Genomic DNA, 54,645 nt, shown 5'->3' on the forward strand with positions numbered 1-54,645 from the left:
TGTTAAATAACTCTTTTCTGCCTAACAAAATAACCACAGCTAGAAAAAGATCTCTAGCTATGGTTTTGTTTAAAATAAGGTCGCTTCTTGATTCACCTGATCCAATAACTGTGTCACGGTCACTCCCAACAGCCTAACACCAGATGAAGAGCCCTCTAAGGCGTCATAAAGAGCATGCACTTCTTGCTCAATACGCTCAAAGGATTGACTCGCCATCTCCAAGGTATGACGTTTGGTGATGGTCGTGAAATCAGAGTAACGAACCTTGATCACCACAACCTTTCCTAGTTTGCCGTGTTCACACAGCGTTTGAGCCACACGATAAGCATTTTTCGACAGTTCTGCCTTGATATCAGCCTCATGATAGAGGAGTTTGCCATAGGTTCGCTCACTCCCGATAGACTGACGGATCCGATTGGCTCTAACAGGCGAATCCGAAATCCCACGGGCTTTGCGATACAAGTCATAACCAAAACGTCCAAAATGATCGATTAAGGTCATCTCAGATAACCCCAGCAAATCCTTCCCCGTCTCGACACCCAGCTTATGCAACTTTTCAACCGTTTTTTGACCGACACCGTGAAATTTTGCGATGGGCAATCCTTCTAAGAAAGTTTGGGCATCCTTTGGTAAAATCACCGTTAAGCCAGCTGGCTTCTGAAAATCAGAGGCTAATTTTGCTAAAAACTTATTGTAAGACACGCCTGCTGAACAGGTTAGCTGTAATTCCTCCCAAATATCATGTTGAATCAACTTGGCAATCTTGACAGCAGAGGTTAGGGCTAGTTTATTGGTCGTCACATCAAGATAGGCTTCATCGATAGACATAGGCTCAACCAAATCGGTATAACGCTTAAAAATAGCTCGAATACTAAGTCCAACCTCTCGGTATTTCTCATAATGACCCGCAATAAAAATCGCTTGGGGACAACGTTCATAGGCTTCCTTAGAGCTCATAGCCGAGCGAATTCCAAATTGCCTCGCTTCGTAAGAGCAGGTGGATACCACTCCTCGTCCGCCAGTTTCCCTAGGATCCTTGGCAATCACCACGGGTTTGCCTTTTAAATCAGGGTTATCACGAACTTCTACGGCTGCAAAAAAAGCATCCATATCAATATGGATAATTTTACGGCTGGTGTCATTGATGAGTGGAAAAATCAGCATCTGCAATCCTTTCTAAAACGATATCATGAGACAAGCCGTAGGCAGTCAGAGCATTTAGCACTTGCTGAAGCTAGCCAGTCTTTGCTTGATGAGAGACATCAGTTTCCCACGATTGGCAATCCATTCAATACGCTGATCTTTTTCGTAAGTACGATTGGTTAAAAAGATAACCGCTTGCTGTTGCTGACGATTGGCCATGATAAAAGGACCTGTATAGCCCGTATGGTCAATCCAGTCTCCATCTAAGTGCCATCCTAAAGCACGCGTCTGATGACCAGGTGGGCTAAGATTTTCCCATAAACTTGCGGCAAACTCATCTTGCAAATAATGCTCTAAAAACGTTTTTAAGTCCTTGACTGTCGAAAAAAGACCAGCCGACCCAGCATGTTCCCCAAGAAGGCTAGCCTTGGGATCATGAACCCGTCCTCCTCTAATGCCCTTGATGGTCGGAACGGCTTGTTTTCTCGGTCCAAAACTGGTCTCGTGCATTTGCCAAGGCCTAAAAATACACTCCTTAAAAAGCTGGCTCAAGGATTTCTCTGCCATCTCCTCCAGCATAAATCCTAATAACAAAAAGTTAATATCCGTGTAACGAAAGGTTTTATCCGACGTTACACTAATATGATTGATCGCCACTTTCAGTTCTTTGGCGCTCAAACGATGGCGATTAGGAATAAAGGGATCAATCCCAGAATAATGTGTTAAAAGCTCACGAATACTCACCTGTTTCTCATGAAACCTCGGGTAGTGAGCCTGTAAGGAATCACCAAGCCCTAGCTTGCCCTCTGCAATCCAAAAGGCAAGGATGGTCGATACCCCCACAACTTTAGACACGCTGGCCAAATCATACACCAAACCTGGTGAGACAGGGCTTATACCATCAATCGTCCCCAGATAAAAGGTTTCCCACTGCCCGCCATGATAAATCGCTAGACTAGCACCGTGGTAATGCTTTTGGGCGATTTGTTGCGCTATTTTGTTCAGAATTTTTTCCATAGGCACTTACTTTGTAAACCAAATATCAATCTTACTCGGATCTGAAATGACCAGAACACGTGCCTTTTTATCCATATAAGGCAGCACATCCTTAGCTACTAAGGCATCGTATAAGGTCACCAAGTCATAGGTAGCTGGCACTTGAAATTCCAGAAATTCAAGATCCCATGTCAGCTGTGGTTCAATCGTCAGATCAGGTCCTGTTGCTGGCTCAAAACTCATTTGAAGAGGTAGTTGTCCATCAAAGATCTCCTCATAAAAAGCCTGATTAAGACTTGGATTTGGAACATTTAAAACCACTTCTTCTACATGAAAATCAGATAGGCCTTTAAAGTCCTGATCTATCGTCAGATCAACAGCATTTACTTCCTCCAAGTCTTCAATGGATTGCTCCGCATGAAGTAAAAAAGCATCTCCCTGTGGTGATATCGCTTCAAAGGCGTAGCCTTCTTTTCCCTTAAAGAGATAAGACGTCTCAACTCCCCTAGCCAAAAGCTGCCCGATCTCAAAAGCATCAGCCTTAATCACCAAGCAATTGAGTTTTTTACTGCCTTTAACAGCTCTTGTGCGATAGGCTGGTGATTCCTCTATCACTAGACGACTCTGTTTAGCATGATGTCCTGCTAAAAAAGCCAGAGCATTTTCTTCACTGATCACTTTCATGCCAAGATGTTTTTGTAAGAATGCCAAGTTTAAGTCTTTGTCTTCAACTCTTATCACAGGCGATTTGAAGGTCATATCTGAAAATAATGACATAGTGTCCTCCTCATTCTTATTTATTGTATGCGAAAATCATTTTTTTGACAAGAAATTATCGGTTTGTAGACTCCTAATACGCCACAAAAACGTCTCAAGGTGTGACAAGGACACATTGTTGTGAGATTGAAAGGTAGACCTAAAATTGAGACTAGGAAAAATCCTAGCCTCAATCTGATTAGTATGACAAATAAAGTACTGAGGAACACTCTCAGATACAAGCAACAAACCCCTTGGGTAAGTGGTTTGTTATCCCTTAATCAAGTTACTTGATTAAGGATGATGGGGATAGTTTTGCTTATAGTTAGAGATCTCGGTTGGACTTCCCCAAACGTAGTGACCTGGTGACATTTCAACCATGCTTGGTTTTTCTGTACGATAGTCATGCTGATCTGGGTCGTAAATCACCAATTCTTTTTGGCGTTCCAAGATAGGATCTGGGATAGGAACTGCTGATAATAATGATTTGGTATAAGGATGGATAGGATTGCGGAACAACTCTTCTGTCTCAGCCACCTCTACAATAACTCCCTTATAGATAACAGCAATACGATCTGAAATAAATCTAACAACTGATAAATCATGGGCAATAAAGAGATAGGTTAAACCAAATTCTTTTTGCAATTCTTTCAACAAGTTGAGAACCTGAGCACGTACTGAAACGTCCAAGGCAGAGATAGGCTCATCAGCAATAACAAAATCAGGACGCATCACCAAGGCTCTAGCAATACCAATACGCTGCCTTTGACCACCCGAAAACTCATGAGGATAGCGTGTCAAATGCTCGGGTAACAAGCCAACGTCACTAATCATTTTTCTGACTTTTTCCTTACGGTCTTCGTCATTTTCATAAAGGTTAAAGTTATAAAGCCCTTCTGAAATAATGTAGTCAACCGTTGCACGCTCATTAAGACTAGCAGCTGGATCTTGGAAAATCATCTGAATCTTACGAATAAGCTCTTTCTCTTTTTCACGCGATTTTTTCCCATTGATCTTTTCACCTTCAAATAAAATATCACCCGAACTGGTATCGTTTAAGCCAATAATGGCACGACCAATCGTCGTTTTACCTGAACCAGATTCACCAACTAGAGAAAAGGTTTCCCCCTTGTTAATGAAAAAGTTAGCATTTTTGACCGCGACAAATTTCTTTTTTCCTTCTCCGAAGGAGATTTCTAAATCTTTAATTTCAACTATTTTTTCAGACATTGTCTCCTCCAGTGTTAACGAAATTTTTCTGATATTTTTTCATGAAGATCCTGAATAGCTTCTGGTTTCTCAACTTTTGGAGCATCTGGATGGAGTAACCATGTTTTAGCCCAGTGTGTCTCTGTTAGTGAGAATTTTGGCGCATCTTCTTCAAAATCAATTTGCATAGCATAGCGTGATCTTGGTGCAAAAGCATCACCTTTGATAGGCTTGTACAAGGACGGTGGCGCTCCTGGAATGGAAAAGAGAACACCAGTATCATCAGCTAACTGCGGCAAACTTGACAGCAAGCTCCAGGTATAAGGGTGCTGAGGATTGTAAAAAATATCCTCAACAGTCCCATACTCCACAATATCACCTGCATACATCACGGCTACCTTGTCAGCAATACTAGCAACAACACCTAAGTCATGAGTGATGAAGATTGTTGTAAAGCCATATTCAGCCTGCAAGTCTTTTAGCAATTTGATGATTTGCGCTTGGATGGTCACATCCAAAGCCGTTGTCGGCTCATCACAAATCAAAATATCTGGTCGACAAGCCAAAGCAATGGCTATAACGATACGCTGACGCATTCCCCCAGAGTACTGAAATGGAAATTCTTTGAAGCGTTTTTCTGCCTCTGGAATACCAACACTCTCCATGTAGCCAATGGCTAATTCCTTAGCCTCTGCCTTGGATTTTTTCTGGTGCTTAATGATAACTTCTGTAATTTGACTACCGATCGATTTGATAGGGTCAAGAGAAGTCATCGGGTCTTGGAAAATAGTTGCAATCTTAGCTCCACGAATATCTGCCCAATCCTTATGGTCTTTTAAGCTAGACAGCTCCTTACCTCTATAAGAGATCGAACCATTAGCAATACGACCGTTACTCTCAAGCATCCCTGTAAAAGTCTTTGTTAGAACCGATTTCCCTGAGCCAGACTCACCAACCACAGCCAAAACTTCACCTTCAATCAAATCAAGTGAAACTCCTCGGATAGCTGTTAGCACGCTATCGCGCACATCAAATTCAACAACAACATCTTTTGCACTTAAAATAATATTATCTGTTTTTTTCATCTTATCCCCTATCTATGAGAACGCGGATCGCTGGCATCTGCAAGGTTTTGCCCTACGATATAAAGCGGTAAAGATACCATGATTAAGGTTGTTAATGGAATCCAGAAAAGATAAGCATTATCTGTTAAGTATGTCGAGTAGTTAGCAATCAATCGACCAAGACTAGGCTCTGAAATAGGCAAGCCCAAACCAAAGAAAGATAGGAATGCTTCAAATGAGATATACATCGGCAGCATTTGACTAACCAAGGTCATGATCACTGATACCAACTGGGGCAAGAGGTTTTTTAAGACTACCTTGGTCATCGGTGTCCCCAGTGTGCGACTCGCCAAGTTGTACTCTAAATCACGATAGCGTAACACCTGCACACGAATGCTATAAGCAATCCCTAGCCATCCTGTCACACAGAAGGCAAAAATAAGGTTCCAAAATCCTGCACCAATCGAGTAAGACAAGACAATCACAATCAATAAGAAGGGGATATTAGAAATAACGTTATACACTTCTAACATAATACGGTCAAAACTCTTTGACACCCCCCAAATACCACCAACCAAAACACCAATGACAGTGTTAATCAAGGTTGCAATGACAGAGATTAAGATGGAGTTTCTAGCACCATACCAGACACCATCAAATAAAGATTGTCCATTTTTATCTGTCCCAAACCAATACTCACCATTTGGCCAGATAAAACGTTTTGAGAAGTCATTGATGTTACTAACATCCTTAAAGTCATAGTTGGCAAAGATTGGATAAATAAAGCTCATCAAGATGATAGCAATCAAAATCACAAGCATTACCAGTGTGGATTTATTAGCTAAAAATTGACGAAAAACCGATTTCCAATACGAATAAGCCGGTGAATCAATCGCTTCAGCAGCTGAGGCATCTAATTCTACAAATGTAAATTTATTTTTATCGATTTGAGCCATTATTTACCTCCTTTTGAAGTCAAACGAATACGTGGGTCAAAAATCGTCATCAAGAGATCACCCAATAGTAGAGAAAAGACTGATACTACCGTGAAAATAAACACCAAACCAACAACCATTGAATTATTGGCAGCGCGTACAGAGTCAATCAGCATCTTACCCATACCTGGGAAGGCGAAGATGGTTTCTGTCAAGGTCGCACCAACGATTGTCATAGCGATAGAAGTTGGAATCCCATTTGAGATCGGCACCATCGCATTTTTAAACAAGTGTTTTTGTGAAATCTCTGCTTCTGAAAGACCTTTCGCACGAGCAAAGCGAACATAGTCACTAGCCTGTTGGTCAACCATATAACGACGGAACCATACCACAATACCAGGCACACTTAGAACCCCTAAAACCATTGATGGTAGGACATAAGACAGCGGACTAGATGCCCCCAAAATTGGGAAACTATCTGGTAAACCAATCATACTACCAAAAAAGCGAATGATATAAATGGTCGCCACACTCGGTAGGGCTAGCATGAAGGTCATTGTCCCTGTGGAAAGACGGTCAAACCAACTATCTTTATAACGAGACATTAGCATTCCTATCGGCAAGCCCACTAGATAAGCGATGATCACACCAATCACTCCAATGATAAAAGAGTTTTTCAACATTGATGGCTCACTATAATGGTTTTGAGTGGCTGTGTAAGCATCGTCTTTCCCAAACTGACGCTTGGTCTTTGTGTCTGCCTTAGATGGTGACAAGTAGGTTCTTGAGTAAATGTTTATCGCTGAACGACGTGTCTGACCATTTGGGAAAGCAACCTCATTTTGCAAGGTTTTCCCTTGTCCCTGGGTAATGATACGTGCCACAGGCTGATTCGCATAAGTCGGGTAAGAAGTCCCTAAATTCAACTTGACAATGTTTTGATGCACAAAAGGAAAACTGCCATTAAAATAGAGTAAATATTTATGACGCGTTCCAGACCCCACCAACGCTGGCCCAACAGATGGATCATTCTCAAAGCGCACATAACGCTCTAAGTTAGGATTTGAGGCATCCTTGACTTTCCAAGGATGATCAACATCAATCAATTTAGAGTAGAAATGCCAAACACGCTCAAAGATGGAAATGTCTCGTGTCGCGTAGAATTCCTGACTGTCTTTAAATTGCTGTAACTGCCAGTTGCCTTTTTTAGCCTCTAAAAAGGATTGATAAACCTTTTTATTAGCATCCGTCGGCTCTGTTGTGACCGTTTGATCCACTTTGGAAGCTTCGACTTGAAGCTCCTTAGTCGTCATGTAGTCAATGTAACCCATTCGTTCAAAAATCGTATTTTCATAATCTGATTTTTTGTCTGGAGTTGTAATCATTTTATTATAGTTGGGATCATTTTTAAAAATTAAACTCTTTGGTACCAAGGTGTAAACAATCGTATAAACCAAGGTTGTTACCAAAAAAATAGAAACTAATGATCGCAAAATACGCATTAAAATATATTTTTTCATTGTTTTCTCCAAAACTTGAAAGAACTTTCTCTTGTCTATAGAGAAAGCCCTTTTCTTGTTTACTAAGCTTTATTTTGCCACATGATCAGCTAATTCTTTAGTAGCTTTTTCATTTGATTTTTTGCTTTCAGATTTCCAGTTTTCCAAAGCTTTTTCGTACTCACTTGTTGTAAATGGCTTATCTTGAACTTTTTGGTGTTTATAAACGTAAGTTCCACCTTTGTTACCTACCCATGAGAACGGTGCTGTAAATGGCTGGATACGAGTAATTCCTGGAACACCACCTTGTGAGACTGTTGGGATCATAAGAGCACTGTCACTCAACAAAGCTTGTGCCTTAGCATACTCTGTATAGCGAGCATTGACATCGTCAGTAATCTCAGCTGCTTTATCAAGCTGTGCTTGATAGTCGTTCAATCCAACTTTATTGATTAAGTCTGTGTTTTTACTATCAATCCCTAGACGCATTGTTGATGCGGCACTTTCTGATGTAGAGAAGATGTCTAGGTATGATGATGGGTCTAGGTAGTCAGGAGACCAACCTGAGATAGCGATGTCATAGTCCATTTGGTCTGCTGACTCAGCTTTATAAGTAGCTGCTAGGTACTCTTCTTCAGATTTTTCATGGATATTGATCTGAACGTTTTCTTTACCAAGGTTAGACTCAATAGATTGTTTCAATGATTTAGCACGTTGTACCGCTAACTCATCTGTTTGAGCAACGACTGTGTCGATTTGGATAGGGTAAGAAACGTTTGAACCTAGAGCTGATTTTGCTTTTTCAAATTCAGCTTTGGCTTTTTCTGGGTTGTAAAGACCATTTTGAGCGTCTTTGAGGCTAACGTCTTTCCACTCATCACCAAGAGCGTCTAGGTCTGCTTTAACAACATCTCCGAAGTCTTTACCATCGATTTGAACAAATGCTGGTGGTACAAGCGTGTTACGCAAGGCTTTATCTTTAGCCTCTTCACCAGCTACTTGTGAATTCCACGACGCACGGTCAAAGGCAAAGGTTACAGCTTGACGGAAATCTTTGTTTTGAAGGGCTTCTTTAGTGTCTTCGAGTTGCTCAGCTGACTTCTCTGTTACCTTGCTAGCTGTACGGTTAACGTTGAAGAAGTACATGTAAGTTGAGGCATTTTGTTGACTGTAGTAGATGTTGTCACCAAACTCTTTAGAAGCTTTCTTGAAGCTTGGTTGGTTAGGGTAAAGACGAGCATAGCTATAAGAACCGTCTTTAAAGTTGTTAAAGAGTGAGTCAGGGTCTGATCCATCATAGTAAGTCAACTTAATGTCTGTGATGTGAACGTTGTCAGCATCCCAGTAGTTATCATTCTTAGTCATTTCAACGGATGACTTAGAAGTGATGGCACTCAACGTATAAGCTCCGTTATATAAAAGACTTGATGGATCTGTTGGTGAACCAAAGTCATCACCTTTTGAAGCTAAGAACTCTGCATTGACAGGGAAGAGAATGCTATAAGTTGTCTTAGAGTTCCAGAAACTTTCTGGTTTATTAAGGGTATATTCGACTGTTTTCTCATCAACAGCTTTGATACCGACATTGTTGAAGTCTGTTTCTTTGCCATCAACGTAGTCTTTCAAGCCTTTGATTGAGTCTTGAACAACATAGAGAGCATCTGATTTTTTATCAGCAGCATGCTTAAGACCTGTGATAAAGTCTTGTGCTGTTACTTTAGCATACTCTTCGCCATCGGCAGTATACCAAGCAGCATCGTCACGAAGTTTGTAGGTATACGTCAAACCATCTGCCGATACTGTCCAATCTTTAGCAAGAGATGGTACAAGATTACCGTATTGGTCGTTCTCTAAAAGACCATCTACAAAGTTGGTTGTTAAATCGCTGGTCTCCGCACGGTTTGCCAAGATATAGTCCAACGTTTCTGGATCACTAGCATAGATATAGTTATATGACATACTGTCAGCGTTTTTTGAAGCTGATTGGCTGCCACAAGCTGCTAAAACAGCTGTCGATACAAGTGCTACACCGGCTAAAGCCAATAATTTTGTTTTACTTGTCATAAAGTGTCTCCTCTATTGTGTTATTCTTTTTTCACAATCAATATCCCAAAATAATGATTTAAGGTATTATATCATAAATATTTCTTAAAAAAAAGAGTTTTTTGTCAGAAAATTCCACATATTACCACTTTTTTTGTTAAATGGCTAAAAATGACTGATTTTAAAAGGTTCTTTGATGAACTGGAGTAATCAGTTGTCTTGAGATTGCTCTCTGATATTTATAGTCAAATCATCTGCATCAACAGTGACGTGAGCGCCAATAGTAACGGTAAACAAGGGCTGAGTGTGCGCGAAATCAGTGTCATAAAGAACTGGGATTTCTTGCAAAACAGGGTGTTTATCAAGAATATACTGCAACAAGTCAGGAGTCATCTGACATTCCTTAGGAAAGCGCCCCAAGACAAGGGCCTGTGGGCTTGGATAAACCTGAAGAATGGCAGCTAGATGACGGTCAAAGTCAAGGTAGTCATCCTCTTCGGCCTCCTCTAGGAAAAGAACGTACTGTTCAGGCTGAGGAGCATAAGGCGTCCCTCTCAAGAGACTAAAAGTCGATAAATTGCCACCGATTAAAGTCCCGCTAGCTTTTCCTGCGTTGTAACATTTCCACTCTGTGGGCATAAAATGGCGGGGCTGGGTAGGATCGTACCAAGGATCGCTAGACCACTCAGGACTAGGCTCTAAGTCATAGCTTGTCTGCCCTAGAGCCTTTAGCCAAGCCCTTGACTGATACTCTTGTCCTTCTTTCATTTTAATGCTTGGTCTTAAAACAGGGTTAAAAGTTGAAAAAAATATCTATACCTTCTTTGGTCGCCTCAACCCTTGATATTACAAGCTCTACAGCCTGTTTTTGTGTGTCGTAGTCAGCGGTCAGTATGTCTGGGAATGCTAGAAATGTATCTATTTTTTTGCGTAATTCATCTTCTCTTGTTGTAGCTGACAAGAGTTTTATTTGTTCTTCCATAAACTCATTTTCGTTTAGTAGTGATTTTGATTGCTGTTTTAGATCATCAAGAGTGATAAGGTCATTCAAATATAGGTCGTTCAATTTGGATAGTTTTGAGGAGTTTTGCTTTATCTTTTTTTCATAGGTTGCTATTTTGTTATGCAGCTCATTGTCCTCAGCTGGTTTGATGTCTTTTAACTTTTCAGGATTTTGTTGTAACTTCGCCACCTCATTCAAGATGTACCCCTCCAGAACAGATTGTTTGAAACGTGGGTTTGTACACTCTCCTGTACCCCTAGACCGTGTGTTAGGGCAAAAGAACGAGATAGAACGTATGCCTGTAAGTTTGTTCTTCTTATCTTTCTCCGACTTTAGGTGTGCTCCACATAGACCACAGTAACAAATTTTAGAGCCGATATATTTTCTTTGAAATGGGGGAACCCATTCAGCGTTATGATATTTTGCCAGTCTCTTTTTTCGTTCAAGCTGAGCAAGTTCAAAAGTTTTTTTATCTATGATGGGTGTGTGTTTAGCTTGGTAAGTTTGCCCCATATATTTCATCATTCCACAATATACAGGGTTGTCAATGATGACTGTGACAGCGTGATGTTTCCATTCATGATTTTTGCCATGATAACTCATTGAGTTCAGTTTTTGCACAATTTTATTAACAGAGGCCCCTTTTAGAAACTCACTATATATCATTTCAACTATCGGAGCTTTAACCTCATCTAGCTCTAGGTCACCTGTTTCTTTGTTGTAATCGTAAGCAAAGGGAGGCATTCCCCAAGACATAGCTTTCCCAGCTTTCGCTCTACCGATTTTCCCCATCATCATTCTTTCTGCAATATTTGCCCTATCTAGTTCAGCGTATGCTGATAGCATACCAAAAACCATTTTTCCAACTGGGGTAGAGGCGTCAAAGTTCTCAGTAAAGCTGACCAACCTAATTCCATTTGGATTGAAAACATCTTCTACAAGCACAATATTCTCTTTTTGAGAGCGTCCAAGCCGTTTCAAGTCGTATATGAGTACAATGTCGAATAATTTTCGTTTAGCGTCTCTAGTGAGTCGTTCTATCTCTGGCCTGTGCATATTTTTTCCAGAAATCCCTGGATCAACGTACACATCATAAAGAGTCCATTCTTTCAATTTGCAGTAGTTTGTCAATAAGTCAACTTGTTCATCAAGTGAATAGCCATCATCTACCTGTCCTTGTGTGCTGACACGGACATAGATAGCTACTTTATTCCTATCCATCATAATAGTACCTCTTTCAAAATTTCCTAAAAAATGATAAAATGGGTACAAGAAAAGAGTTCAAAAGACACTATCTTTTGAAAATCTTTCTTGTAGCTAGCCTCACGCTCTGAGTCGCCAAACTTTGAGAGCGTGGGGCTTTTTTTATTTACTCAAAATCATACTCAAGCACGTTAGTCATGTGTGATTGAGCTACTTTATTTCCTGCCTGATCGTATGCAGTGATGAAATATGATTTGTCTTCTTCTGTTTCTAAGAACACAACCATATTGACAGCTCTGCTGACACTATTCAAGACCTCAGTTTTCTCTGTGTCCGATAGTGTTGAAAAATTATCATTCACAGTAGCGTTAATAGCTCCATTGTCTTTGAGTTTGATTTCATAGATGTAAGATGTCCACTCATATCCATCATGACCGTCCTGATTGAATTGTACTGACTCATTGAAAGAGTCGGTAATCTTGACATTCATTTCAGCTACATCATAGGCAACTTTTTCAGAGCTTTGTTCAGTTGTCTTAGTAGATGAGCTTTCAGATGTTGAACTCTGCTCAGTAGTGGTAGTCTGAGTAGTCACTTGAGGTGTTTCTGTCTTAGGTGCAAGACCTAGAGCTTGCAAAATAAACCCAAGAGCAGCAAGGGCTAAAAAGCCCACTCCAAACAATTTCAATTTTTTCATGATATTCTCCTTTTTGATTATGGTTTATAGATGTCTACGACTTCTCCAATAGTTCTGATGTCATCATCTTCTGTCAGATAGATTTCCTCATAGCTATTGTTTAGACTTTGTAGGTACCAAGCCCCACTATAGTCACGCTTTAACTTTTTGACAAAGTTTTTGCCGTTTACCTGGAAGATACCAATATCATTGATGTCCACCTGGCTTGTAACTTTGATAAAGAGTAGATCATTATCCTCTATCAATGGTTCCATGGAGTCGCCGGCCACTTTTGCGATCGTGTCATACTTTTCAGGAACGTCATTGGCACGCAGTCTGACCTCCATGTGCAGATTATCCTCTTGGAATGTACCACGGCCAGCAGCAACCAGCCCCTCAACGTAATCAGTGACATAGTCCTCGTTATCTTCTGATTGGAACTTATCAAAGATAGATGTTACTTTAGGGCTCTGTTGTTCTTCTAGTTGTCCTTTTGCAAAATCAAGAACTATACCTTGCCTATCATGCTCAAGTTTTTTATATATAGACAAGATTTCCAGATTGTCGTTTGTAGTATTAAGTTTTCCTTGTTGTGTAATTGCTAGACCCAGAAGATAATCAGATGTCACATTGAAAATCTCTGCTAATTTTTTTAGATCTTTTCCTTTTGGAAAATTTTCATTTTTTTCCCACTTTGAGACGGTGGTGTAGGTTTTCATTCCAAGTATTTCTGAAAGTTCAGTTTGGGTCATATTGCGGCCCTCTCTCAACTTTCTAACTCGGTCTCCTAGTTGTTCCATAGGATAACTCCTTTTTTACGATTTGATAAGTAAATTATATCAAAACCATGATTATAAATCAACTATATAAGAAAAAAGTTTTAATTAAAGTATGAAATACACAAATATTTCAAAAAAATAGAAAATAAATCATAAAAAATACTTGACATAAGATTTTTAATCATATAAAATGTAATCATCATCAAGAAAGGAGCTGCTCAAGATGGTTACGATTGCAGAATTAAGAGCTAAACATAACAAAATGTCACAGCGTGAGCTAGCAAAAGAAATCGGTGTTACTCAAACATCAATCAGTAACTGGGAAAAAGACCAGACAAAGATTGCAGGAGAGCACCTTATCAGCTTAGCCCTGTTTTTCAACATTTCTACTGATGACATTCTTGGTATTAAAAAGAAAGCTACCTAAAAATTTTAAGCTATATATGATTTATAATCATATCAAGAAAGGAGTCTTTATGAACGAACTCATCAACGTAACGCTAAATGACAAACATGAGCCTATTGTGTCAGGTCGGCAGTTGCACAAAGCACTTGGAGTAAATTCAAACTACACAACTTGGTTTGATCGTATGACAGACTATGGCTTTGTAGAAAATCAGGATTTTGTTTTGCTTTCCAATTTTGGAAACCAAACAGGACGGGGTGGACATAATAAAGTTGACCACATCATCAAGCTAGATATGGCCAAAGAAATTGCAATGATCCAGCGTACTGATAAGGGCAAACAGGTCAGAGCTTACTTTATCCAGATTGAGAAAGACTACAACAGCCCTGAGAAAATCATGGCAAGAGCCTTACTCATGGCAGATAAGAAAGTCCATCAGCTAGAGGCACAGATTGAGGCAGATCGTCCTAAAGTACTGTTTGCTGACGCTGTGAGCGCTAGTAAGTCATCTTGTCTGATTGGTGAACTGGCTAAAATTCTGAAACAGAATGGGATTGATATTGGTCAAAACAAACTCTTTCAGTGGTTACGAGATAACGGCTATTTAATCAGTCGTAGAGGTGACTCTTGGAATCAGCCTACACAGAAGAGTATGCAACTTGCTTTGTTTGAAATGAAAAAGACAGTTATCAATCATTCTGATGGTCACACGTCAACAAATACAACAACTAAGGTCACTGGCAAGGGTCAACAATATTTCATCAACAAATTTCTCAATCAGGAATACTTGCCAAGCTAGAAAGGAAAGACTATGAAAGAAGAAATTATCAACCTACAAAAAGAAACAGTTTCGTTTGCGCTGGAAACAATGAAATCCACAGACAAAAAAGACCCTGCGTCTGTTGCAGCAGTCGCAGAGCTTTTGAAAGTGGCACATTCTCTAATTTTCAGTCTTTAGAGCATTAAGAATGTGTTGAAACTGTTCGCCCACATACTCACCAAATTCTTGTTGATAAGTGTGGTCGTGATTACATTTTTGAGCATAGCTTTTATACAGTTCCTCATGAAGAGAAATGGTAATATCGACAGCTAGCTCGCCACGAGTTTTACTCATCAGCTTATCCTCCTTTCGTTGGGATAAGTCAATTATATCAAAAAAGCCCCTCTGGAACGGCAATTCCATTGAGGGACTAGCAAAATACTTTACGAGGTAATTATATCATGTCAAGAAAAAAAGAACAATGGACACCCAAGGTTACTAGCTTTCGCAAGGTAATTGTTGACGGTGAGGAGCAATGGGTAGAGTTTGATCCAGCAACTTATGTCATTCCAGCAGGTCATCCATATTATGACATCATTGTAGGAATGCGAAAGCATGAGCTACGGAAAGGAGCTTAGTTTATGAGATATGCAGTATATTATCAGGAACACTCACGAAAATTATACCTCTATCAATAATGCTTTTACACAAGACAAGCTACTTGAACCTGCCACAATCGGAATTTTGACAGTAATACTAACCAATAAGCCTGATTGGGTCGTATATCCTGAGGAGATTGCTAAAAGGCTTGGTGTTAGTAGAAGAACGATAAATAGGCACTTTCAAAAATTGGAAGAGGCTGGATACATGAGGACAGTAAAGTATAGTTTTGGTGGAAATAAAGGAGCAAGGACATTTAGATTTTTCTCTGATGTGCCCATAACTGACAGCTATTTTGATTATCTAAAGGACAATCTTGAGAAAGAGTTATCCACAAGCGAAGAATAACACCCATCTTTGCACAAGGCAAAAATTGCCCTGAACAAAATTGCCCTGAACAAAATTGCCCTGAACAAAATTGCCCTGAACAAAATTGCCCTCTAATAAATACTAACTATACAACAAGTACTAACTTACAACAATCTAAGCCTTACGGCACTAACTTAGTAATAAATACTAATTTACAAAAAACTAGTAGTAATAATAAATAAAGAAAGGGATAACTAAAGTTATCCACAGGTAAAAATCATGATTGACAAAGACAGAATTATCCGAGACCAACAGAAAAAGATTGAGCGTATTGAAAAACTCCAAAAAGAGCTACACGCTATCTCATTATTTGGACTGGTTACGCTAAAGGTTGTGGGTATCACAGATGAGAACGGTACGCTTGAGGTGGCAATGGACGCCATGCATAAACTTTCTCATGTTATCGAAGATGTGTTAGAGGGTATGGAGCCTAAGAAAGCTATCAAGGAGACAATGACATCATTTGAGAAAGATGACGAGGAGGAAGACTAATGCTAGAGAAATTGAAACGATATTTTGGACTAGATGAACTGTCAAAGGCTGAGCCAACTCAAACTGATAGTACTCTGATTGAGCTAAAAGCCCTCAAAGCTGAGAACCGCAGGCTTAAAGGACTCATTGACTCAAAAAATGCCATACTACAAGAGCTGTCTCAGGAAAATATGGCTATTGGCCGTGACCGTCAACAAATGGCTGACATCATTGCAAGGCAACAGCGACTGATTGACGCTTATGCAACTCTATCATCTTGAGGAGGTAGGGCATGGACGGTACTTACCCATGGTTTGATTATGACCGTGACTATCTACAACCTGAGGAACCAAGACAGGTACATGATCCTGATGAATGGGTATTCAGAGGCGGTCAATGGATTTATGTAGGAGATAACTAGCCTATTGAAAGAGAACGCTATGAAGACAATGCTTACTGGCGGAAACGTTACCTAGAGCTTTGTTACGAGCTAGGAGAGATTATCAATGAGCAACATGACAAGATAATCTCAATTACCAACGAAAACAGACGCTTAAAGCGTGAAAATTTTAACTTGAGAAAGACGAAGAGGAGAAAATCTTGAAGAAACGATTACATTTAAAAAAGTTTAAACAGCGTCTACAAGATGACATGATTGCTAATGTCTGGGATGGTAGTCATCAAGATAAAAGACGAATCATGAAGATGAACCATCTTCAAATGATTAAAGAATTACATGAAGAATGGCGAAACCAAACAGGTTATTAAGAAAAAACAAGGAGAAGAAAATGACTAACAATCAATTATCAACCCAACAAGCAAAGCGTGACATTGCTATTGATACTAGTGTTTGGACACCACAGGACATCAAAAGATTTTTTGACCCACAAAATTTACTATCTGAAAAACAAGTAGGACAAGCCTTGTCTCTCATCAAAGGACGAAATCTGAACCCTTTGGCTAATGAGGTCTATATTGTAGCTTACAAAAACAATAAGACAGGCGGTGTTGAGTTCAGTCTGATTGTCTCTAAAGAGGCATTCCTCAAGCGTGCTGCACAAAGCCCAAACTATGAGGGTTTTGAGGCTGGTGTTGTTGTTATAGATGAAAATGGTATCCAAACTGAACGGAAAGGCTCACTAATCTTACCAACAGATAAACTTGTTGGCGGTTGGGCTAGAGTGTATCGTAAAAATTTCAAGGTACCAGTTGAAATCTATCTATCACTTGCTGAGTATAACAAGGGGAAAAGCACCTGGAACTCAATGCCAGCAACAATGATCAGGAAGACAGCCTTAGTAAATGCTCTGCGTGAGGCATTCCCTGAGGATTTGGGAAATATGTACACGGAAGATGATGGCGGTGAAACTTTTGACCGTATCAAACAGGCGGAACCTGTTGAAAGCCGTGAGGATGTTATGGCACGCAAAATGGCACAGATTGAGCAATATAAGCAAGAACAGGCTCAAAAACAAACTGAAAAAGTGGACACAAGTTATCCAACTGATGATGTGATTGATCCTGATGATGAACCAGTACAAGGTGAGCTACTGGAAGATTTGGAGTATTAGGAGGGCAACATGCAAGAATTACAAGCAAAAGTAACACAGGCACAGGTTGAAATCATTGACCGTGAAAAGTTTGAGCAAGGTATAGCTGATGTAGTGGCTAAGTATGAAAATTACACGGTCACGGCTGCAACCATTAAGGATGACAAGCAAGTTTTAGCTGATCTACGCAAACTCAAAAAACAAATCTCTGATGAGCGTATCAAGATTAAGCGTGAGCTATCACAGTCAGCTGATGAGTTTGACAAGTATATCAAGGACACCAGCGAACCAATGGACAAAGTTATTAATAAGATTGCTGCTGATGTCAAGGCTTTTGAAGAACATCAAAAAGCTGTCCGTCTCGATACTGTCAAGAGCTACCTAGCTAACAAAGCGGCTGAATATATGCTGGACCCTAGACTCTTTGATGAAAAATCCTTGGAATACATTAAGGCCTCAGACTTTATGGCTGATGGCGTGACCCTGAAAAAAGTCACAATGAAATCTCTTGAAGATATGGTCACCTTTGAATACCAAAAACAACAAGAGCACGAAAAAGAAAAAGCTGCCATCTCTGGACAATGTGCTGAGTACGGCATGACTGATCAGCCGTACATCCGTATGTTGCAGTCAATGTCTTTGGCTGATGTAATGCAACAAATCATGTCAGACTATCTCTTTGAGCAAGAAAAGCAAAAAATGCGACAAGCTGAGGCTGAAAGAGAACAACTTTTGGCAGAGCAACAAGCCAAACAACAGGCACAGGCTCAGAAATCAACAGAGACCCCAAAAGTTGACCCAGAAACAGGCGAGATTTTGGACGGTGGGCAATTATCCCAAAATGAGCCTGACACATACAATATCAAGATGGGACTTACTGTATTCTTTAAGACAGTTGAAGAAAAAGATCGTTTCAAAGAAACTCTAGTAGCTGCTGGTTTTGAATATCAAAAAAATTATTGGGTTCCTGAGTTCGGTTGGATTGAGCCTCTCAAGCAGGAAGAGCTCAAAGATAATCTCAAAGTTAGGGTGGTGAAACGGCGTGGAAATTAGACATGTATCAGATAGCGTGGCTATCTATTCGGACGGCAAGAGGCTACAAGTTATTCATGACTTAGGTGATGAGTTCGTCCTTGATTTTGGGTATCAAACTGAGAATGTAGTCAATATTGACGAACTTAGTCCAGGTATTATTGGTAGAATTGTGCCAGTTTTCAAAGTCAGCGGTTTTTGCTCTAGGGACGGAGGGGGTATGCACAGCTTACGCTGGGCTATCCTCCAATTCCAAATATTTGAAAACTACATCAAGGACAATCAGGCTGATTTGCTTGAGTGGTATAAAAATCCAGGAGGGGAAGATGTTCAAAGTTAAGGTTAGATTTAATGATGGCTCATCACTTGACTACACCAGCAAAGACGAGGCAGAAGAAAACAAAATCAAGTACAGTTTGGATAACGATGTGCCGTTGGCAATCGTAGAAAGTAATAGAACAATAATGATTGTTCCTCAAAATATTATTTTTGTAGATGTAACCAAAGTATAAAAACAGCAAGAAACTGATACAAAAGGGATGGGTTTTCTAATCAAGTGTGCAAATTGTGGTGAGCTATCAACAATAAAGACAAAAGACGCTAACCAAAGTGTCTGTTACAAATGCAAAGGAGAATAATAGTGATTGAATTAGTAATATTAGCAGGTTGGACTTTCCTATGGTTATGCCTAGGGTTCCTACTGGGTGAACGCAATGCAGGAAAGGACAAGTCAGATGATTAACAATGTTGTACTGGTTGGAAGAATGACCAAGGACGCTGAACTTAGATACACGCCATCTAATGTAGCGGTAGCAACGTTCACTCTTGCTGTCAATCGCAACCGAAAAAATGAAAATGGTGAGCGTGAGGCTGATTTTATTAACTGTGTCATTTGGAGACAGGCAGCCGAAAACTTAGCAAACTGGGCTAAAAAAGGTGCTCTGATTGGGATTGTAGGTAGTATCCAAACTAGAAACTACGAAAATCAACAGGGTCAGCGTGTCTATGTGACTGAGGTTATTGCTAATCAGTTTCACATGCTAGAGAGCCGTGGTCAACAGAACCAGAGTGGTTCTTTCCAAAATGGAAATAACCCACAGGGTGGCACTTTCTATCCAGGAGGCTCTCCACAGTCTGAGTTTGCAGGAGGGTCATCAGGAGGTTATCAGTCTCCATTTGGCAACTCAAACCCCATGGACATCTCTGATGATGACCTGCCTTTCTAAACGATAATTTATAAAGGAGACAGACAAATGGCAACATCACAAACTTACTTTTATGTTTTTAGTCAAAATAATTCTGGTGGGTACTTTGTAACGGACGAAAATGTAGCGTCTGAGATCATCATTGAGGCTACAGAGGAAGTACTGGCTATGGCACGATTGGATGAAATCCTAAGCCAAAAACCAGAATATACAAACTTTTGCCCTTGTTGTGGCATGCGTTGGTATCCAGAATATAGCGACGTGTATCTCCGTTATTGGGTGAGTGATGAACAGTATGAAAAGTTTGAAGCAGAAAGAGACGGACATGAGGCTATGTTTTATCCTTTAGAGGGAGAGCATAGACTTATACCGTGGTTGAGGTATGGTATGTATAACTATCTGCCTAGTCCAAACTTTGAATGAGTATGAGGATAATATGGAGTGGGTAGACTGGGTAATGTATCAGCCTCAAACCAAAAGCGATATTATCACCAAGATTGAAAATGACGGATACACCTACCCTCGTTATGACAAGTCAAAAAATGGTGTGAAATTTGTAATGTGCCTGGAGTCAATCAAAAATGACTGTCAGGCAGTAGGGATCAGACTAAGTGAGGTTTATCCTCTACAAACAAAACTATTTTAACAGGAGAAACAGAATGACAGATAAAATCAATGCAAGTGATAGCTTTGAATTGGAGTTCTCACTCAAAGATAGGACAATCACAGTCCTTGGAAGTGGCAGGAGTAATTGGGATGTTAGTGTAGAGTATCAAAAAGACGATTTTGAGCCTACACTTGACCAAGATGGAGGCATGTTTGAGCCTAAGTACAGGTTAGTTATGATTGCCAAACCTAAAAAGGAAATTTTGCTAGACACACCATCAAAAGCAAGCTCACTGTCTAAAGACGCTGCTGAAATCAAGAAATTGTTTGACTTTATCAAGCTGAACAAAGAGAATTTCTTTGAAAAATTAGGTCTTAAAGGAGTCCTTGAGGAATGAAATTAGTCTTGAATATTGAACCTAAGCCACAATCACGGCCAAGGTTTGCTAGGCGTGGGAGTTTTACCACAACCTATGAAGACAAGGGCATGAAATCATGGAGAGAGCGTTGTAGGTTACTTATTGCCAATCTCTACATGGGGCAGCCTATTCTTGAGGGAGCACTGAGGGCAAAGGTAAGGTTTTTCATCAAGCCCCCTCAGTATATCTCCAAGGTCAAAAAGAACCAGCAAGCCCTTATAGATGAGACTATCCCAGTAGGTAAAAAGCCTGATGTGGACAACTACGAAAAGGCTCTGTATGACAGTATGTCTGGCATAGTCTTTAAGGATGACGGTCAGATTGCTTTGCATGATGTCGGTAAATTTTACAGCCTCAAGCCACGAATTGAGGTAGAAGTGGAGGTCATGGAATGAAAGACTATCAACCATTACTATTTTTTGGAACTTTATGGCTCATCATATTACTTGCGGCTATGTTGAAAATTAGAGAGCTAAGTCATGAAGTGGCTGAATTAAAAGCTAAAGAACCCATCATCATCTACACCGTCGATAATGCAGGCGGTGTGATGGTTGGGCAAATCACAGACAAGGAAATCATAGAGGGACGCTACACGGTAACTGCTCATGCCTACGGTAAGTTTCTAGTTACAAAGGAACAGTACGAGGCTATCAAAGTTGGTGACCCGATACCTGATTATTTGAAGAAGAGAGGAAGTTGAGATGAGAAATCTTTGGGAAGAAACTATAGAAGTTCTAAAAAAACACGGCAAAACTTTTGATGGCGTGAGGTTTATTCAAAGCAATGATTTCAAGATAACAAAAGAAAACTTTGAAAAGGTGGCTAAAAAAACTAACTATGATAGTGGATATGGCTCTGCCAACGTAGCAACTGACTTAGTTGTAGTTGGCAAAAATTGGTGGTTGGAACGTGGAGAATATGATGGGGCTGAATGGTGGAACTACAAAGAAAGCCCTAAACAAGTCAATGAAGTTAGAGAAATCTCTCAACTTTCAGGAAGACTTTGGCCGACATTAGAAGAATTGAATAGTTTAAAAAATCCAATGCAAGAAAGGTTGGAAGAACTGAGAAAAGGAGCACTGAAATGAAACCTAGAAAATATCCGTACTCAGGAAGGCTGAGACTAACCAGGAAAGAAATGCCACGGTTTGTAAAACTTGGCTCGATTGCGTTATGTAAAAAAATGATAGATAGTATTGAGGGCATTCGTAGCGAGAACAGCTATGTTACTGTATTAATTCTCAAAATACCCAAACCATTTTTATCCTATGAGGAAAAAACAATTAAGGTACGTTTGCCGTTCGATGAAGTCGTAAGCATTTTGAATCAATACTAAACAAAAAAGTCAAAGCACTCTCTGCCCTGACTGTGGTAAATAACTCACATACATTATACCACAAAAAGGAGACATAGAGTGAACAAGGCTAAAGAGTTACTTGATGAACTACAAAATTTGGATGAAGAGATACAGAATCGAATTGATGAGCTTGCTAATCTTGAAGCTAGTTTGCTTTCTAGTCCTAAAATGAACGTGAATAAGGTTCAAGGTGGTCAGAAGATTCAATTAGATGAACGTTACATTGATATTTTTAGCATGCAAGATTCCTTAAAAGAGTATATGAAGGATGCTACTGAAGAAGCTATCAGACGCAGGATTGAATTGAGTAGGCTGATTGATAAAATGCCTAAACCTGCAAGTCGAACAATTCTAAGGATGGTGTATGTTCAGAAAGCAAGCGTATATGATATGATTGAGTTTTTACAATGCAGCAAGACTACTTTCTACAAAAAGAAGAAAGATGCAATCCGTGAACTAGGTGCTGTAATTGACAAAAGTGAACTAAAGTGAACTAGTCTGTAGCGCACTGGTCAAACAATCGTGCTATTATAGTATCATCAAGAAATAAGGGTAAGGCACCTATGAAGTGTCTGCCCTTTTCTTTTTTCAAAACAAATAAAAGCAGGAGGTTTAGGCTTGGGTAGAGCAAGAGACCCCAACCGAGACAAAGCATTTGAAATCTATTCAGAGAACAATGGAAACATTGAACTGGTTGAGATTGCTGAGCGTTTGGGTGTTTCAGCTGGCACTGTCCGAGGTTGGAAAAGTAAAGACAAATGGGAACCTAAAATAAAAGGAACGTTCCAAAAGAAAAATACGGAACGCTCCAAAAATCCAAGGGGTGCTCCAAAGGGTAGCAAGAACGCTCTAGGACACGGAGCCCCTAAGGGAAACACTAACGCCCTCAAACATGGTCTGTTTGCTAAGTATCTGCCACAGGAGGTGTATGAGATAGCACAGGAGCTATCAGACAAACAGCCAATAGACATACTCTGGGAAAACATTACGCTGACCTATGCTAATCTACTGCATGCTCAGCGTATTTTATTTGTCCAAGATGTGGAGGATAGCGATACCTTTGTTACTAGCACAGGCAAAGCTGGTACAGGCTATGAACATCATACGGCATGGGATAAGCAAGGGAAAGCCCTAGCTGCAATAGCAAGAGCCCAGTCAGAGCTTAAAAGCATGATTAAGACCTATGATGAGTTGACACGCTCATCACTTGTCACAGAGGAGCAACGCCTGAGAATTGACAACCTCAAGGCACAGCTTGGCTCAGATGATGAAGATGATACGGTCATTACTGGATTTACATTTGATAGGAGTGAGTACAATGGCGATACTGAACCTAGCAAAGTTGATTAACCCAGTATTTGATGAGGTGCTCTTTACACCCAAGAGCCATATTGTGTTAAAAGGGGGGCGAGCCTCTACTAAGTCATCTGTTGTCTCTATTGATCTAGTAAATGACTTTATTAGTGACCCTTTGGGTAATGTGGTAGTCCTACGGAAAGTGGGAAAGTACCTGAGAATGTCTGTCTATGAACAGATAAGATGGGCCATTTATGAGATGGGGCTAGCCAATCAGTTTAAGTTTGGTAAGTCACCGCTACAGATTACCCACAAGAAAACAGGTACAGCTTTTTACTTTTACGGTGTAGATGACCCAATGAAACTCAAATCACAGAAGATAGCCAAAGGCTATGTCATGTCTGTATGGTTTGAGGAATTGGCAGAATTTGCAGGGCGTGAGGACATTGATATAGTTGAGGATACCTTTATCCGTCAAGAGTTGCCTGATGGTAAACAGGTCAAGGTCTATTTCACATACAACCCACCACGCAACCCTTATGACTGGATAAATGAATGGGTAGCTGAGAAAGCAAGTGACCCAACTTACCTGATACATCACAGCACCTATCTTGATGATAGGCTAGGCTTTTTGTCTAGGCAGATGAAAGAGAAGATAGAAAGGTACAAGGAAACAGACCCTGACTATTACCGCTGGATGTACTTAGGAGAAGTTGTAGGACTTGGTAATCATGTTTATAACATGAACTACTTTAAGCCACTACACAGCCTGCCTGATGATGACAAGCTGATAGGTATATCATTTGCCCTAGATACAGGACACCAGCAATCAGCTACGGCCTGTGGGGCTTATGGATTGACTGCCAAAGGTAATGTTATCTTGCTTGATACGTTCTACTATTCACCAGCTGGCAAGACAATCAAGAAAGCACCTAGTGAGCTAACTGTGATGATCCATGACTTTATAGACAAGGTCATGAAACAGTACAGAGTGCCTAAGCTCAAGATGACTATTGATAGTGCGGAGGGAGCTTTGAGAAATCAATACTTTAAGGACTATGGCGAACGCTGGCACCCAGTGGCCAAGAAGAAAAATCAGACCATGATTGACATGGTTATCAGCTTACTAGCTGAGGGACGCTTTTACTACCTTGACATCCCTGCTAACAGGGTATTCGTCGAGGAGCATAAGATGTACCGCTATGACGACAAGACTATCAACTCTGATGACCCTAAAGTTATCAAGGAAGAAGACCATACGGTAGATGAGTTTAAGTATTTTGTCCTAGACAACGCTAGGGAGCTAGATTTGAAAGCCTAAAGGAGCTAACAATGGGAATAGTACAAACTATCAAGAATTTCTTTACAAGGAGTAAGTATGTGATGACCACACAAAACTTAACTAATATCACAGACCACCCTAAAATAGCGGTGTCTAGTGCAGAGTATGACCGTATCAGGGAAAATCTCAAGTATTTTGCAGGGCGTTATCCACAGATTGAGTATAAAGATAGCAACGGCACAAAGCAAAAGCGAGATTTTAACCATTTACCAATAGGCAGGACAGCCTCTAAGAAGATTGCAAGCCTAGTCTTTAATGAACAGGCTGAAATCAAGGTAGATGATGAGAAAGCTAATGAATTTATTCAGGACCAGCTACAGAATGACCGCTTTATCAAGAACTTTGAACGTTACCTAGAGAGCTGTTTAGCTCTTGGTGGACTTGCTATGAGGCCCTATGTAGATAAGGACAAGGTAAGGGTAGCATTTATTCAAGCCCCTGTATTTCTGCCTCTCCAGTCAAACACTCAAGATGTTTCTAGTGCTGCTATCATCACTAAGACAATCAAATCAGAGGGAAACAAGCAGAAGTATTACACACTGATTGAGTTGCATGAATGGAGCAAAGATGACAAGTACACGGTAACCAATGAGCTCTACAAGTCTGATAATCAGAATATTGTGGGAGCTAGGGTACCACTGGCTGAACTCTATGAAGATTTGGAAGAAGTCGCTGACTTGAACGGTCTGAGCCGTCCATTGTTTACCTATCTCAAGACACCTGGAATGAACAACAAAGATATTAACAGTCCACTTGGGCTATCTATCTTTGATAATGCCAAGACTACGATTGATTTTCTTAACACTACCTATGATGAGTTCATGTGGGAAGTTAAAATGGGTCAGCGTAGGGTGGCGGTTCCTACTCAGATGATTAAAACTGAGTACAACACAGATGGTGAGAAAGTCACAGTCAAGCGTGAGTTTGAAACAGGTCAGAATGTCTATGAACAGTTTGACTCTGGAGACATGGACAAGGGTATAGGTATCACAGACCTTACAACCCCTATCCGCTCTGATGACTATATCAAGGCAATCAATGAGGGTCTGTCCCTCTTTGAAATGCAGATAGGCGTATCAGCTGGCATGTTTACCTTTGATGGTAAGAGCATGAAGACAGCTACTGAGATTGTCTCAGAAAACTCTGACACTTACCAAATGCGTAACAGTATTGTCAGTCTAGTTGAGCAATCCCTAAAAGAGCTGATTATCTCCATGTTAGAGCTTGGGAAAGCCTATCAACTCTATAAGGGCAATATCCCAGACATGGACGCTATCAGCATTAACCTTGATGATGGTGTCTTTACTGACCGAAATGCTGAGCTTGACTACTGGATTAAGGTAGTTAACGCTGGCTTTGGTACTGATGTCATGGCTATTGAGAAAGTGCTCAACGTGACCCCTGAGAGAGCTAAGGAAATCAAGGCTGAAATCAGTGGCAATGCTATCAGCGAGGCTAACGACGGCAGGAGTGATGAAGATGTTGAAATTTATGGTAATTGATAGGCTGAGGCGTTTATTTGGAATAAAAAGCCCAAGCTGGCTAATAACTAAAGGACTTGCAAGAGCTTATGAAAGAGAAGAAACCAATCAAGCTCAATGATGAGCAGCTAATGCTTGACGCTAGTCAGGTTGCAGACATCTATCATCAGCTTACTCTGGATCTATTTGACCAAGTTATAGACCGTATCAAAGAGCGTGGTTCTGCCAGTCTTGATGACAATCCCTATATCTGGCAATTAGAGAAGATGAATGAGATGGGGCTGCTAAATGAGGACAACCTCAAGCTCATTTCAGACCGCTCAGGAATTGCTGAGGAACAGCTAAGGTATGTCATCCAAAATGAGGGCTATCAAATCTACAAGAACACCAAACAACAGCTTTTAGAGGCTACTGGTGGTGGTGATTTTGTGACTAACAGCCTCATACAGACTAATCTTGCAGCTTATGTCAATCAGACCATGGGAGATATTAACAACCTTATCAATACCACGCTACCAAAGAGCGTGAGAGAGGTTTACCAGTCTATCATTGAGGAGGCCACAGCAAAAGTTGTCACAGGTTTAGCAACATCAGACAAGGCTATTTCTGATACAGTCATGAAATGGGCCCAAAAGGGCTTTTATGGCTTTACCGATAGTCAAGGGAAACATTGGAAAGCTGATACCTATGCTAGACAGGTTATCAAGTCAACAGCTTGGCGTGTCTATCGTGAGGTCAGAATGGCTCCAGCTGAGGAATTAGGGATAGATACCTACTACTATTCCAAGAAAGCCACAGCAAGGGAAATGTGTGCCCCTCTACAACATCAGATAGTCACTACTGGAGTTGCTAGAACTGAAAAGGGTGAGCGTATCCTAGCATTATCAGATTATGGATACGGATCAGCTGGAGGATGTCTTGGTATCAACTGTTACCATGAAATCACACCTTTTGTGGTCGGTGCTAACTACAAACCTGATTTACCAGACAATCTCAAAGACTTAACGCCTGAACAGGCTATCGAAAACGCCAACGTACAAGCCAAACAGAGAGCCCTAGAGCGGTCTATCAGACAATCCAAGGAATTTCTGCATGTTGCAGAGAAACTTGGAGACCAAGAACTGATAGACAAGTATAAGAACAAGGTCAGGGTGCAGCAGGGAGCTATGAGAGACTATCTCAGACAGCACCCATTCCTAAACCGTGATTATTCTAGGGAGAAATACTACTACAATGATGATACGGTTAAAAAATTGTATAAATCTATTGACAAACGTTCTAAAAAGGAGTATTCTGAAATACTACAAAATTTGGGAAATAAAGCACCCAAGTCTTATAGTGATTTCAAGTCATTAAGTGGCTCTGAGAAAGAGTCCTTGAGATACGACAATAGGATTGTCAATTATTTCAAGGGAGATATTCAAGAGAAACTGTCTGAGAAACAGAAACAGCAGGCAGTAGAGGCATACTTTAATTTCAAAAATGACGGTATAGTGTTTGGAGACCATGCGATAGCACGCTACATAGAGCGTATGAGACGCAATGATGGTACATTTACCTATAACTATGAAACGGTTAAAACAGCCTTTTCTCTACCTCCTAACTATGTATCAGAACAGAATGGTAGACTTGCTAGATACTATAACGGCATTCTTTACATTACTGAACCTGATACAGATATTGTAGTGACTATGATGAAACGTAAAAAACTGAAAGGATTTAAGCCATTATGAAATACAGTCAGCAAGTATTAGACATGCTCAATCAAGCAGTCAGTGGTCAGATTGATAATTTTTGGGATTTTTCCTTTAAGTTTAACGCTCTTTTTGGAGAAGATGAGGAGTTTGCAGAGGCTTGGGACAATGAAAATCCTGAAATGTTTGACGTTCTAAACGACTTTGAGCTAATGATGTTTTTAGAGGAACATGATCCAAGCGATAAGCAAGGTTTTATCAACTTTCTAACGCCTTACTACGAAAAGGCAAAGCAATTAGTAAAACTCAGTGCTTAGTTCAATCTAGGCACTTTTCTTGTACCCAAAAACAGGAGGAAACCATGAATAAACGCATTAAGAAAAAGAAAGCATTTGAGATTAAAGTAGCAGCACTTACCGCTCACGCTGTTATTCTTGAGGAGTCTATCAAATCTCTAAAACGTGAAAATGATAACTTACGAGATATTGTTGAGTTAAACGCACAAGCCACCAACAACCGTTTTGATACAGTCGAGGCGGACATTAAAGCTCTCAAAAAGACGCAGAAAAGGTCTTGGTTTAGTCGCAAGTAAGGAGGTGATCACTCATCTTGACTGGTAGGAAAGACTACTTGAAACTACTCAAAAATACTTAAACCGTCTGGATTTCCAAACGGTTTTTATTTTGCCCTGGATATGGCGTAAAAGTGTCTGTATCTCAGTCCCTCGTGACGTAAAACAAAGGAGTTAAGACATGAGTCTTAAACGTGAGATGTTGGTTGACGCAGGTATCACAGATAACAGCGTGCTAGATAATATCATGCAAGCGTACGGTGCAGGTATTGAAAATGCGAAAGCACAGGCTAAGTCTGAGGTACAGGCAGAAAACGACAGCTTAAAACAACAGCTTGAGCAACAGAACCAAGCTATCAAGGACTTGCAGGCTAAAGAGGGAGCTAGTAAGGAAAGCAAGCAGCAGCTGGCAGACTTACAGGCTCAATTTGACCAGTACAAGACTGATAGTGAGACTAAACTTGCTCAGGTCACAAAAACAAACGCTGTAGCCCTTGCTTTGAAAGATGTGGGAGCTTACAACTCAGAGGACTTGATGAAGTTCATTGACCTAGACAAGATTGAGCTAGGGGAAGATGGAAAGCCTATCTTAGAGGACACAATCAACAACCTCAAAGAGTCAAGCCCTTATCTATTCCAGAGTGGAGATCCACAGCCTAACCCTAAGATTTCTGTTGGAGGCAATCCAGCCGCTGGTAGTGGTGATGATGGTCTTTCAGCAGAAGATAAAGCACTGTTTGCAGGCTTTGATAGCGTGTAAACCCAAAAAAGAAAAGAGGTAATTTTACATGGTAATAAACTATGCAGCTAAATTTGATAACAAAGTTGATGAACGCTTTACTAAAGAGGCCCTCTCAACTGGCATTATCAACCAAGATTTTGATTTCACAGGCGTTGACACAGTCAAGGTCTACTCAGTTCCAACATCAGGAATGAACGATTACAAGACTACAGGACAGAACCGCTACGGTACAGCTGAGGAACTTGGTAACACCGTTCAAACTATGGTACTCAAGAAAGACCGTTCTTTCACTTTCACCATTGACAAAAAATCTGAACAAGACACTAATGGTGTCATGGAGGCAGGTAAAGCTCTTGCACGCCAGCTCTCAGAAGTTGTTATCCCAGAAGTTGATACCTACCGCTTTGCAACTATCGTAGCTGGTGCAGCCCCTGAACACATCAAGACAGCAGCAATCACCAAAGATGACGCTTATGAGGCAGTCCTAGATGGTCAGGTAGCTCTTACAGACGCACTCATCCCAACAGCAGGCCGTGTCTTGCATGTATCTCCTAAGTTCTACAAACTTATCAAACTTGACCCAACCTTTGTGAAAAACTCTGACCTTGGGCAAGAAATCACAATCAAAGGTCAAGTAGGTATGATTGACGGCTTGCCAGTTGTCCTTACACCTACATCACGCTTGCCACAAAATGTAGAGTTCATCATTGCTCATCCTGTGGCAACTACATCTCCTGTTAAGTTGGAAGACTACAAGATCCACGACAACCCACCAGGAATTAACGGTAAACTCGTTGAGGGTCGTATCCGTTATGACGCTTTTGTCCTTGACAACAAGAAAAAAGCTATCTACGTTCACAAATCAGCGTAAGGAGGTAAGTAATGGCTAGAAAGAAAGCTGAGGAAACCACAGAGGAAGTGGTGGAAACACAAGAAGTAGCTGAGGAAACAACAGAGGAAGTGGTGGAAACACAAGAAGTAGCTGAGGAAACCACAGAGGAAGTGGTGGAAACAGTTTCTATCAAAAAGTCAGTCACTTTAACTAAAGATGGGGTATCATTTACCCTGTCTGACCCTATCATGATTTCAGCCTTTGAGAACCAAGGCTATGAAGTGGAGGAATAACGAAAAATGGCAAAATTCAAAGCAACATCAAACGTGGTTTTTGTTATTGATGGCAAAGAAAAGCATTTTGATGAAAATGGTGTATATGACATGGAAGTAAAGACAGCTGAGGAGCTAAATGCTAAAGGGAAACTTACTCACCCCAAACTCAGTCCATTCTTTGAACGTGTCGAAGAAGAAAAAGCAGCAAAGGCGGAGAAATAACACCGCCTTTTTTAATTGGAGGTGGTTACTATCGCTTATTTAACTGAAAAAGAATTTGAGGACTTTGGTTTTGATGAAGTTGAGGACTTTGACAAATTACTAAAGAGAGCTGAGGTGTCTGTCAACCTCTTTCTTAATGGTTTCTATGACTTTGTGGACTTTGAGAAAGAAATTGAGCACAGAAAGCAGGCTGTCAAAATGGCAACAGCTTTCCAAGTGGCTTATCTGGACGCCAGCGGTATCATGACTGCTGATGACAAGCAATCAGTAGCCAGCGTGTCGCTTGGTCGTACCTCTGTCAGCTACAGAGACACTTCTCAGACATCTTTGGAAAGTGCTAGGTATAATTTATCACTTGACGCTCTGAACGCTCTGAAAGGAGCAGGATTTGGCTACAGGGGGGTAGGTTATGACAGACATTGACAAGCGTTTGTTAGTTGATACTGTGACAATCCAAAAAACCACAGAGGAATTAGATGGCTGGGGTAAGGCTGTATTAGCTGATCCAGTCACTCTGAGTCATGTTAGGTTTGATAGACAGTATCAAGTCCAAGGGACGCAAAACAACCGCAAAGAGTCCAAACCTAGCCTTTTGTTTGTGTATCCTAAATATTGCCCAGTAGTCCTAGACAAAACCTTTGAAAATGCCATAGTCAAAGACGGAGAGACAGAGTACAGGGTTACTACTGTAGTTCCTGTCAGCTATCCTCATAATAAGAAAATCTTTTGTTATGAGCTGGAGTGTATCTGATGGGGACTAGCGTTTCTGTCAAAATTGACCTAAAAGGCATTGAGAAAAAGGTATCATCATCAGCCTTGGCCAAAGGTAAGCTAGCTATTGCTAATCAGATGATGATTGACATGCAACCATTTATCCCACGAAAAAGTGGAGAATTAAGTGGTAGCGGTCAAGCTACACGAGATGGGGTAAGATACCCTGGACCTTATGCAAGAGCCCAATTTTACGGATCTAGCTACAACAAGCGTAGGAGCTTTACTTTTAGCCGTTACACCACTCCTGGAACAGGTAAGCGTTGGGATTTGAAAGCCACAGCATTACACGTTAAGGATTGGGGTAAGACTGGTCTTAGAGCAATGGGAGTTAAAGCATGAACAACAACGATTTTTCAGAAGTCCTTAGAGATTTCATCAACACACTAAACCTACCTCTGACTTGTAGACTTGATTACTTGTCAGAGAAAGAGGGCTTAGTCCTCTATCCTTTACCTGGTGGCAAGGTTGAAAAAGAGTACATGAACGGTAAGCAAGATATTAGTCTTGTATTTGAAGTGGCAATCAAAACCACTGATCACCAAAAGACAAGCTCTATCCTGTGGGCTATCAACTATGCTCTTGCTGATTTCAACCTAGAGCTACCTAGTCAAAATAATTCATATCAATTCAGAGGCCTTGAAGTATCACAGCCATTCCTTAATGACCGTGATGACCAAGGCTTTTATGTTTACATGCTGGATATTACAGCACGTTTAGAAACAAATGGAGGAAATTAAATGCCAAAAATGAAAAATGCCAAGCGTAAACACTATGTAGCGCCTTGGTTATCAACAGCACCAGCAACCGAGCCAGCCGCTGACGCTTGGAAATGGCTTGCTGACGGTGTCACTACCGCTGAGGTTGAAAGTGACGAAGAAACAGATGATGTAGCATACTACAACGGTGACGGTACGCCAGAAACTACCGTGGTATCTGTCAAATATGGTTATACCTTTGAGGGTGACTATATCAAAGAAGACGCAGCACAGAAAATCATTGCTGATATGCGGTTTGCTACTGGTGAACAACGTAAAGTATGGTTTAAGGTAGTTGACGCTGACGGTAAAACTCAATACGTAGCACCTGCCACGGTCTCTGAAATCAAAATCGGAGGCGGAGAGGCTGCTGAGTATGAGGCTTTTGAGTGCACTATCAGCTGGAACTCAGTACCTAAACAATCTGCTGTAGTCGGTGGATAAAGTAGCTTAGGGGAGTGATTGTGCTCCCCTTTTTATTTTTGATTAGTAGGAGAAAAACAAAATGGTAGTAATTAAAAAGCGTAACAATGCAATCCCTGTAGATTTTGGTGAGTTCACCCTTGAATTTGTAGCCAATGATAAGAATATCCACAAGATGGAAGCTATCGGCAAGAAACTCAAAAAAGAGGGCGAAGAATTAGCCAAAACAGAAGACAGCAAAGCCTTTGAAGTGCTACAAGGCATGGTACAAGAGTCATGGACTGAGCTTTTTGACAAAGAGGCTTATGACAAGGTTTATAACTTCTCTGACGGCTCTACGGTCGATACTATGGCTTACTTGCTTGAGGCTATCAATGGTGTCATCAATGAATGGGAACAACGTAACAACGGGGACGCTCTCAAAAAGTATTTAGGTGACTGATATGCTGGACTTATCAAGGAAATTGACAGATGAGTTAGTCCTTGGTGATGATGTGTATCCAATGAACATAGCTTTTAACAAGGTTTTGAAAGTTATGGAGCTGATCAATGATGATGAGTTTGATGACATCTACAAGCCTTATCTAGCTATTCAGATGTTTACTGGTGTTGATTTTACGGAGGCTTTAGCCCCTGAACAAGCAACGGCTATCTTTAAGCTAATTTTTGAGGAACACATCAGAATTATTTCAGCTAAAGAAACCGCCCCAGTGCTTGACCTAGCAGGCAATCCAATCAAGAGTAAGATACGCTCTAAAAGTCAATCAGAAGACGGTGAGCGACTCTTTAGCTTGAAGTATGACGCTGAGTATATTTACTCATCATTCATGCAGGCATACGGAATTGATTTGATTGACGCTCAGAACAGCCTACACTGGAAAAAGTTCAACGCTCTACTAAATGGGCTCCCCAGTGATACTAAGTTTGCTGAGGTGCTCAAAATACGCTCTTATAAGCCACAAAAAGGCGATAGTAAGAAGTATAAAGAGAGTATGAAACGGCTCAAGAAAGAGTATGCACTGCCAAAAGATTTTGACTACTGATCAGGAAAGGAGAGAAAACTATGGCAGATGGTTCAGTTACTATCAAGGTTGACCTAGACGGTTCTAGTGCCCAGTCAGGAGTCAGCAAATTAAAAACCTTGTTAGGTGGACTAGAAAGCACAGGCTCAAAAGTTGGGTCTGTTTTTAAGTCGGTTTTAGGAGCTAACCTGATTAGTTCTGCTCTCACTACTGGTATAGGTGTCGTTACTGGTGGTATCCGCGACATGGCTGGTGAGTTAACTAGCTCACAAAAATCATGGAAGACTTTTGAGGGAAACCTACAAGCATTTGGTCGCTCTCCTGAGGTCATCAAAGCAGCTAAGACTGAAATGCAAGACTTTGCCACCAAGACCATTTACTCAGCCTCTGACATGGCTAGCACTTACTCTCAATTAGACGCAGTAGGGACTAAGAATGTTGGTAGCTTGGTTAAGGCTTTTGGTGGTCTTGCAGCCTCAGCAGAGAACCCAGCCCAAGCAATGAAGTCATTATCAACCCAAGCAACACAGATGGCAAGTAAGCCTAAAGTTGCTTGGATGGACTTTAAGATTATGATGGAACAAGCTCCCGCTGGTATGGCGGCAGTTGCCAAAGAGATGGGCATGTCTACCGCTGAACTGGTTGCAGCCGTTCAAGATGGTAAGGTCAATACAGAGGAGTTCTTTGACGCTATGAACCGTGCAGGGAACTCTGACGCTTTCCAAAAGATGGCTACGGAGTTCAAAACAGTTGACCAGGCTATAGACGGGGCAAAAGAAAGCCTGTCTAATAAGCTCATGCCAGCCTTTGAGAAACTCAATCAGTTTGGTATCAAGGCGGTCAATGCTCTATCTGACGCTCTTGAAAAAATCAACTTTGACAAGCTAGCTGATGGTTTAGGTAAGTTCCTAGACGGTATTAACGTTGAGGGCATTATCACCAAAGTCAGCGACTTTATTTCAGAGCTGGTGGCTAAGGTTCAAACGTTTTGGAGTGCCTTTGCTAACACTGGGGCAGTAACGGCTTTTGTCGGTGCTATTCAGAGTATCGCAGGGGCTATAGGTCACGTTTGGGAGAGCTTGACAGCTACAGAAGTGCTGACCACTTTGGGAACAGTGCTAGGGAACGTGGTTAAGTGGCTATCTCAGGCTGCAACCGCAGTAGCTGACTTTATTTCAGGCTTAGACCCTGGAACTATTCAGAATGTAGCTACAGCCATTGTGGGAATTGGTACAGCTCTACTAGGTATCAAGGCAGGGGTTAAGATTGCCAAGACCCTTAAATCTGCCTTTGACTTTGGTAAGACCCTAGTATCATTGGTTAGCAATATCCTAGGTCTTACTGCTGCTCAAGCGGCTAATGCTGGTGCAAGTGCTGCAATGAGTGCAGGTAATACCGCAGTCGGAACAACAGCGTCCGCTAGTGCTGGTTCTGTCATGAGATTGGGTGCCGCAGTCCTTATGATTGGGGCAGGGGTCTTGATGGCAGCCGCTGGGGTTTATGTTTTGGTTCAGGCTGCTATGCAACTTGCCTCAGCTGGAACTGGTGCACAAATTGCAATGGTTGCTATTATAGCAGGTATAGCTCTGTTAGCAGCGGGAGCAGCTGCACTAGGTCCAGCGTTGACAGCAGGAGCCGTAGGTATTCTTGCCTTTGGTGCAGCCGTTGCTCTTATCGGTGCTGGTATTGCAGTTGCAGCGCTTGGTATTTCAGTCCTAGTCACGGCTATTGCTGATGGCTTGACTAAAATCATAAACGCTGTATCTGCTAACGCTCCACAGATTGTAATGATTATCCAGGCTATGGCTAATGCAATCAGTACAGCAATGAATGGCATAGCTGGAATTATCACAGCCATTGGTGGAGTCATTGCAACAGCTTTACAGGGCATTGCTAGTATCATCATCTCAGTTGGTGTGTCTATCAGTGTTGCTGCTCAGGGTATCGGTCAAGGTATCGCAACAGCCCTCAGTGGAGTTGCAGGGGTTATTAGTGCTGTAGGCTCTGCTATCAGTGCAGCTCTGCAAGGTATCGCTAACATCTTTACCTCAGTTGGGCAAGCAGTCTCAACAGCAGCACAAGGCATAGGCAAAGGCGTTGAGAGTGCTTTTAATGGCTTAGCTAATGTCATCAACTCAGTAGGAAATGCTATAAAGGGCGTCCTAGACGGTCTTGCCAATGTGTTTAACTCTATTGGTAACGCTGCTCAAAAGGCAGGGAACGGGTTCAAGCAGTTAGCGCAAGGTGTGGTAATGATTACCAATACAAACCTTGGAGACATGGCAGCCTCTCTAGCAGCGGTTGCTATTGGAGTTGGTAAGATTTCAGGAGCAAGTGCTGGCATGGCTAGCGCTGGTGCAGGTATGAGGTCTCTTGGACAAGGGCTAAGCATGATACAGTCCAGCGGTACTAGTGCAGTATCAGTCTTGACATCAATGGCTAGCTCTATTCCTAGCATTTCATCATCAATCACAGGGCTTGCCCCAGCTATGACTACAGCAAGTGTAGCTATGAGTGCCTTTGCTACATCAGTCATGGCCTCTTTTGCAGGCTTGGCAGGGTCAACTGCTAGTATTTCTGCTTTGCAAGGTCGATTAACGGCATTGTCAGCCTCAATGATGATGGCACAAGCTGGATCTGCTACAATGTCAGCAGGTTTTTCAGCGGTCTCTGCTGTTATTGGTGCCCTTGGTGGCATACTTGGAACAGTACCAGCTAGATTTACAGCTATTACCACATCAGCAATGATGGCACGGACATCAATCATGCAACTAGCTACATCAGCTCCTATGGTTGCCTCAGGTTTTGCCAGCATTTCAAGTGCTGCAACATCAGCAATGACTCAGCTAAATTCTGCTGTACGCTCTGCTATGACACAGGCAGTATCTACCATGCGTTCAAGTATGCAACAGATGGTATCTGTTGTAAGGCAGTCAGCTGGTCAAATGACGCAAGCAGGACAGCAGGCAGGGCGTGGCGTTTCAAATGGTGTGACAAATGGTATCCGTTCTGGCATTGGATCAGCTACGGCTGCAATGTCTGCCATGGTAAACGCAATCCGCTCAACAGCAATGGCTGGAGCTGGAGCTATGCGTGGAGTTGGTGCTATGATTGGGCAAGGTTTGGCTCAAGGTATGTATTCAGCTTTGGGAGCTGTGACAGCCGCAGCTAATGCCTTAGTAGCACAAGCCGAGAGAGCAGCACAGGCTAAAGCTAAAATCCATTCACCATCACGCCTGTTTAGGGATAATGTGGGTCGATACATTGCCCAAGGTATCGCTGTAGGTATTGAAAAAAATACCTCTGATGTGACTGACAGCCTAGCCTATGTCCAAAAAGAGATGTCAGCCTTTAAGTTTGGTGCTGAGGAGTTGCTTGGCTTAGGCAATAGTTCTCTGTCTAGTCAATTCAAGCTCAAATCCATCACAGAGCGTGCAGAAATGAGCCAAATTGAGATTATCAGAGACCAAGCAGACCAAGCACTCACCAGAGCTCTTGAAGTTGCTGAGCAAGCCGTCAAGCGTCCTGTTAACATGGTTCTTGATGATGGTACTCTTGTTGCCAAGATTGGACAACCAATGACGAACTACCAAAATGACAAAATTAAGATTGATAACATGATGAGGGGGATTGTCTGATGAATAATGACACTATCACTATTAACGGATTTGACCTCTCTGAGGTTATCCGAATTATTGAAATTATCCGCCCTGTTGGCAATGAGCGTAGCATTGAAACCAATGACGCTCCACTCTTGGGAGTGAATTTGCAGGAAGTAAGAACAGGGGCTAAGTTTATCAAGGTCAAGTTTGCCATGCAAGAAAGAGATGGCATGACACTTGAACAAGCTAAACACACTTTGGCAGGGGTATTCAATACCTCTGAGGCTGTCAGGATTGTTATCTCTGATGAGCCTGATAAGTATTATATGGGACTTGTTACAGGCTCTGTGGACATGGACAATGTGACAAGATGGTTCCAAAAGGGAGAATTTGAGCTACTAATACCTGACGGAGTAGCCCATAGCACCACTTACCGTGTTTTCGATAATGGCACAGTATCATCTGACAAGATTGTTTTCAATCTGATCAATGATGGCAACGTGCCAGCTTTCCCTGTGGTTACAGTCAAGAATAATGCCGAAAATGGCTACATTGGTTTAGTCAATACCAGCGGTGCTCTTGAGGTTGGTGACCGTGAGGAGGCTGATACTGTACAAGCTAAACAGTCTGAGCTACTCTTTGACTACCGTGACAGTAAAATCACCAATGGTCTTAGTGCAGCCGCAAAGAACGTGGCTATTTTGAATGACACATCACAGAGTTTGAGAGGTACCGTGGCAAGTGTGGACTGGTCAGGACGCAAGCATTTGTTTTTACAAAATGCAGGAGGCACGACTGGAAATAATGCAGGTAGTTTGACATGGAATATCCCAGCAGATAGCTCAGGAGCTACAGGCTCTTTGAATGATTACATCTGGTGGCGTCAAGTTTTTTGGCTTGGTGCCGCTAACCAATACGGCTTTATCAAGCTGACCGTCTCTGATGAACAGGGGCGGTTTTTGTATGGAGTGGAAACCTTTAAGCGTTACAACGGTCTAGGTTGTGAGTATAACTTTATGGCTACTGACGGTAAAGGTGGGTTCAACATGATTAAACAGTGGACTTTCACAGGGACTCACTTAGATAGCCAAAATCCATTCAATGAGCCTAGAGGTTGGTCAGACCTCAAGCGAAATGATGACAAGGTAACCGTCTTTTGGTGGGGTTCTTACAATACTTTTGTTATTCCTGAAATCAAGGGTAGAAAGTCAGCTAAAGTCCATGTAGCCTTTGGGGCCTTAGGTAATAAACCATTGGTAGCTAGGATGTACTTGGACAGTATTTTTTACCGAAAAGACTTTGTTTCTGTGACAAAGGATATTCCTAACCGTTATCCGATTGGCTCAAACATTATTCTTAATAGCGAGAATGACACAGTTACTGTGGACGGATTGGAGCGTATTGTGGACATTGTCCACGGCTCCACGTTTCTTACTATTCCACCTGGCAGGTCTACTCTTGAGGTCTATTCCTCAAGCTGGGTCAGGACAAAGCCCACAGTCAAGATAGAATTTGAAGAAAGGTACTTATAGCTTATGTTATTGACAATCCATGACGCAAGTTTGAGAAAAGTTGCTTTTATTGATAATGATAAACAGGCTACGCTGAATTATTTCAACGATACATGGACTAGGTACCTTGAAACAGGTTCTAGTACATTTGATTTCACAGTATTCAAAAAAGCCATCATTTCAGATGTGGGGCGTAAACGTGCCTACAACTATCTGAATGAGAAAGCCTTTGTTTCATTCCAGTACAAAGGCAAGACTTATCTACACACGATCCGCAAAATTGAGGAAAATGAGCAAGTTATCAAGTGTTATGGTATCAATCTGAACCTTGAGCTTATCAATGAGTATGCAAATCCATATAAAGCACCTAAGGCTATGACTTTCAAAGAATACTGTGACGCTATGGACTTGCTAAACTTTACATTCTTGAAAATTGGGGTAAATGAGATTTCTACTCAGAAAATCTCTGCTGAGTGGGAGGGGACAGACACCAAACTCAACCGTCTACTCAGTCTAGCTAAGAAATTTGGTGCAGAAATTGAATTTGACACTCACCTTAACGCTGATAGCTCCATAAAGTCTTTTGTTGTCAATGTCTATCATGAGAATGATGACGATCATCAAGGAGTAGGGCGTGTCAGCCCTACTATTTTGAAGTATGGCAAAAACCTCAAGGCACTTACTAGGACGGTTGATAAAACTAATGTCTACAACATGATTAGACCAACTGGTAAAGATGACCAAGGTAACACGGTCACTATCTCAGGTCTTGGTGCATGGTCTGTCAATAACTCTAAAGGGGAACGTGAATTTTATCAGGCAGGAGAGGGGTTATATGCTCCTCTTTCTATGCAGATGTATCCAGCAGCCTTTACAAGTGGCACAATGGGTGACCAGTGGATAAGAAAGGATATGACTGTAGAGAGTTCAAATCCTGAGGTTATCCGCTCAACAGCGTACCGAGAGCTTAAAAAGAACTGTTATCCAGCTGTTACTTACGAGGCGGAGGGATTTGCTGACCTTGAAATAGGGGACACTGTCCAAGTTTATGATGACGGCTTTAGTCCTGTTCTATTGCTTGAAATGAGGGTGTCTGAGCAAACCATTAGCTTTACCAATCCTAAGAACAACAAGACAACCTTTTCAAATGCTAAGGCACTTGAAAATCTCTTATCTCAGGGTATTCAGGAGCGTCTAGATCGTATGATTGAAGACGCTAAGCCTTATACCGTAAAGGTCTCCACCAATAACGGCACAGCCTTTAAGAATGGGCAAGGACAATCAGTTGTGACACCTACTCTGATGAAAGGCAACAAGGTCATCAATAGTGGCTGGCGTTGGGTTGTCAACGGTGAGATTAAAGCAACTAGCCCTACATATATTGTCAAAGCTGCTGACATCAATCAGACTATGGTGCTGACTATCGCTGCATGGATTGATAATCAAGAAGTAGCCTCTGAACAAATCACATTCCTAAACGCCTCTGACGGTCTAAAAGGTGATAAAGGAGACCCTGGACCACAAGGCTCTCAAGGTGAGCGTGGTTTGCAAGGCTTACAGGGTATTCAAGGTCCCAAAGGTGACCAAGGTATCCCTGGAGCTAAGGGAGCAGATGGACGAACTCAGTACACCCACATTGCCTATGCTGACACTGACTCTGGTAGTGGTTTTAGCCAGACTGACCAATCCAAAGCATATATAGGTATGTATCAAGATTTTATTGCTACCGATAGTACCAATCCAGCAAGTTACCGCTGGTCACGTTGGAGAGGTGCAGATGGACAAAACGGTAGAGATGGCGCTCAAGGAATACCAGGTAAACCAGGTGCTGATGGAAGAACGCCATATTTTCACCGTGCATGGTCTAACTCTGCTGATGGCCGTGATGGCTTTAGTACATCAGATAGTACTAACAAACGTTATCTAGGAACTTTGACTGACTTTACTGAGGCAGATAGCCAAGATCATACTAAGTACAAGTGGACGGCACTATTTGATAACACACAGCTTGGTAGCCGTAATTTTGCATTATTGACGGCAACTCAGACAAACGGAAATCAAGGGCGAATTTACACATTATCAGGAGAGGCTCTCAAGTGGCTAACCACTCAGCAGCTTTTTCTTACGTTTGATTATGTTGCCTCAACTGATGTCAAAGGGTTTAGGCTTAATCGTGTTATCAAATACAACAATGGTACTGGTGACCAGTGGGATTTCACCACTAATGACAAGGTTCTAGGTAAGCAATACATAGACACTAGTTCAGTTAAAAGTGGTACATATTCCCAACCGTGGCAATGGAAATCCTACACGAACTCCAGAACTAGTGACCTCATTAAGGAAATTTTCTTAAATCTCAATTTTGAGAGTGGTTCAAGTGGTACAGTAATCATCTCAAATCTTAGGGTCAACACGGGGACAGTATCAATGGACTGGATACCAGCGGTTGAAGATGTCAGTAATGATATTGACAGCAAAGCTGACCAAGTCCTAACCCAAGAGCAACTTAACGCACTAAATGAGAAAGCAGGTATTATCCAAGCTGAATTAGAGGCTAAGGCTAGTGCTGATACACTGGACAACTGGATTAAAGCCTATCAAGACTTTGTCAAAGCTAATGACACGGCTAGGGCACAGGCAGAAAAGGATTTGATTTCAGCTAGCCAACGTGTTTCCACGATTGCTAAAAACCTTGGAGAACTTTCTGACCGCTGGAATTTCATTGATACCTACATGAGTTCATCAAATGAGGGACTGGTGATTGGTAAAAATGACGGTAGTTCAAGTATGATGTTCAATCCAAATGGCCGTATTTCCATGTACTCGGCAGGGGTGGAGGTCATGTATATTTCTCAAGGGGTTATCCATATTGAAAATGGTATTTTCTCCAAAACTATTCAGATTGGACGGTTCAGAGAGGAGCAGTACCATCTCAACGCTGACATGAATGTAATTAGATATGTTGGATAAGGAGGTAAACAATGGCTGAATTTTGGTCAAATAATGATAGAGGTTATCGGATTAGATTGTGGATTGACCAAACCTCACAAAATATCGCAGGGAATAGTAGTCAGGTTAGAGTTAGACTTGCTCTTTTGAATACTACTACAACTTTTGCTCAGTATAATTGCTCAGCATATGTTGACTTAAATGGTCAGAGATTGAATTGGTCAGGTGCTCCAAGCATGACAGGGTATAATTCAACAATCATGCTGATTGACCAAACTATTACGGTTGGGCATAATGCTGATGGTACAAAAACATTTGGTTTGATGGCGAGTTTCTCAGGTAGTGGTGGTTGGTCACCGGGCACTCTTACCATTGGAGGTAATGCGTTTACTCTTACTACAATCCCTCGCTCAAGTTCGGTAAGTGTCAGCTCTGGTGTTATTGGTAGTGCAGTTACTATCAATATCAATCGTCAAAGCTCTAGTTTTAAGCACACAGTACGCTATGTTTGGGGAAATAAACAGGGGACAATAGCAAGTAATGTAGATACATCTACTACTTGGACTATCCCTCTTGATTTTGCCAACGATATTCCAAACTCAACAAGTGGGACTGGCACAATCTACGTCGATACTTACTCTGGTTCAACCAAAACAGGGACGCAGTCAACGATACTCACAGCTAGTGTGCCAGCTAGTATAAAACCAACTTTTACAGGGGTTACTTTAGCTGACCATAACACAGCGGCCCAATCCTTGATACCAGGTAATACTTTTATTCAGGTCATTTCTAATATCAAGGTCACTTTTGATGGTGGTGCAGGCTCCTACGGATCAACTATCACAGGCTATAAAGCTGAGATAGTCGGAAAGAACCAAACAACCAACGTGAACGGAGGCACATTGGGTATCATGAACTACAACGGAACCATCACAGTCAGAGCAAGTGTCTCTGATAGTCGTGGTCGTTGGTCAGATACTAAAGATGTATCTGTGACTGTGCTTGAGTATTTTGCTCCTGCCCTTAGCTTTAGCATTGCAAGGACAGGCTCAACATCAAGTACATTGACTGTCACACGAAATGCAAAAGTAGCTCCATTGTCAGTAGGTGGCGTACAAAAAAATACCATGACACTCTCTTTCAAAGTTGCTAGGTTAGGAACAACTACCTACACGGCAGATACAGGCCCAGCAGCTGGTTCATGGACGAGTTTAGCAAGTCTTACCAACTCACAGGCTAACCTATCAGGGAGCTATGTAGCTAATCAGTCTTGGGTTGTCATTGGCACTCTTGCTGATAGATTTACTCAGACTGAGTTTGCTGTAAATGTGGCTACAGAAAGTGTGGTCTTTTCTTATGACCGCTCAGGGGTTGGTGTCAACAAAATTAGGGAGCGTGGAGCACTTGATGTCAACGGAGACATCTATGCTAATAACAATCCAATTCAGCAACACCGTATGACTCAGAATGACGGTCGAGCATTTTCAGACCCTAGTGGGACTTGGGAAACAACTGTTACAGGATTTACCATAAAAAACACAAGTGGTCCTAATCCAGCTGGCGATTGGGGCTTATTACAAAATATATGGTCAGATACCAAAAAGACATTTCAGTTATTTTTTGGGTTTAATGGTCGTATTTTCACAAGGCAGTCCTACGACGCTAATAGCTGGAAGTGGCGTGATTGGAGGGAGTTTGCTTTCACTGATCACCCACTATTACAAGAGAAACCTCTCAGGACTGTTACACAAGGTATGCCGTATGGTCTAAATGCCACAATAACAAGGAAAGACAACCTAGTGACAATTACACTTAACAGACGAATTACAAATATTGATGTATTTGAATATCGTGAGATGTTAGAAACTATCCCAAGTGGATATAGACCAACCGTAGAAGTTCACATGGTTATTGTGCCAAATTCAGGCTCAGTTACAAAATCACCATCTGTATTGCATTTTTCATCTGATGGAAAAATTAGATTTACAAATGGAACTAGCGGACAACATGTGTACACTGGCACTCTAACCTATGTCACTAATGACCCTTATCCATAAAAGAAAGGAAATACCATGAAATTTGAATATGGTTCAAAATCACAAGAATATGACGCTAGTGGTACAGCGTCCGCCACCAAGGTCATGCTAGTTAATTCAGATGGTGCTAGCGTGCCTATTTTTTTACCTCCTGACAAGATTGACTTATCTAATACTGAGCTACTTGAGTTAGCTCTGGAAGTCATCTATCAGGAAAACTTTCCTATGCGTGCTGAAAATGAGAAGTTCAATGAGATTGGCGAAAAAATCGCTAAGTATGATGAGCTGATTGAGAAGTCTCAAAAGGCAATCAAAGACCTTGAACAAGCCACAGAGGAGGCAAAGTTAGGGACTGTTAAGAATGAGCAGGCGGTCAACAGGGCTGTATCTGAATTGACAGAACTTGTTATGGGTGTTCTTGCTAGTATTTCTCCAGTTGAAGAAGTAGAGGAGGGAACGCATGAAGAACTTACTGAGTAACCTAATCTTAGGTACTGCTTTAATCAAGAAAGGAACTTTTACAATGAAATTCACTAAAAAACATCAGATCGTCAAATCTTGGGTAGCTCTTGTAGTTGCTGGAACTTATACCGTTGACCAAGTGCCAAAACTTTTCAATCTACGAGAAGTAGTAGTTGAGGTGCTATCAGAACAAGCTGCTGAACCAAAGGAGGAGTAACATTTGAGACCTGAATACCAAATGCTGATTACCATTGGAGGTTTTGTCATCACGGTATATGGTTTCTATAATGTGTTGAAAGCTAAGAGTATTGAACAAGCTACAAAGGTCAATACTCTTGAGCTTAAAATCTCTTTCTTGGAGCAAACCATCAAAGACCATACACGGCGACTAGATGACCATGATAAACAAAATCAGGCCCTTGTTGCCATGACCGAACAGATGAAGAACTTGACAGAGGATGTCAGAGAGTTAAAGACCATGATCAAAGAAAGGAATTGAAGTGATGAAGATTAACTGGAAACTACGCTTTAAGAATAAAGCTACTCTAGCTGCAATCATTGCCACAGCAATCTTGCTAGCTCAACAGCTAGGCTTGAAATTACCTGATAACATCAATGATGTAGCCAATACAGCTCTTACCTTGCTTGTATTACTTGGGGTTATATCTGACCCTACCACATCAGGTCTGTCTGATAGTGAGCAAGCCATGAACTACAACGTTCCAAAATAGGAGGCATAGCATGAGGAAATTGGGAAAAATTATCTTGATAATTTTTGGGGCACTATCATTAGTGCCTCTTTCTTTTTTGCTCCTCATGCTTTCCCCTTTTATTCAAATTTTTCTAAAGGAGGAAGACAATGGCAGTAAATATTGAGGCAGCTATTGCCTGGATGTCAGCACGAGTAGGCAAGGTTACCTACTCCATGGATTACCGTAACGGTCCAGGGTCTTACGATTGCTCCAGTTCTGTCTACTACGCTCTGATGAGCGCAGGAGCTATCTCAGCAGGATGGGCGGTCAATACGGAGTATGAGCATGATTGGCTTATCAAAAACGGATATAAGCTCATTGCAGAAAATCAAGACTGGGACGCTAAGCGTGGTGATGTCTTTATTTGGGGGAAACGTGGACAGTCAGCAGGGGCTGGTGGTCATACTGGTATTTTCGTTGATCCAGATAATATCATCCACTGTAACTATGCCAACAACAGCATTACCATCAACAACTACAATCAAACAGCGGCAGCTAGTGGTTGGATGTATTGCTATGTTTACCGCTTGGCTAACCAAAGTACGCCCTCAACATCAGGAAAAACCCTTGATACATTGGTTAAAGAGACTCTTGCTGGAAAATACGGAAACGGAGATCAGCGGAAAGCAGCTCTTGGTAATCAATATGAGGCTGTCATGGCAGTCATCAATGGCAAAGCTACGGCACCTAAAAAGACGATTGACCAACTGGCTAAAGAGGTAATTGCTGGTAAGCATGGCAACGGTGAAGACCGTAAAAAATCCCTTGGTCCTGACTATGACGCAGTCCAAAAACGTGTAACTGAAATCCTGAAAGGTAGCACATCAGGAAATACCCCTAAAACGCCCTCTGACGCTCCAAAAAGCGAGGTGGTAAATTCCTCCACTGAGACTAAAACGGAAGAAACTGAGGCAACTGGTAAAGTGACAGAGCCAAAAATTGTCAAAGAGGCAGGTGACTTGTCCTTTAACGGTGCAATCCTGAAAAAATCTGTCCTTGATGTTATCCTTGCTAAGTGTAAGGAACACAATATCCTACCTAGCTACGCTATCACCGTTCTACACTTTGAGGGGCTTTGGGGCACCTCAGCCGTAGGTAAGGCAGATAACAACTGGGGAGGCATGACATGGACTGGCAAAGGAGAGCGTCCAAGTGGTGTGACTGTCACCCAAGGAACAGCAAGACCAGCTAACGAGGGTGGACATTATATGCACTATGCCTCTGTAGATGACTTTCTCACAGATTGGTTCTACCTGCTACGTTCAGGAGGTAGCTACAAGGTATCAGGAGCTAAAACCTTTAGCGAGGCTATCAAAGGCATGTTTAAGGTTGGTGGTGCAGTCTATGACTACGCTGCTACAGGCTATGATAATTACCTGGTAGGGATGTCAAGCCGTCTGAAAGCTATTGAGGCTGAAAATGGATCACTAACCAAGTATGATACTGCTACCGTCAATAATGTCGGTAGCACAGACAAGATTGAGGTCAACATTGAGGGGATTGAAATTTCTATCAATGGTGTTACCTACACACTTTCAAAAAAACCAGTTTAAGATAAGACACAGAAAGCCCTTAGGTTGTTACACCTAAGGGCTTTTTTTCGTGCTCAAGATACAGTAGGAAACAGAAGAATACAGTAAAAATACAGATTTTTAGATATTATTTTCGATTTTAATTCAAAAAAACAAACTTTTTGCGAATTAACAGATAGGAGGTAATAAACTATGTTACATTATGACGAATTAAAACAGGCGATAGATGGAGGATATATTACAGGCGACAAGGTCAACATTGTCAGAAAAGAGGGTAAGGTCTTTGATTTTGTTCTTCCTGATGAGCCTGTCAGACCTTGGGAGGTAGTAACCTCTGAAAGTGTGGCAGACATCTTGAACGAATTAAGACAACAAGAAGACCTTTGATTTTTCAGAGGCTTTTATCAATTCCCCTGTTTTATTGCTAAGTATTTTAAAACTAGAGTAGGATGGCCCCATATACGTCTGCAAGCCGGTTTGGGCATAGATAGCATTTAAGATCGCTGTTGTATCTGAATAACCACAGATAGGCTTAGGATGTTTAGCGATCAAGTCATAATCCAAATAAGGCAAGAGTTCATTTGAATTAAAACCACCAATGGTTGCTAAAATGCCATCAACTGATGGATCCTCAAAGGCAGCATGTAAGTCTGCTAAACGGCTTTGGATTGATGCCGATCCTAGGATGTCATTTTCTGAGTAATGCTCCGAAAAAGACAGCGTAAAACCGAGTGCTTCTAAGGTCTCCTTTGCAGCGTTATTGGCTTCAAAACCACCAATATTTTCAATAGAGGATGACGGGCTTAAAATCCGTAAATGTGCTCCTGGTTTTAGAATCATCTTTTCTCATCTCCTTATCAATCATTTTATATAGAAAGTTGCTAATGGTATAGCCCTCCAAATCAGGCTAACCAAAATCATCGGGCTATCAAGCAAATCCTTTTCGAATTGGATCATCTGCGTAAGCAGCACGCGCACCTCCAATTAGTTTTGGTCGGCTGGCTAGAGCTGTGACGTGCGCCCCACCTAGTTCACGCTTTAGCGGGCGCAAGGGAACTTGCACGTGCTTCACATGCATCCCAATGGAGGTATCCCCTATATCAAGCCCTGCGTGAGCAACGACAGTTTCAACCTCAACAGGATCTTTCATGTACTTAAAGGCAGCCAGCTGTCCGCTACCTCCTGCATGCAAGGACGGCACAACGTTGACAATCTCGAGATCTTTTTTAAGGGCATAGGAACGCTCAACAACCAAGGCACGGTTGAGATGCTCGCACCCCTGTACAGCCAACTCAATCCCTGCCTTACCAAGTTCTTCGAGAAGGGTTTTGACAATCATCTCTCCGACTTCTTGACTAGACGCTTGTCCAATCACCCCACCGACAACCTCACTAGATGACAAGCCTAATACGAATAATTGCCCTTTCTGGATGGATGAGCGGTCTAGGATATCAGTCACAATATAACGAGTATCAGTAACCAAATGATCAACGTTCATAATATCTCCTTTTTCATTGATATAACCCTAATGTCATTAACGTCATAACAGGTAAGAGAGGCTAAAATTCTCTTTCAATAATGACACTTTTCCTATTTGCATGAAAGGTTACTTAGAGCTTTCGTTTAGCAATAGCTTTGTATAAGATAAAGCCCAAGCCCATCCCAAAAACGTTTTGAAGGATGTTCCCAAAAATCTCTGCTAAGGCAGCACCTAAACCATAGCCTAGCAACAACGCTGCTACGACATACCAGCCTACCATGAAAAGACTAGCCAAGGATAAGCCTAGCACACGCTTTTTGCCAGTCCAACCTCCAAAAAAGCCCTGCGCGCCATGTGCAATCAGGCTGTGGATCATGTACTGAGGGTAACCCAAAAGCATATCAATCAAAAAGCCTGACAAGCCACCGACAATAGCACCTGATGTTGATCCTAGATAAAAGGCGGTGAAATAAATCCCAGTATCCAGAAGGGTCAAAAAGCCTGTCGGGCTAGGAATGTGGATATAGGCCATGACAAGGCTTAAAGCCGTCAGGATGGCCAAGAGGGTTAAGTGGCGAAGATTAGTTCTGGTCATGTGGTGTTACTCCATAGTCATTTGAGTGAGCGATAGCTTGGTAAACAAAGATTTTAGCCGCATGACTGGCTTGAGACACAGTCAATTCTTGAGCTAATCCACTAGCTATTGCTGAAGCAAAGGTGCAGCCTGCACCTTGATTGTTGCGATCAAGAAGAGACGACTGTAAGAAGGCCACTTGTCCGTCTTCTCTTACTAAAATATCGTAAGCTTGGTCTTCTTCCAGTCTTGCACCGCCTTTGATAACAACTGACTTTGCTCCCATTTGCTGTAAGGCTCTAGCAGCACTTTCCATCTCAGCCAAGTTAGAAATACTCTGTCCAGACAAACGTTCTGCTTCTTTGAGATTGGGAGTAATGATGGTCGCATAAGAAAAAAGCTCTTGCAATTCTCGACTCATTTGAGAAACTTCTTGGTCAGCATTTTCCTTAAAGACCAGAACGGGATCTAAAACCACAGGAACTTGTGGCCGTTTGTGAATAAAGCCCTTGACAGCCCTAACTATCTGGGGGGTTGGTAGGAGACCGATTTTGATAGCTGCAAATGGCACATCACTCAAGCTATCCAGCTGTTTTTGAAAGAGATTATCATCTGTTGGAATAATCTCAAAACCATCATCACTTATGGCGGTCATGCAGGTTTGAGCCAAAAACCCATAGAGTTTATGGGCTGAAAAAGTCGCTAAATCCGCTTGAAAACCACCACCGCTTAGGACATCATTGCCTGATATGGTGAGTATGTAGTTCGTTTTCATAGGTAATCTCCTTGAGGTAAAGACCATTGCCTGCTGCCGTTGGCCCAGCTAGGTCACGGTTTTTTGATGCCAGAACCGTCTTGATCTGACTGACTGGCATGCGACCATTGCCAATTTTCAACAAAGTTCCCACCATGTTCCGAACTTGCTTGTAGAGAAAGCCGTTGCCAGAAAAGGTAAAGACAAGAAAGCCTGTCTTTTGAGCCACTTCTACGGTCGCCTTGGTGATTGTTCTGACTTTATTGTCAACAGCTGTACCAGCTGCTGTAAATCCTGTAAAATCATGAGTTCCTACCAAGTCCTTGATAGCCTCCTGCATTGCTTCTACATCCAAAGGATAAGGATAGGCCGTCGCGTAGTGACGCATCATAGGGTTTTTAGGTCGCCCTGTGTCTACGAGAAATTCGTAAGTCTTGCTGTGCTTGGCATAGCGGGCGTGAAAATCCTCTGAAACAAGGGTCACTGCAACTACTGAAATGTCGTCAGGACACTGGGTATCCAAACCAAAGCGCAGCTTTTCCACATCACGTGTCTGGGGCAAGTCAAAATGAATCACCTGCCCATAGGCATGCACACCAGCATCTGTGCGTCCAGCCCCATGAATCGTAACAGGCTTGCCACTATTTAATCGAGAAAGGGTCTTTTCAATTTCTTCCTGAACGGTCCTTGCACCAGGCTGTCTTTGAAAGCCTGAAAAAAGCCTGCCGTCATAAGAAATAATCGCTTTGTATCGTGTCATAACCTTGATTATAGCAAACTTTGTGCATTTCTCAAAATCAAGGCACAGATCAAAAAAGAGGAACAACCAAAATCACCAGCACTCATGCCTGTGATTTCAGCCTTCCAGCCTTTTGAATCTTGTGAGAAGTTAGGAACTCCCCTCTGGCCCTAACCTTGTTTAGGACTTATGATACACTAAAAGAAAACGATTATAAGAAGATTCTTCTCATGAAAAAAGTTGTCAACATCATCTTAATCGCTCAAACTATCTTATTTTATAGTACCTTTGTTTTAGACTTCTCCTTGCTATTCCCCAATCACTGGGCGACACTTGTTGCTTTTCACATCAACCCGATACTGTCTCTCATAGGACTGATACCAGCCCTATGGCACAAGCGTTAGCTGGCGATATTAGGGCTTATACTTTATTTCTGTTCCTTCCCTCTATATATGATCGCTGGCTCTGTCTTGGCAGAATTGACGATGGATTGGAGCAAACCCCCAATGTCCCTTCCCCTTGAAATCATTCTAGGCGTCTGGGAAGTTTTTTTACTTATCGGCGGTTTGGGCTACCTTGTGCGCGGTAAAGCAAAAAGTAAACTAGACGACTTCACCTTCGGTCTTATTGACCTACCACCCCTTCTGTGTTGGATGATTGTGACATTCTATAGTGTTCATTAGGCTTAGGGATTAACGAGGAGTGGGTCAGTTGATTGAGGTTTGATTTGACAAAAATCTCTCATCACATGGCTCGCTAAAATAGGCAAAAATAAGCCTCTTTACTTAATCAGATGACGAAAAACGTTCTTTAGCAAATCCTAGAGCAATGTAGGCAATCCGATCTTTCGCCTCCAGATCTGAGTGGTTACCAAGGGTTCTTTCATCCCAAACTTCCGCATCCAGATTATCAGCTGAATAGAAAAACTGGAAGTGATTGATGCCCCTAAAATCAGCCAAGGCAGCAATGGCAGAGCATTCCATGTCGACACAAACGGCTCCTTGGGATTTACGCCTTGCCATCTTATCAGCCGTTTCTCGGTAGATAGCATCTGTCGTCCAGACCTTACCTATAGTATAAGATACCTGCTGACGATCTAAAAAGTGCTGAAAGTCTGCGTCAAAACCTTGATTCACTGCAATCTCATCGCTAGGAAGAGCGTAATGAAAGCTCGTTCCCTCATCTCGAAGAGCTGCTGTTGGAATGATGATTGAGGTTTGCGAGATACTACTATCAAGAACCCCACAAGTCCCAAAAACAACCAGATTTTTCATCCCCATGACAATCAAATCTTCAAGAATGGCGACACAACCCGCTGCACCAACGTAGGCATTGAAAAAACCAAGTTTGTGACCGTCAAAGTCTATTTCATAAATGGGGATATCCAGATTAGCGACACTCGTTGTCACCAAATGCTTATGCGGCAGCTCCTGCAAAATCCGCTCAAAGGTCCCTCTGGCAAAGCAAGTCACTACCGTCTCAGGAAAATTCTCGATAGGCTCATTGACCATATCAGGATTGATGATGGCTTTTTTGTTGGTATCAAATGCTTCAAGTAACATAGACAGATCTCCTTGGGAAAGTTTTAAGATAGTTTACCATAATTTCCTAAGATTTCAAGAGTAGCTAAGAAAAACACCTTGAACATTAGTGCTTTCACTAACATTCAAGATGTTTTATTATTTACTAGAGGTCATCGATAGCGTCTTTGACTTTATCAAAGAAACCTTTTTTCTTTTGCGGGTTAACCTTCTCACCCCCTGCTTGCGCAAAGGCCTGGAGGGCTTCTTTTTGAGCATCATTGAGCTTGGTTGGGGTTACAACAGTCATGGTCACGTGTTGATCGCCTTGACCATTGCCACGCAAACGCGGCGCTCCTTTACCCTTCAAGCGGAAGGTCTTTCCAGTCTGCGTACCGGCAGGGATGGTCAATTCGACGTCTCCATGTACGGTTGGGATATCAACCACATCTCCCAGCGCAGCTTGGACAAAGCTGATTGGCATCTGGTAGTAGATGGTTGACCCTTCACGTTCAAACTTATCGCTCTTCATGACATGGATAAGGACAAAAAGATCACCGTAAGGACCACCATTATGGCCTGCCTCACCTTGGCCTTGAAGACGAATCTTCTGGCCAGTCTCAACGCCTGCTGGAATGTTGACCTTGACCTTATGATTTTCCTGCTCATGACCTGTTCCACGACAAGTGGTACATGGGTCTTTGATTTCTTGACCTGTTCCATGACAGACATCACAAGCGATTTGGCGACGCATCATCCCCAGTGGGGTCTGGGTATCAACATTGATGACACCTTGTCCATGACAGCGACCACAAGTCACAGGACGACTACCTGGTTTTGCACCATTACCACTACATGTTCGACAGATAGTCTCACGACCATAAGTGATTTCTTTTTCCACACCAAAGATTGCCTCTTCAAACTTGAGGTTGACACGGTATTGGAGATCACCACCTTGACGAGGCGCATTGGGATTGCGAGTTGGACCGCCTCCGCCAAAGAAACTTGAGAAAATATCCTCAAAACCACCAAAACCGCCACCATCAAAGCCGCCAAAGCCACCAGCTCCGCCACCGAAACCACCTTGAGCACCAGCTGGTCCAAACTGATCATAGGCAGCACGTTTTTGGCTATCACTTAGAGTCTCATAGGCTTCTTGGACATCCTTGTATTTTTGTTCAGCGCCAGCTTCTTTATTGATATCCGGGTGGTACTTTTTAGACATCTTACGATAGGCTTTTTTAATCTCGTCTGGCGAAGCATCCTTAGACACCCCCAAACGATCGTAATATTCAGTATTATTCATAATTCATGATACAAAAGGCGTTAAGAAAACCGTATGAAAATAGAAAACTGACACAGTGTGTGAAACACACTAGGAAGTTTATCTTTTTCACTAGGTTTTTAGCCTGTGTTCGAATAAACGAACTTGCATTCCTTTCTGTAATTTCATCTCAACGATAATAGGAAATCATTAGAAAATCCTGATTTTCGAAACGATTTATCTTTGTCACATCGCTTTTAGGGCGGGTTCAATTCCTTTCTATATAAAGGTATTATTAAATTCCTAAAAAATAGGGATCAAGTCCTTACGGTCTTCGATTGCTTTGTTGTCTCATATTACCCAAAAACAGAGGCTGGGCTGCAACCTCTGTGATTGGATTTATTGCTACGATATAGAAGAAGAGAGCCTCTCGTTATTTTAGCCAAATTGAGTTCGAGCTAAGAACTTCGGAAAAAAGATAACTTTCCTGTCGTTCTTTCACGCTCTCACAGCTTACGACATGAGGAAGCAAAATCGATAATATTTTGCTGACGAGTTAGTAAGACACCTAGGTTATCCGCCATAGCGGTAACCGTTAACTGATGAGCTACTTGAGTAGCCATTCTGAACTCGACTCTCTTTCGAATTTTCAAGCTCGAGATAAAAGGTGACCTGAACCTGACACTCGTTTCTTGATTCTAGCGAGTGGGATAAAAACGTTCCCCAAACCTAACCAACTTCTTTCTGGTTTTCAAGAAGTCGGGCTAAAATAGTCCACAGGACTATTTTACTTCTCCGTAAACTCTCCGTCTACGACATCATCGCTTGCATTTCCTGCAGTTTCGGCACCTTCTGCGCCGCCAGCTGCTTGTTGGGCTGCGGCTGCTTGTTCGTACATTTTAACCGCAAGAGCTTGTGCTTTTTCATTGAGCGCTTCAAGTTTAGCTTTCATGTCCTCAAGGTTACCAGATTCTTGCGCAGCTTTTAACTCGTCAAGAGCTGATTGGGCTTGATCACGTTCAGCATCAAAGCCTTTACCTTCCGTTTCTTTGATGGTTTTTTCAGTTGCAAAGATAGCTTGGTCAACTTCGTTTTTAAGGTCAACTTCTTCTTTACGTTTAGCATCAGCTTCAGCGTTTGCTTCGGCATCTTTCATCATACGGTCAATCTCTTCTTCAGAAAGGCCGTCGTTTGATTTGATAACGATTTGTTGCTCTTTTTGAGTACCAAGGTCTTTAGCTTTAACAGATACGATACCGTTTTTATCAATATCAAAGGTTACTTCGATTTGAGGGATTCCACGAGGAGCAGCAGGAATATCAGTCAATTGAAAGCGTCCAAGTGTTTTGTTGTCTGCTGCCATTGGGCGTTCTCCTTGAAGAACGTGAATATCAACGGCTGGTTGGTTGTCTGCTGCTGTTGAGAAGACTTGAGATTTAGAAGTTGGGATAGTTGTGTTACGCTCGATCAGTTTTGTAAAGACTGCACCCATCGTCTCAATACCAAGTGACAATGGTGTCACATCAAGAAGGACAACGTCTTTCACATCACCAGTGATGACACCACCTTGGATGGCAGCACCCATAGCAACAACTTCATCTGGGTTCACAGATTTGTTTGGTTCTTTACCAGTTTCAGCTTTAACAGCTTCAACAACAGCTGGGATACGGGTCGAACCACCGACAAGGATAACCTCATCAATCTCAGAAACCGACAAACCAGCATCAGAAAGGGCTTGGCGAACTGGTGTTTTGGTGCGTTCTACAAGATCACTTGTAAGATCATCAAATTTAGCACGAGACAATGAAACCTCTAAGTGAAGCGGTCCAGCGTCACCTGCTGTGATAAATGGCAAGCTGATTTGGGTTTGGGTCACACCTGAAAGGTCTTTTTTCGCTTT

69 protein-coding genes and 2 pseudogenes (1 of these 71 only partly in view) are annotated in these 54,645 nt (G+C 41.8%); 50 read left to right on the forward strand and 21 right to left on the reverse strand.

Annotation, left to right across the window (positions count from 1 at the left end; all coding sequences use genetic code 11):
* Positions 1-69: 69 nt before the first annotated feature.
* The 12 genes and pseudogenes from dinB to ACMZ6Z_RS03325 form a co-directional block, all read right to left on the reverse strand.
* Positions 70-1,164 (reverse strand): DNA polymerase IV, encoded by a 1,095-nt coding sequence (gene dinB / locus ACMZ6Z_RS03270; protein ID WP_416131206.1) that lies wholly within the window; start codon positions 1,162-1,164, stop codon positions 70-72.
* A gap of 54 nt (positions 1,165-1,218) precedes the next feature.
* On the reverse strand, positions 1,219-2,166 hold the full coding sequence (locus ACMZ6Z_RS03275) for a serine hydrolase domain-containing protein (RefSeq protein ID WP_416131207.1): 948 nt from the start codon (positions 2,164-2,166) through the stop codon (positions 1,219-1,221).
* Positions 2,167-2,916 carry a CppA N-terminal domain-containing protein gene (locus ACMZ6Z_RS03280; protein ID WP_416131208.1) on the reverse strand — a complete coding sequence of 250 codons (750 nt, stop codon included), beginning with the start codon at positions 2,914-2,916 and terminating at the stop codon, positions 2,167-2,169.
* Positions 2,917-3,189: 273 nt separating this feature from the next.
* A complete protein-coding gene (locus tag ACMZ6Z_RS03285; RefSeq protein WP_416131209.1) occupies positions 3,190-4,125 on the reverse strand; it encodes an ATP-binding cassette domain-containing protein in 936 nt (311 codons plus the stop codon).
* Between the two features lie 14 nt (positions 4,126-4,139).
* On the reverse strand, positions 4,140-5,189 hold the full coding sequence (locus ACMZ6Z_RS03290) for an ABC transporter ATP-binding protein (protein WP_416131211.1): 1,050 nt from the start codon (positions 5,187-5,189) through the stop codon (positions 4,140-4,142).
* A gap of 8 nt (positions 5,190-5,197) precedes the next feature.
* Entirely contained in the window at positions 5,198-6,124 is a 927-nt protein-coding gene (oppC, locus tag ACMZ6Z_RS03295) for an oligopeptide ABC transporter permease OppC (protein ID WP_416131212.1), read from the reverse strand.
* On the reverse strand, positions 6,124-7,623 hold the full coding sequence (locus ACMZ6Z_RS03300; RefSeq protein WP_416131213.1) for an ABC transporter permease: 1,500 nt from the start codon (positions 7,621-7,623) through the stop codon (positions 6,124-6,126). Before ACMZ6Z_RS03300 ends, oppC begins: the two co-directional genes overlap by 1 nt.
* A gap of 69 nt (positions 7,624-7,692) precedes the next feature.
* Positions 7,693-9,666 (reverse strand): peptide ABC transporter substrate-binding protein, encoded by a 1,974-nt coding sequence (locus ACMZ6Z_RS03305; RefSeq protein WP_416131214.1) that lies wholly within the window; start codon positions 9,664-9,666, stop codon positions 7,693-7,695.
* 189 nt (positions 9,667-9,855) lie between these two features.
* Positions 9,856-10,422, reverse strand: a pseudogene (locus ACMZ6Z_RS03310) (LD-carboxypeptidase); the annotation flags it as partial.
* Between the two features lie 16 nt (positions 10,423-10,438).
* On the reverse strand, positions 10,439-11,872 hold the full coding sequence (locus tag ACMZ6Z_RS03315; RefSeq protein WP_416131215.1) for a recombinase family protein: 1,434 nt from the start codon (positions 11,870-11,872) through the stop codon (positions 10,439-10,441).
* Between the two features lie 145 nt (positions 11,873-12,017).
* Positions 12,018-12,548 (reverse strand): hypothetical protein, encoded by a 531-nt coding sequence (locus ACMZ6Z_RS03320; protein ID WP_416131216.1) that lies wholly within the window; start codon positions 12,546-12,548, stop codon positions 12,018-12,020.
* 17 nt (positions 12,549-12,565) lie between these two features.
* Positions 12,566-13,327: a helix-turn-helix domain-containing protein gene (locus ACMZ6Z_RS03325; protein ID WP_043035840.1), complete on the reverse strand. Its 762-nt coding sequence runs from the start codon at positions 13,325-13,327 to the stop codon at positions 12,566-12,568.
* 193 nt (positions 13,328-13,520) lie between these two features.
* Here ACMZ6Z_RS03325 and ACMZ6Z_RS03330 point away from each other — a divergent pair, with 193 nt between their 5' ends.
* Genes ACMZ6Z_RS03330 through ACMZ6Z_RS03340 form a run of 3 tightly spaced genes read left to right on the forward strand, consistent with a single transcriptional unit; the run spans position 13,521 to position 14,670 of the window.
* Positions 13,521-13,733: a helix-turn-helix domain-containing protein gene (locus tag ACMZ6Z_RS03330; RefSeq protein ID WP_416131259.1), complete on the forward strand. Its 213-nt coding sequence runs from the start codon at positions 13,521-13,523 to the stop codon at positions 13,731-13,733.
* 49 nt (positions 13,734-13,782) lie between these two features.
* Positions 13,783-14,511 (forward strand): phage antirepressor KilAC domain-containing protein, encoded by a 729-nt coding sequence (locus ACMZ6Z_RS03335; RefSeq protein WP_416131217.1) that lies wholly within the window; start codon positions 13,783-13,785, stop codon positions 14,509-14,511.
* Positions 14,512-14,523: 12 nt separating this feature from the next.
* Complete coding sequence (locus ACMZ6Z_RS03340; protein WP_170239002.1) at positions 14,524-14,670, forward strand: hypothetical protein; 147 nt, start codon at positions 14,524-14,526, stop codon at positions 14,668-14,670.
* Here the strand turns inward: ACMZ6Z_RS03340 and ACMZ6Z_RS03345 are convergent.
* Positions 14,653-14,826: a hypothetical protein gene (locus ACMZ6Z_RS03345; protein ID WP_170239003.1), complete on the reverse strand. Its 174-nt coding sequence runs from the start codon at positions 14,824-14,826 to the stop codon at positions 14,653-14,655. The two genes, ACMZ6Z_RS03340 and ACMZ6Z_RS03345, sit on opposite strands and share 18 nt — an antisense overlap.
* Before the next feature lie 107 nt (positions 14,827-14,933).
* Here ACMZ6Z_RS03345 and ACMZ6Z_RS03350 point away from each other — a divergent pair, with 107 nt between their 5' ends.
* The 46 genes from ACMZ6Z_RS03350 (at position 14,934) to ACMZ6Z_RS03575 (ending at position 46,801) form a co-directional block, all read left to right on the forward strand.
* Complete coding sequence (locus ACMZ6Z_RS03350) at positions 14,934-15,110, forward strand: BOW99_gp33 family protein (RefSeq protein ID WP_394734573.1); 177 nt, start codon at positions 14,934-14,936, stop codon at positions 15,108-15,110.
* 10 nt (positions 15,111-15,120) lie between these two features.
* Complete coding sequence (locus tag ACMZ6Z_RS03355) at positions 15,121-15,480, forward strand: ArsR/SmtB family transcription factor (RefSeq protein WP_394734572.1); 360 nt, start codon at positions 15,121-15,123, stop codon at positions 15,478-15,480.
* A gap of 240 nt (positions 15,481-15,720) precedes the next feature.
* Positions 15,721-15,993, forward strand: coding sequence for a hypothetical protein (locus ACMZ6Z_RS03360; RefSeq protein WP_416131218.1), 273 nt, complete (start codon positions 15,721-15,723; stop codon positions 15,991-15,993).
* Positions 15,993-16,253 carry a hypothetical protein gene (locus tag ACMZ6Z_RS03365; RefSeq protein WP_416131219.1) on the forward strand — a complete coding sequence of 87 codons (261 nt, stop codon included), beginning with the start codon at positions 15,993-15,995 and terminating at the stop codon, positions 16,251-16,253. The genes ACMZ6Z_RS03360 and ACMZ6Z_RS03365 overlap by 1 nt, the downstream gene beginning before the upstream one ends.
* 11 nt (positions 16,254-16,264) lie before the next feature.
* On the forward strand, positions 16,265-16,393 hold the full coding sequence (locus ACMZ6Z_RS03370; protein WP_256773381.1) for a hypothetical protein: 129 nt from the start codon (positions 16,265-16,267) through the stop codon (positions 16,391-16,393).
* Positions 16,394-16,572: 179 nt separating this feature from the next.
* Complete coding sequence (locus ACMZ6Z_RS03375; protein WP_161940623.1) at positions 16,573-16,740, forward strand: hypothetical protein; 168 nt, start codon at positions 16,573-16,575, stop codon at positions 16,738-16,740.
* 20 nt (positions 16,741-16,760) lie between these two features.
* Positions 16,761-17,543, forward strand: a complete 783-nt coding sequence (bet, locus tag ACMZ6Z_RS03380) for a phage recombination protein Bet (protein WP_238708354.1) — start codon at positions 16,761-16,763, stop codon at positions 17,541-17,543.
* A gap of 9 nt (positions 17,544-17,552) precedes the next feature.
* On the forward strand, positions 17,553-18,575 hold the full coding sequence (locus ACMZ6Z_RS03385) for a DUF1351 domain-containing protein (protein ID WP_416131220.1): 1,023 nt from the start codon (positions 17,553-17,555) through the stop codon (positions 18,573-18,575).
* Positions 18,565-18,894, forward strand: coding sequence for a hypothetical protein (locus ACMZ6Z_RS03390; protein ID WP_416131221.1), 330 nt, complete (start codon positions 18,565-18,567; stop codon positions 18,892-18,894). The genes ACMZ6Z_RS03385 and ACMZ6Z_RS03390 overlap by 11 nt, the downstream gene beginning before the upstream one ends.
* Positions 18,881-19,066, forward strand: coding sequence for a hypothetical protein (locus tag ACMZ6Z_RS03395; protein ID WP_416131222.1), 186 nt, complete (start codon positions 18,881-18,883; stop codon positions 19,064-19,066). The genes ACMZ6Z_RS03390 and ACMZ6Z_RS03395 overlap by 14 nt, the downstream gene beginning before the upstream one ends.
* Before the next feature lie 222 nt (positions 19,067-19,288).
* Positions 19,289-19,780, forward strand: a complete 492-nt coding sequence (gene ssb / locus ACMZ6Z_RS03400; protein ID WP_416131223.1) for a single-stranded DNA-binding protein — start codon at positions 19,289-19,291, stop codon at positions 19,778-19,780.
* Positions 19,781-19,807: 27 nt separating this feature from the next.
* On the forward strand, positions 19,808-20,182 hold the full coding sequence (locus ACMZ6Z_RS03405) for a hypothetical protein (RefSeq protein ID WP_395382230.1): 375 nt from the start codon (positions 19,808-19,810) through the stop codon (positions 20,180-20,182).
* Between the two features lie 13 nt (positions 20,183-20,195).
* Positions 20,196-20,405: a hypothetical protein gene (locus tag ACMZ6Z_RS03410; RefSeq protein WP_336382907.1), complete on the forward strand. Its 210-nt coding sequence runs from the start codon at positions 20,196-20,198 to the stop codon at positions 20,403-20,405.
* Positions 20,406-20,418: 13 nt separating this feature from the next.
* Complete coding sequence (locus ACMZ6Z_RS03415; RefSeq protein ID WP_336382906.1) at positions 20,419-20,763, forward strand: hypothetical protein; 345 nt, start codon at positions 20,419-20,421, stop codon at positions 20,761-20,763.
* Positions 20,760-21,179 (forward strand): RusA family crossover junction endodeoxyribonuclease, encoded by a 420-nt coding sequence (locus ACMZ6Z_RS03420; RefSeq protein ID WP_043035853.1) that lies wholly within the window; start codon positions 20,760-20,762, stop codon positions 21,177-21,179. Before ACMZ6Z_RS03415 ends, ACMZ6Z_RS03420 begins: the two co-directional genes overlap by 4 nt.
* Positions 21,176-21,484, forward strand: a complete 309-nt coding sequence (locus ACMZ6Z_RS03425) for a DUF1372 family protein (RefSeq protein WP_416131224.1) — start codon at positions 21,176-21,178, stop codon at positions 21,482-21,484. Before ACMZ6Z_RS03420 ends, ACMZ6Z_RS03425 begins: the two co-directional genes overlap by 4 nt.
* A gap of 1 nt (position 21,485) precedes the next feature.
* The gene (locus ACMZ6Z_RS03430; RefSeq protein ID WP_416131225.1) at positions 21,486-21,872 is read left to right on the forward strand and encodes a hypothetical protein; all 387 of its coding nucleotides are present in this window, start codon (positions 21,486-21,488) and stop codon (positions 21,870-21,872) included.
* Positions 21,869-22,120 (forward strand): hypothetical protein, encoded by a 252-nt coding sequence (locus ACMZ6Z_RS03435; RefSeq protein ID WP_416131226.1) that lies wholly within the window; start codon positions 21,869-21,871, stop codon positions 22,118-22,120. Before ACMZ6Z_RS03430 ends, ACMZ6Z_RS03435 begins: the two co-directional genes overlap by 4 nt.
* A gap of 78 nt (positions 22,121-22,198) precedes the next feature.
* The gene (locus ACMZ6Z_RS03440; RefSeq protein WP_416131227.1) at positions 22,199-22,633 is read left to right on the forward strand and encodes a DUF1492 domain-containing protein; all 435 of its coding nucleotides are present in this window, start codon (positions 22,199-22,201) and stop codon (positions 22,631-22,633) included.
* Positions 22,634-22,759: 126 nt separating this feature from the next.
* On the forward strand, positions 22,760-23,491 hold the full coding sequence (gene terS, locus ACMZ6Z_RS03445; protein WP_043035857.1) for a phage terminase small subunit: 732 nt from the start codon (positions 22,760-22,762) through the stop codon (positions 23,489-23,491).
* Positions 23,460-24,758 (forward strand): PBSX family phage terminase large subunit, encoded by a 1,299-nt coding sequence (locus ACMZ6Z_RS03450; protein ID WP_416131228.1) that lies wholly within the window; start codon positions 23,460-23,462, stop codon positions 24,756-24,758. The genes terS and ACMZ6Z_RS03450 overlap by 32 nt, the downstream gene beginning before the upstream one ends.
* 11 nt (positions 24,759-24,769) lie before the next feature.
* Complete coding sequence (locus ACMZ6Z_RS03455; RefSeq protein WP_416131229.1) at positions 24,770-26,281, forward strand: phage portal protein; 1,512 nt, start codon at positions 24,770-24,772, stop codon at positions 26,279-26,281.
* 68 nt (positions 26,282-26,349) lie between these two features.
* Positions 26,350-27,993 carry a phage minor capsid protein gene (locus ACMZ6Z_RS03460; RefSeq protein ID WP_416131230.1) on the forward strand — a complete coding sequence of 548 codons (1,644 nt, stop codon included), beginning with the start codon at positions 26,350-26,352 and terminating at the stop codon, positions 27,991-27,993.
* The gene (locus tag ACMZ6Z_RS03465; protein WP_416131231.1) at positions 27,990-28,271 is read left to right on the forward strand and encodes a hypothetical protein; all 282 of its coding nucleotides are present in this window, start codon (positions 27,990-27,992) and stop codon (positions 28,269-28,271) included. Before ACMZ6Z_RS03460 ends, ACMZ6Z_RS03465 begins: the two co-directional genes overlap by 4 nt.
* 44 nt (positions 28,272-28,315) lie before the next feature.
* Positions 28,316-28,546 carry a hypothetical protein gene (locus tag ACMZ6Z_RS03470; RefSeq protein ID WP_416131232.1) on the forward strand — a complete coding sequence of 77 codons (231 nt, stop codon included), beginning with the start codon at positions 28,316-28,318 and terminating at the stop codon, positions 28,544-28,546.
* A gap of 160 nt (positions 28,547-28,706) precedes the next feature.
* Complete coding sequence (locus tag ACMZ6Z_RS03475; RefSeq protein ID WP_074412922.1) at positions 28,707-29,285, forward strand: phage scaffolding protein; 579 nt, start codon at positions 28,707-28,709, stop codon at positions 29,283-29,285.
* A gap of 28 nt (positions 29,286-29,313) precedes the next feature.
* Entirely contained in the window at positions 29,314-30,138 is an 825-nt protein-coding gene (locus ACMZ6Z_RS03480) for a N4-gp56 family major capsid protein (protein WP_416131233.1), read from the forward strand.
* Between the two features lie 11 nt (positions 30,139-30,149).
* On the forward strand, positions 30,150-30,392 hold the full coding sequence (locus tag ACMZ6Z_RS03485) for a hypothetical protein (protein ID WP_044475362.1): 243 nt from the start codon (positions 30,150-30,152) through the stop codon (positions 30,390-30,392).
* 6 nt (positions 30,393-30,398) lie between these two features.
* A complete protein-coding gene (locus ACMZ6Z_RS03490) occupies positions 30,399-30,596 on the forward strand; it encodes a hypothetical protein (protein ID WP_416131234.1) in 198 nt (65 codons plus the stop codon).
* Between the two features lie 15 nt (positions 30,597-30,611).
* Positions 30,612-31,019 carry a hypothetical protein gene (locus ACMZ6Z_RS03495; protein WP_277846842.1) on the forward strand — a complete coding sequence of 136 codons (408 nt, stop codon included), beginning with the start codon at positions 30,612-30,614 and terminating at the stop codon, positions 31,017-31,019.
* Positions 31,006-31,347 carry a putative minor capsid protein gene (locus tag ACMZ6Z_RS03500; protein ID WP_044768366.1) on the forward strand — a complete coding sequence of 114 codons (342 nt, stop codon included), beginning with the start codon at positions 31,006-31,008 and terminating at the stop codon, positions 31,345-31,347. The genes ACMZ6Z_RS03495 and ACMZ6Z_RS03500 overlap by 14 nt, the downstream gene beginning before the upstream one ends.
* A complete protein-coding gene (locus ACMZ6Z_RS03505) occupies positions 31,347-31,709 on the forward strand; it encodes a minor capsid protein (protein WP_416131235.1) in 363 nt (120 codons plus the stop codon). The genes ACMZ6Z_RS03500 and ACMZ6Z_RS03505 overlap by 1 nt, the downstream gene beginning before the upstream one ends.
* Entirely contained in the window at positions 31,706-32,107 is a 402-nt protein-coding gene (locus ACMZ6Z_RS03510) for a minor capsid protein (RefSeq protein ID WP_043035869.1), read from the forward strand. The genes ACMZ6Z_RS03505 and ACMZ6Z_RS03510 overlap by 4 nt, the downstream gene beginning before the upstream one ends.
* Positions 32,108-32,569 carry a phage tail tube protein gene (locus ACMZ6Z_RS03515; protein WP_416131236.1) on the forward strand — a complete coding sequence of 154 codons (462 nt, stop codon included), beginning with the start codon at positions 32,108-32,110 and terminating at the stop codon, positions 32,567-32,569.
* A gap of 61 nt (positions 32,570-32,630) precedes the next feature.
* Positions 32,631-32,990, forward strand: coding sequence for a hypothetical protein (locus ACMZ6Z_RS03520; RefSeq protein ID WP_416131237.1), 360 nt, complete (start codon positions 32,631-32,633; stop codon positions 32,988-32,990).
* A gap of 1 nt (position 32,991) precedes the next feature.
* On the forward strand, positions 32,992-33,591 hold the full coding sequence (locus ACMZ6Z_RS03525; RefSeq protein WP_416131238.1) for a Gp15 family bacteriophage protein: 600 nt from the start codon (positions 32,992-32,994) through the stop codon (positions 33,589-33,591).
* A gap of 20 nt (positions 33,592-33,611) precedes the next feature.
* A complete protein-coding gene (locus tag ACMZ6Z_RS03530) occupies positions 33,612-37,208 on the forward strand; it encodes a tape measure protein (RefSeq protein WP_416131239.1) in 3,597 nt (1,198 codons plus the stop codon).
* Positions 37,208-38,704: a distal tail protein Dit gene (locus tag ACMZ6Z_RS03535; protein WP_416131240.1), complete on the forward strand. Its 1,497-nt coding sequence runs from the start codon at positions 37,208-37,210 to the stop codon at positions 38,702-38,704. The genes ACMZ6Z_RS03530 and ACMZ6Z_RS03535 overlap by 1 nt, the downstream gene beginning before the upstream one ends.
* Positions 38,705-38,707: 3 nt before the next feature.
* Positions 38,708-41,653, forward strand: a complete 2,946-nt coding sequence (locus ACMZ6Z_RS03540; RefSeq protein ID WP_416131241.1) for a phage tail spike protein — start codon at positions 38,708-38,710, stop codon at positions 41,651-41,653.
* An 11-nt stretch (positions 41,654-41,664) separates the two neighbouring features.
* The gene (locus ACMZ6Z_RS03545) at positions 41,665-43,689 is read left to right on the forward strand and encodes a DUF859 domain-containing protein (protein WP_416131242.1); all 2,025 of its coding nucleotides are present in this window, start codon (positions 41,665-41,667) and stop codon (positions 43,687-43,689) included.
* Positions 43,690-43,704: 15 nt separating this feature from the next.
* Positions 43,705-44,148 carry a DUF1366 domain-containing protein gene (locus ACMZ6Z_RS03550; protein WP_044981550.1) on the forward strand — a complete coding sequence of 148 codons (444 nt, stop codon included), beginning with the start codon at positions 43,705-43,707 and terminating at the stop codon, positions 44,146-44,148.
* The gene (locus ACMZ6Z_RS03555) at positions 44,129-44,347 is read left to right on the forward strand and encodes a hypothetical protein (protein WP_044475373.1); all 219 of its coding nucleotides are present in this window, start codon (positions 44,129-44,131) and stop codon (positions 44,345-44,347) included. Before ACMZ6Z_RS03550 ends, ACMZ6Z_RS03555 begins: the two co-directional genes overlap by 20 nt.
* Positions 44,348-44,350: 3 nt before the next feature.
* Complete coding sequence (locus tag ACMZ6Z_RS03560; protein ID WP_141666873.1) at positions 44,351-44,629, forward strand: hypothetical protein; 279 nt, start codon at positions 44,351-44,353, stop codon at positions 44,627-44,629.
* 4 nt (positions 44,630-44,633) lie between these two features.
* Positions 44,634-44,861: a phage holin gene (locus ACMZ6Z_RS03565; protein ID WP_416131243.1), complete on the forward strand. Its 228-nt coding sequence runs from the start codon at positions 44,634-44,636 to the stop codon at positions 44,859-44,861.
* 128 nt (positions 44,862-44,989) lie between these two features.
* On the forward strand, positions 44,990-46,435 hold the full coding sequence (locus tag ACMZ6Z_RS03570; RefSeq protein WP_416131244.1) for a peptidoglycan amidohydrolase family protein: 1,446 nt from the start codon (positions 44,990-44,992) through the stop codon (positions 46,433-46,435).
* A gap of 171 nt (positions 46,436-46,606) precedes the next feature.
* Complete coding sequence (locus ACMZ6Z_RS03575) at positions 46,607-46,801, forward strand: Paratox (RefSeq protein WP_170238637.1); 195 nt, start codon at positions 46,607-46,609, stop codon at positions 46,799-46,801.
* 42 nt (positions 46,802-46,843) lie between these two features.
* On the opposite strand, the pseudogene ACMZ6Z_RS03580 reads toward ACMZ6Z_RS03575, so the two are convergent.
* The 5 genes and pseudogenes from ACMZ6Z_RS03580 to truA form a co-directional block, all read right to left on the reverse strand.
* Positions 46,844-47,254 (reverse strand): annotated as a pseudogene (locus ACMZ6Z_RS03580) (LD-carboxypeptidase); the annotation flags it as partial.
* Between the two features lie 88 nt (positions 47,255-47,342).
* Entirely contained in the window at positions 47,343-47,912 is a 570-nt protein-coding gene (locus tag ACMZ6Z_RS03585) for a TIGR01440 family protein (protein WP_416131245.1), read from the reverse strand.
* A 112-nt stretch (positions 47,913-48,024) separates the two neighbouring features.
* Positions 48,025-48,489, reverse strand: a complete 465-nt coding sequence (locus ACMZ6Z_RS03590) for an ECF transporter S component (protein ID WP_416131246.1) — start codon at positions 48,487-48,489, stop codon at positions 48,025-48,027.
* On the reverse strand, positions 48,476-49,243 hold the full coding sequence (locus ACMZ6Z_RS03595; RefSeq protein WP_416131247.1) for a bifunctional hydroxymethylpyrimidine kinase/phosphomethylpyrimidine kinase: 768 nt from the start codon (positions 49,241-49,243) through the stop codon (positions 48,476-48,478). The genes ACMZ6Z_RS03590 and ACMZ6Z_RS03595 overlap by 14 nt, the downstream gene beginning before the upstream one ends.
* Positions 49,206-49,982 (reverse strand): tRNA pseudouridine(38-40) synthase TruA, encoded by a 777-nt coding sequence (gene truA / locus ACMZ6Z_RS03600; protein ID WP_416131248.1) that lies wholly within the window; start codon positions 49,980-49,982, stop codon positions 49,206-49,208. Before truA ends, ACMZ6Z_RS03595 begins: the two co-directional genes overlap by 38 nt.
* A 209-nt stretch (positions 49,983-50,191) precedes the next feature.
* Here truA and ACMZ6Z_RS03605 point away from each other — a divergent pair, with 209 nt between their 5' ends.
* The gene (locus tag ACMZ6Z_RS03605) at positions 50,192-50,365 is read left to right on the forward strand and encodes a hypothetical protein (protein ID WP_416131249.1); all 174 of its coding nucleotides are present in this window, start codon (positions 50,192-50,194) and stop codon (positions 50,363-50,365) included.
* 381 nt (positions 50,366-50,746) lie between these two features.
* Here the strand turns inward: ACMZ6Z_RS03605 and ACMZ6Z_RS03610 are convergent, their stop codons facing one another.
* The 3 genes from ACMZ6Z_RS03610 to dnaK form a co-directional block, all read right to left on the reverse strand.
* Positions 50,747-51,523 carry a nucleoside phosphorylase gene (locus ACMZ6Z_RS03610; protein ID WP_416131250.1) on the reverse strand — a complete coding sequence of 259 codons (777 nt, stop codon included), beginning with the start codon at positions 51,521-51,523 and terminating at the stop codon, positions 50,747-50,749.
* A gap of 124 nt (positions 51,524-51,647) precedes the next feature.
* Positions 51,648-52,787, reverse strand: coding sequence for a molecular chaperone DnaJ (gene dnaJ, locus ACMZ6Z_RS03615; protein WP_416131251.1), 1,140 nt, complete (start codon positions 52,785-52,787; stop codon positions 51,648-51,650).
* A 745-nt stretch (positions 52,788-53,532) separates the two neighbouring features.
* Positions 53,533-54,645 carry the 3' portion of a molecular chaperone DnaK gene (dnaK, locus tag ACMZ6Z_RS03620; RefSeq protein ID WP_416131252.1) on the reverse strand. It continues 711 nt past the right edge of the window, so the window shows 1,113 of its 1,824 coding nt (coding positions 712-1,824); the start codon falls outside the window, past its right edge; its stop codon occupies positions 53,533-53,535.

It is taken from the genome of Streptococcus pluranimalium (assembly GCF_047785705.1).
GTDB lineage: Bacteria > Bacillota > Bacilli > Lactobacillales > Streptococcaceae > Streptococcus > Streptococcus pluranimalium_A.

What these genes read in the sequence shown, in the direction of transcription:
- dinB (WP_416131206.1), bottom strand. Translation starts at nt 1,164, where the DNA reads ATGCTGATTTTTCCACTCATCAATGACACCAGCCGTAAAATTATCCAT.
- ACMZ6Z_RS03280 (WP_416131208.1), bottom strand. Translation starts at nt 2,916, where the DNA reads ATGTCATTATTTTCAGATATGACCTTCAAATCGCCTGTGATAAGAGTT.
- ACMZ6Z_RS03285 (WP_416131209.1), bottom strand. Translation starts at nt 4,125, where the DNA reads ATGTCTGAAAAAATAGTTGAAATTAAAGATTTAGAAATCTCCTTCGGA.
- ACMZ6Z_RS03290 (WP_416131211.1), bottom strand. Translation starts at nt 5,189, where the DNA reads ATGAAAAAAACAGATAATATTATTTTAAGTGCAAAAGATGTTGTTGTT.
- oppC (WP_416131212.1), bottom strand. Translation starts at nt 6,124, where the DNA reads ATGGCTCAAATCGATAAAAATAAATTTACATTTGTAGAATTAGATGCC.
- ACMZ6Z_RS03300 (WP_416131213.1), bottom strand. Translation starts at nt 7,623, where the DNA reads ATGAAAAAATATATTTTAATGCGTATTTTGCGATCATTAGTTTCTATT.
- ACMZ6Z_RS03305 (WP_416131214.1), bottom strand. Translation starts at nt 9,666, where the DNA reads ATGACAAGTAAAACAAAATTATTGGCTTTAGCCGGTGTAGCACTTGTA.
- ACMZ6Z_RS03315 (WP_416131215.1), bottom strand. Translation starts at nt 11,872, where the DNA reads ATGATGGATAGGAATAAAGTAGCTATCTATGTCCGTGTCAGCACACAA.
- ACMZ6Z_RS03320 (WP_416131216.1), bottom strand. Translation starts at nt 12,548, where the DNA reads ATGAAAAAATTGAAATTGTTTGGAGTGGGCTTTTTAGCCCTTGCTGCT.
- ACMZ6Z_RS03325 (WP_043035840.1), bottom strand. Translation starts at nt 13,327, where the DNA reads ATGGAACAACTAGGAGACCGAGTTAGAAAGTTGAGAGAGGGCCGCAAT.
- ACMZ6Z_RS03335 (WP_416131217.1), top strand. Translation starts at nt 13,783, where the DNA reads ATGAACGAACTCATCAACGTAACGCTAAATGACAAACATGAGCCTATT.
- ACMZ6Z_RS03340 (WP_170239002.1), top strand. Translation starts at nt 14,524, where the DNA reads ATGAAAGAAGAAATTATCAACCTACAAAAAGAAACAGTTTCGTTTGCG.
- ACMZ6Z_RS03345 (WP_170239003.1), bottom strand. Translation starts at nt 14,826, where the DNA reads ATGAGTAAAACTCGTGGCGAGCTAGCTGTCGATATTACCATTTCTCTT.
- ACMZ6Z_RS03350 (WP_394734573.1), top strand. Translation starts at nt 14,934, where the DNA reads ATGTCAAGAAAAAAAGAACAATGGACACCCAAGGTTACTAGCTTTCGC.
- ACMZ6Z_RS03355 (WP_394734572.1), top strand. Translation starts at nt 15,121, where the DNA reads ATGCAGTATATTATCAGGAACACTCACGAAAATTATACCTCTATCAAT.
- ACMZ6Z_RS03360 (WP_416131218.1), top strand. Translation starts at nt 15,721, where the DNA reads ATGATTGACAAAGACAGAATTATCCGAGACCAACAGAAAAAGATTGAG.
- ACMZ6Z_RS03365 (WP_416131219.1), top strand. Translation starts at nt 15,993, where the DNA reads ATGCTAGAGAAATTGAAACGATATTTTGGACTAGATGAACTGTCAAAG.
- ACMZ6Z_RS03370 (WP_256773381.1), top strand. Translation starts at nt 16,265, where the DNA reads ATGGACGGTACTTACCCATGGTTTGATTATGACCGTGACTATCTACAA.
- bet (WP_238708354.1), top strand. Translation starts at nt 16,761, where the DNA reads ATGACTAACAATCAATTATCAACCCAACAAGCAAAGCGTGACATTGCT.
- ACMZ6Z_RS03385 (WP_416131220.1), top strand. Translation starts at nt 17,553, where the DNA reads ATGCAAGAATTACAAGCAAAAGTAACACAGGCACAGGTTGAAATCATT.
- ACMZ6Z_RS03395 (WP_416131222.1), top strand. Translation starts at nt 18,881, where the DNA reads ATGTTCAAAGTTAAGGTTAGATTTAATGATGGCTCATCACTTGACTAC.
- ssb (WP_416131223.1), top strand. Translation starts at nt 19,289, where the DNA reads ATGATTAACAATGTTGTACTGGTTGGAAGAATGACCAAGGACGCTGAA.
- ACMZ6Z_RS03405 (WP_395382230.1), top strand. Translation starts at nt 19,808, where the DNA reads ATGGCAACATCACAAACTTACTTTTATGTTTTTAGTCAAAATAATTCT.
- ACMZ6Z_RS03410 (WP_336382907.1), top strand. Translation starts at nt 20,196, where the DNA reads ATGGAGTGGGTAGACTGGGTAATGTATCAGCCTCAAACCAAAAGCGAT.
- ACMZ6Z_RS03415 (WP_336382906.1), top strand. Translation starts at nt 20,419, where the DNA reads ATGACAGATAAAATCAATGCAAGTGATAGCTTTGAATTGGAGTTCTCA.
- ACMZ6Z_RS03420 (WP_043035853.1), top strand. Translation starts at nt 20,760, where the DNA reads ATGAAATTAGTCTTGAATATTGAACCTAAGCCACAATCACGGCCAAGG.
- ACMZ6Z_RS03425 (WP_416131224.1), top strand. Translation starts at nt 21,176, where the DNA reads ATGAAAGACTATCAACCATTACTATTTTTTGGAACTTTATGGCTCATC.
- ACMZ6Z_RS03430 (WP_416131225.1), top strand. Translation starts at nt 21,486, where the DNA reads ATGAGAAATCTTTGGGAAGAAACTATAGAAGTTCTAAAAAAACACGGC.
- ACMZ6Z_RS03435 (WP_416131226.1), top strand. Translation starts at nt 21,869, where the DNA reads ATGAAACCTAGAAAATATCCGTACTCAGGAAGGCTGAGACTAACCAGG.
- ACMZ6Z_RS03450 (WP_416131228.1), top strand. Translation starts at nt 23,460, where the DNA reads ATGGCGATACTGAACCTAGCAAAGTTGATTAACCCAGTATTTGATGAG.
- ACMZ6Z_RS03455 (WP_416131229.1), top strand. Translation starts at nt 24,770, where the DNA reads ATGGGAATAGTACAAACTATCAAGAATTTCTTTACAAGGAGTAAGTAT.
- ACMZ6Z_RS03460 (WP_416131230.1), top strand. Translation starts at nt 26,350, where the DNA reads ATGAAAGAGAAGAAACCAATCAAGCTCAATGATGAGCAGCTAATGCTT.
- ACMZ6Z_RS03465 (WP_416131231.1), top strand. Translation starts at nt 27,990, where the DNA reads ATGAAATACAGTCAGCAAGTATTAGACATGCTCAATCAAGCAGTCAGT.
- ACMZ6Z_RS03470 (WP_416131232.1), top strand. Translation starts at nt 28,316, where the DNA reads ATGAATAAACGCATTAAGAAAAAGAAAGCATTTGAGATTAAAGTAGCA.
- ACMZ6Z_RS03475 (WP_074412922.1), top strand. Translation starts at nt 28,707, where the DNA reads ATGAGTCTTAAACGTGAGATGTTGGTTGACGCAGGTATCACAGATAAC.
- ACMZ6Z_RS03480 (WP_416131233.1), top strand. Translation starts at nt 29,314, where the DNA reads ATGGTAATAAACTATGCAGCTAAATTTGATAACAAAGTTGATGAACGC.
- ACMZ6Z_RS03485 (WP_044475362.1), top strand. Translation starts at nt 30,150, where the DNA reads ATGGCTAGAAAGAAAGCTGAGGAAACCACAGAGGAAGTGGTGGAAACA.
- ACMZ6Z_RS03490 (WP_416131234.1), top strand. Translation starts at nt 30,399, where the DNA reads ATGGCAAAATTCAAAGCAACATCAAACGTGGTTTTTGTTATTGATGGC.
- ACMZ6Z_RS03500 (WP_044768366.1), top strand. Translation starts at nt 31,006, where the DNA reads ATGACAGACATTGACAAGCGTTTGTTAGTTGATACTGTGACAATCCAA.
- ACMZ6Z_RS03505 (WP_416131235.1), top strand. Translation starts at nt 31,347, where the DNA reads ATGGGGACTAGCGTTTCTGTCAAAATTGACCTAAAAGGCATTGAGAAA.
- ACMZ6Z_RS03510 (WP_043035869.1), top strand. Translation starts at nt 31,706, where the DNA reads ATGAACAACAACGATTTTTCAGAAGTCCTTAGAGATTTCATCAACACA.
- ACMZ6Z_RS03515 (WP_416131236.1), top strand. Translation starts at nt 32,108, where the DNA reads ATGCCAAAAATGAAAAATGCCAAGCGTAAACACTATGTAGCGCCTTGG.
- ACMZ6Z_RS03520 (WP_416131237.1), top strand. Translation starts at nt 32,631, where the DNA reads ATGGTAGTAATTAAAAAGCGTAACAATGCAATCCCTGTAGATTTTGGT.
- ACMZ6Z_RS03525 (WP_416131238.1), top strand. Translation starts at nt 32,992, where the DNA reads ATGCTGGACTTATCAAGGAAATTGACAGATGAGTTAGTCCTTGGTGAT.
- ACMZ6Z_RS03530 (WP_416131239.1), top strand. Translation starts at nt 33,612, where the DNA reads ATGGCAGATGGTTCAGTTACTATCAAGGTTGACCTAGACGGTTCTAGT.
- ACMZ6Z_RS03535 (WP_416131240.1), top strand. Translation starts at nt 37,208, where the DNA reads ATGAATAATGACACTATCACTATTAACGGATTTGACCTCTCTGAGGTT.
- ACMZ6Z_RS03540 (WP_416131241.1), top strand. Translation starts at nt 38,708, where the DNA reads ATGTTATTGACAATCCATGACGCAAGTTTGAGAAAAGTTGCTTTTATT.
- ACMZ6Z_RS03545 (WP_416131242.1), top strand. Translation starts at nt 41,665, where the DNA reads ATGGCTGAATTTTGGTCAAATAATGATAGAGGTTATCGGATTAGATTG.
- ACMZ6Z_RS03550 (WP_044981550.1), top strand. Translation starts at nt 43,705, where the DNA reads ATGAAATTTGAATATGGTTCAAAATCACAAGAATATGACGCTAGTGGT.
- ACMZ6Z_RS03555 (WP_044475373.1), top strand. Translation starts at nt 44,129, where the DNA reads ATGAAGAACTTACTGAGTAACCTAATCTTAGGTACTGCTTTAATCAAG.
- ACMZ6Z_RS03565 (WP_416131243.1), top strand. Translation starts at nt 44,634, where the DNA reads ATGAAGATTAACTGGAAACTACGCTTTAAGAATAAAGCTACTCTAGCT.
- ACMZ6Z_RS03570 (WP_416131244.1), top strand. Translation starts at nt 44,990, where the DNA reads ATGGCAGTAAATATTGAGGCAGCTATTGCCTGGATGTCAGCACGAGTA.
- ACMZ6Z_RS03575 (WP_170238637.1), top strand. Translation starts at nt 46,607, where the DNA reads ATGTTACATTATGACGAATTAAAACAGGCGATAGATGGAGGATATATT.
- ACMZ6Z_RS03585 (WP_416131245.1), bottom strand. Translation starts at nt 47,912, where the DNA reads ATGAACGTTGATCATTTGGTTACTGATACTCGTTATATTGTGACTGAT.
- ACMZ6Z_RS03590 (WP_416131246.1), bottom strand. Translation starts at nt 48,489, where the DNA reads ATGACCAGAACTAATCTTCGCCACTTAACCCTCTTGGCCATCCTGACG.
- ACMZ6Z_RS03595 (WP_416131247.1), bottom strand. Translation starts at nt 49,243, where the DNA reads ATGAAAACGAACTACATACTCACCATATCAGGCAATGATGTCCTAAGC.
- truA (WP_416131248.1), bottom strand. Translation starts at nt 49,982, where the DNA reads ATGACACGATACAAAGCGATTATTTCTTATGACGGCAGGCTTTTTTCA.
- ACMZ6Z_RS03605 (WP_416131249.1), top strand. Translation starts at nt 50,192, where the DNA reads ATGAAAAAAGTTGTCAACATCATCTTAATCGCTCAAACTATCTTATTT.
- ACMZ6Z_RS03610 (WP_416131250.1), bottom strand. Translation starts at nt 51,523, where the DNA reads ATGTTACTTGAAGCATTTGATACCAACAAAAAAGCCATCATCAATCCT.
- dnaJ (WP_416131251.1), bottom strand. Translation starts at nt 52,787, where the DNA reads ATGAATAATACTGAATATTACGATCGTTTGGGGGTGTCTAAGGATGCT.